Origin of the sequence: Neobacillus soli NBRC 102451 (assembly GCF_001591665.1) — a bacterium.
GTDB lineage: Bacteria > Bacillota > Bacilli > Bacillales > Cytobacillaceae > Neobacillus > Neobacillus soli.
In genome coordinates, this window is sequence record NZ_BCVI01000066.1 from 1 (window position 1) to 49,006 (window position 49,006).

Consider the following 49,006-nt stretch of genomic DNA (forward strand, 5'->3'; position numbering starts at 1 on the left):
GGGCGCTGGAGCTGGACAATTTTCAAAGTTTAAAACTTATCTATTAATAAAAATCTACTATCCTTTTAACCATTTTGGTATAAAGCAATTCAAACTTGTCCATCCTATGACTAGAACTTTTAAAAACCCGCACCATTCCTTGGGAGGGTTCCAACGTAAAACTAGAAAAAGGGAGTTGAAAAAATATGAAAGTTCGTCAAGATGCATGGACAGACGAAAACGACCTGCTTTTGGCCGAGACTGTCCTTCGGCATGTAAGAGAAGGCAGCACCCAGCTGAACGCCTTTGAAGAGGTAGGCGATAAGCTCAACCGTACCTCGGCCGCGTGTGGCTTCAGATGGAATGCCGTCGTCCGCCACCGCTATGAAAAAGCATTACAATTATCGAAAAAGCAGCGCAAACAAAGACAACGAGTGTTAGGAAAAGATCAGGGCGGCAAGAAAAAGTTACTTTATAGTCCGCCAGAAACTGCTTCTGAAGAATTTGAAAGTGTACCCATGCAAGTGGAAATGCCGGTGGACTCTATGGTTGAAATGCCAGATTTGACCGTTGAAATGGCCGCGGAATCCTATGTAAAACCAACAGCGCCAGCACCAGTTCCAACCCAAGTAAGCACGCCAGCACCGGTCTACAGACAAACCGCCGCTGGGGGAATGTCGCTTGATTCCGTCATTACTTACTTGCAAAACTTTCATCATGCCAATCTGCAAAATGAAGCATTAAAAAGTGAGAATGAAAGATTAAAAAGAGAATTGGCTGATGTAAAACGGCAAAATGAAGAAATGAGCGCGAAAATTGCCGGTCTCGAGCAGAATTCTGAGACCATTCAAGAAGATTATGAAACCCTAATGAAAATTATGAACCGCGCCCGCAAGCTCGTTTTATTTGAAGAAGAAGAAAGACCAGCGACTAAATTCAAAATGGACCGTAACGGGAACTTAGAGAAGGTAGCAGAATAATCGTTTCAAGGGAGAAGAGAAGTAGCGCAACATCTCATAGAAAAAAGGCCGTAAATCCACTTAATTGGGTTTACGGCCTTTTACATGGCGGCAATTTTTTCATTGCGGTCAATGACCCGTTGATAATAACCGGGAAATAACGCAAGCTCAAAGTCATTTAATTGCCCCGCAGCTATAAAGTCACTATTCGCTTTTAACTGGTTTAATAGACGCAGCATCACATCGGTGATGGTTAAATTCACCCCCAGCAATTCCGAGAGTGAGGCCATGACCCCAGTGACAATTTCCGGGTAAGCAAATTTAGTTGGTTCTGCTTGTTTGGCCATCTCATAAAATTGCTTCACAAGTTCCGCCCGTTGTTTGCCGCTCCCATTCACACAAAGATAAATCTGGACAGCAACCCCCTTTTTGAGACGGCGCTGCGAGATGCCCGCAAACTTTTTCTCATTAATACTAAGGTCGTAGCTTCCCGGGCAATACGAGCCCACAATCTCTTTTGCCTCAATCGATTGATTGAAATCAGCAAACATATGTTGAATGAGCTGCCACATCGCCTCATAGCCGCGATTGATATCAATCCCTTTTTCCGCTTCTGGAAAAATTAACGAGATATTGAGGACCCCTTCATCAAGGACGACCGCTAACCCGCCGGAATTCCGGACAATCGCCTGAAAGCCCTGTTCTTTTAAAAATTGAATCCCTTCCGCTAAAAACGGCAATTTTGTATCTTGGATTCCTAACACAATCGTATTGTGATGGACCCATGTTCGTGCTGTCGCCGGTGCCTCACCCGCTCCGACAGAAGCACATAAGGTATCATCGGTTCCAAATGATTGCAGCGCCTGAAAATGGATGCCGACCGCGGACTGATCGATGATCCGCCATTCGGATTGATGCAGTAAATCTTCCATTTGAGTGACTCCTTACTAAGTTGATAGGCTTATTTTAACAAACCAGCGGGTGTCTTGTCCTAAAATCTAACCTTTATTTTTCCATAAAATGTCTAAATAAACAAAACCCCTCGAAAAATATACAAAAGGGCGGCAAAAATAAACAAAACCCCTTTAAAAATAGACAAAACTCCCCCAAAAATAAACAAAACAAAATGACATCTTAAAAACCCGCCAAAAAAGAGCCAGCCCAACCCCGGACCAGCCCCTAAACTTCATTATAATCCCTGCGCCGCCGTGATTAAAGCGAGCTTGTACACATCTTCTTCATTACAGCCGCGCGAAAGATCGTTTACCGGTGCATTTAAGCCTTGTAATATCGGTCCAACCGCTTCAAATCCGCCTAAACGCTGGGCAATTTTATAACCGATGTTGCCTGCTTCAAGGCTCGGGAAGATGAACACATTCGCATCCCCCTGGAGCGGCGAATCCGGTGCCTTACTTTTTGCCACAGACGGCACGAACGCGGCATCGAACTGAAATTCTCCGTCCAGCACAAGCGACGCATCACGACGTTTCGCCTCAACCACCGCTGCCGCCACTCGTTCCGTTTCCTCTGACTTTGCCGAACCCTTCGTTGAAAAGCTCAGCATTGCAATCCTCGGCTCGATATCAAACATCGCAGCCGTCTTGGCACTTTCCACCGCAATTTCCGCTAAATCCATGCTGGCAGGAGCAATATTAATCGCACAATCGGCGAATACATATTTTTCTTCGTCACGAACCATGATAAACACACCGGACGTTTTCTTGACGCCTGCCTTTGTTTTAATAATCTGCAAGGCCGGGCGAACCGTATCCGCAGTTGAATGGGCGGCACCGCTCACCAAACCGTGTGCTTTATTTAAATACACAAGCATCGTGCCAAAGTAGTTTCCATCCAGCAAAATCTTCCGTGCATCCTCTTCGGTCGCCTTCCCTTTGCGGCGTTCAACAAACGCTGTTACCAGCTCGTCCATGCCCGCATAACTCGCTGGGTCATAAATTTCCGCATCCTCCAGTGAAACGCCAGCCTCAGCCGCTTTTGCCTGAACCTGTTCGATGCTGCCAATCAAAATCGGCGTGATTAGTTTTTCCGCAGCCAGCCGGCCAGCCGCTCTGATAATCCGCTCATCTAAGCCCTCTGGAAAAACAATCTTCAACTCACGTCCGGAAACCTTTTGTTTTAATCCTTCAAATAAATCACTCACAACGAATCCTCCCTAAAAGAAACTTCCTCTTCAAGCATACTTTACCAAGGTAAAATATCAAGCGAAGTCCATCACAGATAACGTTTTCATCCCAATGTTTCTTTTTTCAAAAAATTACACGCTTGGCTTTACTATTCTCTTTTCCCTATAAAAATATCCGCAAACCAACATTCAAGCGTTTTATTCACGCGTCACTTGGTCAAACTATGTTATAGTTAAGATGGTATAAACACGATTATTATTTAGGAGTGATTATAATGAGTGAAGCCGCACAAACGCTCGAAGGCTGGTATTGCCTGCATGATTTCCGGACGATGGATTGGACAACTTGGAAAATGGTTTCTAGCGATGAACGCCAGGCCGCTATCCACGAGTTTTTAAGTTTGCTTGAAAAGTGGAATACTGCCCAGGAACGTAATGAAGGCAGCCACGCTTTATATACAATTGTTGGCCAAAAGGCTGACTTTATGATGATGATCCTACGCCCGACGATGGAAGAGCTAAACGAAATTGAAACGGAATTCAACAAAACAAAATTAGCAGAATTCACAGTTCCGGCTTCTTCCTATGTATCGGTCGTCGAGCTCAGCAACTACCTGCCTGCAGATGAAGACCCATACCAAAATCCGCAAATCCTTGCGCGCCTATATCCGACGCTGCCAAAGACAAAGCATGTTTGTTTCTATCCAATGGATAAGCGCCGTCAAGGAACGGACAACTGGTATATGCTCCCGATGGAAGAGCGTCGCACAATGATGCGCAGCCACGGCATGATTGGGCGTACATATGCAGGGAAAGTGAAACAAATCATTACCGGCTCCGTTGGCTTTGACGATTATGAATGGGGTGTCACCTTGTTTGCAGAGGATGCGCTTCAATTTAAGAAGTTAATCTATGAAATGCGCTTTGATGAAGTAAGTGCCCGTTACGGCGAATTCGGGGCCTTCTTCGTTGGTAATCTGTTAGAAGAAGAACGAGTTTCCGGCTTCTTACACGTTTAATCCTTTTCTTTTAAAAAGTTCCTAGCAACCGCTGGGGACTTTTTTTGCTGTTTCTTCCCAGTAAACAAGTCATATTTCCCCCCTCCCGCTCATACTATTTAAACAGCGAGTCTAAGAAGAAGCTCCACCTAATCTCAGAACCTTTCCAACTGAAACCAATTTGAGATGAAAGGAGTATGAATAGCATGTTGGGCCACTCGTTTTATTCAATTTTAGGAGGGAAAAAGAAATGACTCAATATTACAATCCACAAGGATTTCAGCCTTATACCGGTGCAACTGGACAACAGGGCGCACAGCCGATTGCAGGCGGTGGGCAAGGGTTTATGCCTACACAAGGATTCCCGCAATTCCCGCCAGCTGGAGCAGGGTCCATGCCTGCGATGCCGCCAACTGGGGCCGGGCAGGTACCAGGCATGCTGCCGATTGAGCAGTCGTACATTGAAAATATTCTACGCCTAAACAAAGGGAAACTTGTTCACGTTTTTGCCACGTTTGAAGGCAATACGGCATGGAATGCCAAGGAGTTTACAGGAATTATTGAAGCAGCCGGACGAGACCACGTCATCTTAAGCGATCCGCAAAAAGGTACACGGTATCTCATTCCGATGGTGGCCGTCGACTACATTACCTTCGCGGAAGAAATCGAATATGACCTACCATTTGGCGGCGTGCAATTGGGTACTTACCCGCCAAGGTAACCTATTAGAAAAGGCATTGGGATTCGCCCCAATGCCTTTCTTTTTTTAAAAATTCTTCACTGCACCAACGATCATTAAAACCCATGCGGCTAAAAAGCAAACGCCGCCAAGCGGTGTGATGGCACCCAAGACGCCAACCTTCGTCAAACTCAACAGGTACAGGCTGCCGCTGAACAAAATAATCCCCGCCAGCATTAACCAGCCAGACCAGCTAAATAACGAGCTTGCCCCGACTTTACCGAGAAGAAGGCCGATAATTAAAATCCCGGTGGCATGAAACATTTGATAAGTAACACCCGTTTTCCAAATCTCTAAATAATGGGCATCAAGTCTATCCTTCAACCCATGTGCACCAAAGGCCCCAAGCGCAACAGCCACAAAGGCATTGATCGCACCAACGATAATAAAAGCTTTCATATTTTTCCCCTCCTTTTTTTAAAAATCAAGCAACGAATCTCCATTTGCTTCATCATCCATTTCTAACTTTTTCGGCTGCTGTATTGAACCCGGCTGCTGAAAAATCTGCTGATTAATTGCAGGCTGCTGACCTATCATAGGCGGTGGATTGAATACCACTGCTTCACTTTTTGGTGCCGTCTTTTCGTCAAGAATCAATTCGGATAATATTTTAATAGAGTAAACCTTTTCCCGCAAGCTTTCTTGCTTCGTGCTGCTTTGTGCCAGCTTCAATTCTTCCTCTATTTTCGCCAGTAGTTTTTGGACAGATATATTCACATTTGACACCTCTAAATTAAGTCTCGCTTCCATTCTACATGAGTATCGTCTATTTTACGAAAAATTAGACCCTACTCGAGGTTCGACATGTTCCACGTGAAACATGTCGAAGCTTGGAATACAAAAACCCGCACCACCCCTGGTACAGGTTCGTATATTCTTATCCTAATATCCGCTGATAAATGGATTTGGCATGAGTTAAATCCTTTGTCCCATGAATAAGGGCACGGCCGTCTTGAAAAATAACCATCCGCTCAGCTTCCATTTCAACCGACAATAAATAGGGATTGCCTTTTACGGCGTATCCGAGTGAACTAAGCTGCCCCGCAAGCCGCTCTAGTGATATCTTACCTGCAGCAGACGGGCGAATCTGCACCGTATCGCGGCCGCACAGCACCGTTGTTTTCGTCATATTTTCATGATCAAGATAAGGATAGGTCCGCTCCTCACCGCAGGATAAGCAGCCGGCAAACTTCGCCTTTGACATCTTTAAGCTAGTATATTGGTTTCTCCATAAATCAAAGCTGACGAACGAGGTCCGAACCGCCTCCCAATCCTCGGCTAACATCTTTAGCGCTTCCGCCGTTTGATGGGCAATGACCATTTGCACGGTCGGAGAGATAATGCCGCCTGTGTCACAGGTCATCCCCTGCAGTGGAATCGCCCGCAGCAAGCAATTTAAGCATGGCGTTTTTCCCGGAATGATTGAAAACGTCATCCCGAAGCTTCCGACACAGGCCCCGTAAATCCAGGGAAGATTGTATTTCTGCGCTACATCATTCATTGCCATCCGCGTTTCAAAATTATCTGTCGCATCGATCATCACATCCACACCGGCTGCTAGCTCTTCCAGCAATTCAGGGGTTGCATCACCAATGATTGCGCGCACTTCCACATCCGAATTAATCGCTCGCAGGCGTTTTTCCGCTGCCGCTGCCTTCGGAAGCTTCTCAACAACATCCTCTTCCGTATAGAGCTGCTGGCGCTGCAGATTGCTGGCTTCGACGTAATCACGGTCAATAATCGTGATTTTGCCAACACCAGCCCGGGCCAGAATTTCGGAGCTCCCCGAGCCGAGAGCCCCGGCGCCAATGATGAGTACATGTTTGCTGCTAATTTTTGCTTGTCCTTCTTTGCCAATCCCCGGGAAAAGAATCTGTCTTGAATATCGTTCGTTCATATTTTTTCCACCTCGCTAATGGAAAACTCGCCAAATGGCGAGCTTTTGGGTGTAAATTAAGGGGCAGCAAGCCCGAATCTTATAAAAATCTCTAAATTTGCTGTTTTGTTCCCTTTTATGGAGCTGCTTATCAGGGAAAGTACCTGTTTACTCGCGAATTCCGCATGTTTACTCGCGGATTATTCCCTTTTACTCGCGAATTTTTATACTTTACTCGCGAATTCTGGCCTTTTACTCGCGAATCCACTAATCCCAACAAGATTCAACCGCCGCTCACCGGCGGAATGAACGCAATCTCATCGCCGTCACCGATTACCTCATCATTCGAAGCAAATTCTTCATTGATTGCCGTCATCACGGTTTCCATACGCGGCAGCTCATAGGTCGCTGCCAAGTCCGCCTTCAATTCCGCTACCGTTTTCCCGCTTGCATCAAGCGACAGGAACTCAGACCCAACGGCATCGCGCAAATGAGCAAAAAATAATACCTTATTCATCTAAATCACCTGCCTCAGGCTTGCCGCTCGGATAGGCAACGGTTTCGAGCTGATTGCCCATCCATGCCTCGCCTTCCTCCCAATGCTCTTTCTTCCAGATTGGGACAATCTCCTTAATCCGTTCAATTGCATAGCGGTTCGCCTCATAAGAATCCGCGCGGTGCGGCGTCGAAACAGCAATGACGACCGCGACATCGGTAATGTCTAAGCGGCCAACACGGTGGGTAATCGCGACGCAAGAGCCTTCCCAGCGCTGTTCAATTTCTGAACCGATTTGCTCAAGCTTTTTCACAGCCATTGCTTCGTAAGCTTCATAGATTAAAAACAATGTCTTCTTGCCATGCGTTAATTCCCGTACCGTTCCGATAAAAGTAGTAATCGCACCGGCTTCACGCTGGACGACTTTATCAATAACGGCCTGTATATCAATCGCTTCCTTGGAGATTTCGTACATCTTCATGATTTCACCTCTTCGGCCAATGTCTTCAATATCGGATTTTCAACCACTTGATAGCCGCCAATTTTTTCAACCTGCTCCTTAAAGGCAGGGGATTGAATGATTGCCATGAGCTGTCTGCCATGTTCACTTTCGTAAAAACTTCTCGTCATCACTAAATCATACTCCTCATCAGCGACGGGAACAAAGTCTAAGCCCAGCGCCTTTGCAGCCGGATAAATCCCAAGACCAGCCCCAAAAGCATCACCTTTCACTTCGGCCGCTACCGCTAAATGTGAGAACATCTCGCGGTCATAGCCGGTAATTTCTTCTGGTGTCAGGCACTCTTCCGCCAGCAGCAAGTCAAACAGAATCCGGGTCCCAGCCCCTTTTTGGCGGTTGACGAAGTTTGCGTTCAGACGGGCTACATCGGCGACCGAGGCAATTTCAAGCGGATTGCCTTTTGGCAGGATCCAGCCTTGTTTTCTTTTTAAAAATGGATAAAGAACGACGTCCTGCCCGGCTAATATTTTCTTCACATATGAAACATTATATTGCTTTGTGGCCGGGTCAAGCAAATGAATGCCCGCTACATGGGCCTCGCCTTTACGAATTGCCATGATTCCCGCCATACTGCCGACATGCGAGGAGACAATTTTCATCTCAGTCCGCACCTGTTTCAGCTGGGAGGATAACAGGTCAATCGTCAAATCGTGACTACCGCAAAACACAATCGCCTGTCGGATTTCCTCAAGCGGCCGGAGCAGTTCTACCTCCGCAAGATCACCTTGCTCGTAGCCAATTACTTCCGGAGGTACGATCAGCATACCGTCAGCCCTGACATACGACATCGTCACCCCGGCCGCTCTTGTCAGCGGATTGGCCACAAACTGGCCATTCACATAGCCGATATTCATTCGGACAAAATCCTCGGCACCCATCGATGAAACAATCCGGCGTCCGAGTTTCACCATAACCTTTTGCCGCTCCGGTTCTGGAATCCCTAAATACTTGCAGACAAGCGGGCGGACGAACCACTCTAATGCCAAATAAGCCGAAACAGGATAGCCGGGAACACCGACGACAATTTTTCCATTTATTTTTCCTAAAACGGTTGGCTTTCCTGGCCGTGCGGCGACCCCATGCGTAAAGACCTCGCCGATTTCGCCAATAATGTGAACGGTGAAGTCTTTTCTTCCCGCCGAAGACCCAGCATTAATCACGATAATATCGGAGGTTTCAGCTGCCTGCAAAAGCACTTCCTTGATCCGTTCCGGTTCATCCTTCACAATCGAATGAAGCCTTGGTTCGCCACCCCATTCTTTAATGAAACCCGCAAACACCGTGCCATTAAATTCAATAATTTTTCCAGAAGAAAGCTCTGAATTCGCCTCAACTAATTCATTACCTGTTGGGATAATCGTCACCACTGGCTTTTTGATAACAGGAATGACAAGCTGCTGGGCCGCGAGCAGGACGCCTAGATCGGCCGGCCTTAATTGATGTCCTTGTGGAAACAGCATTTCCTCCTGGACAATATCCTCGCCAATCGGGCGGATATGCTGCCACGGGGTGGCCGGTTCGATAATTTCAATCGTATCCTCGTCAACGACATGGACATGTTCAATCATGATTACGGCGTTGAAGGCTGATGGAATCGCATTGCCGGTATCGACATAGCAAAATTGCTCGCCTCTCGAAAGATAAAGCGGGTTTTGCTCATGTGCTTGATAAGTAGCCTCGGCGACGACAGCAATTCCATCCATCGCGGAGGCATGGTAATGCGGCATCGAGACCCGTGCAAAAATGGGTTCAGCGCTGACACGGCCCAATGCTTCAACTGTAGAGATATATTCCTTTTCAGGGATCAGCGAATGAGCCGCAAGAATTTCGTCTCTCGCTTCCGCTCGGGGTTTATCTTCTAAATAAATTTTTCGTTTATACTGTTTCATTTGTGCTTCCCCCTATCGTGATGCAATCACAGGGACATTTTCACCCTGTGATATTCCCTCTTTTTCAGAACTAATCTCAACAATTCCATCACTTTTGACCAATGTCGTAATCAAGCCCGACTTGCCGATAATTGGTTCAGCCCACCACTCGCCCTCTTTTTCAAAAAGACGAACGCGAATATAATCCGACCGTCCTGGTGCCGATGGGATGTTTTTGGTAATCCGTGCGAAAATCCGCTCCGGGTTCCTTCGTGTGACCTCGCCCTTCAGCTTGCGCAAAATCCGCTCGCCGAACAGATTAAAGATAATCATCGCGCTTGCCGGATGCCCCGGCAGACCAATTACCGGCTTGCCGTTGGCCATTGCGAGAATCGTAGGTTTCCCCGGTTTAATGGAAATGCCGTGCACAAAGACGCCAGGATCGCCTAACGACTGAATCACATCAACGGTATAGTCCTTTGCCCCGACCGAGCTTCCGCCCGACAGAATTAAACAATCAACCTGGTCGTAAAGGTCGCGGGCTTTTTGGCTAAATTCCGCAAAATCATCGCGGACAATCCCGCCATATAGACAGTCCACATTCCATTCGCTCGTCAGTCCAGAAATCGTTAAATAGTTGATATCGCGAATTTGCCCTTCCTTAATGGTTTCGGTTTGGTAGGGGACAATTTCATCCCCGGATGAAAGGTAACCGACCTTCAATTGACGGAAAACAGTCACATCTGCAATCCCTAAGGCGGCCAGTGCTCCTAATTCCTGGGGACGAAGCTTCGTTCCGGCGCTAAGAAGCATTTCACCGTCTCTGATATCTTCCCCTTTACGGATAACATTTTCCCCAGGCGCCACTTGTTTGTATGTATTTAGGAGGCTGTCCAGCTCCTCACAGTGTTCAATCATGATCACGCTGTCACTGCCCGCAGGCATCATGCCGCCTGTGGGCACATACACCGCTTCTCCTGGTTTTACTTCAGAATCGGGAACCGTGCCCATTTTTACTTCCCCAGCTATGTTTAGGAAGCCTGGCATCGATTCGGATGAGCCATACGTATCTTTTGCACGAACGGCATATCCATCCACTGTTGAGCGATCAAACCCCGGTACATTTTCCTTTGCCATGACCGATTCTGCAAGAATAAAGTGGAGCGCGTCTTCCAGTGCCCGCACCTCTGTTTGCTTGATTGCCGGGATGTTCTCCTCGATTAATGCCAATGTCTCTTCCACTGTTTTCACTTTGAAAAATTGCATGGTTCCCCTATTCCCCCTTAACTCTTAACGATCTGTTCCAGCCCACTTTTTGGCATCTTCATACTCATTTGGGTGATTCATATTGAAAAAGACCCGTTCCAGGTCAATGCTGCTATATTCCTGAAGATCCCTTTCTGTTAGATAAAGGACGTTTAAGTGCTCGAGCAGATGTTTCATTCTCAGCCGTCCCGCTTCAATATTCTTGGCCACTTCCCCAGCTACTTTCTTTTTAAAAACAGCAAATAACGGTTGCTGTTTTCCTGCGATAACAGGGATGACGGCATCATATTCGCGGCAGCTGTTAACAAGAGCCCCAGCTAGCTCACCAGAAATAAACGGCATATCACAGGCAACAATGAAATTTACCTCGCATTCGCTTGCTGCTAAGCCCGCATGTACGCCTGCGAGCGGCCCCATCCCTGGATAATGATCTGAGACCATTTCCAATTCTAAAAATTCATAAACTTCAGGATTGTTCGTTACTAGAAGTATATCAGAAAAGTACCCCTTTAGCGTATCCGCAATTCTCTCAATATTGGTTTTCTCGTTTATTTTTAAAAGGGCTTTATTTGTACCCATTCTGCTTGATTTTCCGCCTGATAAAATAATTGCTGCAGCCTTCATTCATTCACCTTCTTAATTTAGCAGTTTTTCCTCACGGGTGGCGGTATAGCCATTCTCTTGGGCGACAAAGTCCAAATGGATGGAGTTCAAATCCAGCAAGGCAGCTGATGGTTTCTCAATATATTGTCTTGTATCAATAATTTTAATATAGCCGTTACACTGTTCGCAAACTTGGATTTGCGAAACCGCATCGCCTTCAATTGTTAAGAACTTGATGGTTTTGTGGTCTTCATTGCCGCAGTGAGCACATTCTAAGCGTTTCGCAGACCAGTGGGCAAGGCAGCGCGGGCAATGAATGACCTTCTTACCTTCCTCTTCAAGCACGGCCAATCTCTCTGGTTCGGCACAAACAGGGCACCCCGCCCCTAGCACAGCATGATGGATTTCGCCTTGAACCCTTTCAGCAATCAATTGTAGGTATGGACGAAGCGTGGTTTCAGCGAGGAATTGCGGGATCCACTCTTCTATTCCGTGCGTAGAAGCAAAACTAGCAAAATAAGACTGGTTGAATGAACGAGCCTCATCCATCCAACGAATTGCCGTTTCCTTATCTAGTAAACCGATAATACCTGCAAGCTTTGTTTCAAGCTCTGGATTGTACCTTTCAAGCGTGACAATTAATTCCTCTATCCACTGTAAGAATAGTGAATTTTTAAAGTCAATAACCGTTAATGCGGCAATCGGTACGCCTGCATTCAACGCCTCTTGGTCTTCCAAGCTGGGTCTAACCGCTTCCGGATCCAGGTCCAGTTTCCACTGTTTTTGAAGCTCGACAATTTCCTCTTGCAAATCTTGGTATTCCTTTGAAACAACCGATTTAATCATCGTTGCCGCACCTCTTTCGTATATTTATAGGAAATGGCTGTCAAATAAAGACGACAGCCATTCCCATTTTATTAAAATATAAGCTTTATGCACCTTTTTTGTGCTTAGGATCATCTAATTTAGGGAAGTTGCCCTTTTTAACTTCTTCATCATACCAATCTGGATAATGACTCTTCGCCCACCACGCTGGAACCTTACCCGTGACAACCCCGGAATAGCCTGGACGTGAGTGTTTGTGAATGACACTAAGGTAAATATGTCCGACAACTACCGCAATCGCGAGGCCAAAGCCGACGTTATGGAAGAAGTAGCCCCACTGGACCACAGCTCTTGGAAAAAACTGCGGAAACCACATTGGGAATCCTGAGCCAATAATCAACATCGCCGTAAGAATCTGGATGATGGAGTTAATCTTTTCACCGGCGTTAAAGAATGTTTGTCTGACATGCTTGAATTTAAAGCCGAAGAGCTCCTTAACAAATTCGGTAAAGAATTGAAGATCCCTCTTTTTCCAGGTAACCAGCTCTTTCATCCAGTTCATAAAGCCTTTAAAGTCAAAAATCAGATAGATAATTGTTGGCGAAACAAAGGCAACGGCAAAGATGCGGTGAAGCAGACGAGCATTCGCCGGGCCGCCCAAAACCGGGTACAGCCAATCGAAAAATTCCGTATACATTGGCAGGGCCGTAATATACAGGGCAAAAAATGAAATGGCATTAATGGCATGGGCCCAGACAAACGCCTTTGAGAAACGTTTCACCTGCACATCATGCTTATGCTGCTGTTTACTCATCGCTTCCACCTCCATTTTCATCGAGCCCTTTGCCTTCTTTGTTGAATAGTTTGTTCGTAACAAACGCACCTACTAAGGCCATCGTCGTTGCTCCAAGCATCATCTTGCCGATTGGCTGGGCATAATCCTTCCAGGCAACGGCAGAGGTTGGTACTTTCGGATTTTCAGGCAGGCCGTATACAGATGGCTTCTCTGCCAGCACATAAACAGTATGGGTGCCGCCAACTCCCTCGGGATTATACACCATGGCATTCGGGTACCGGCCCTGTATTTCCTTGACGCGCTTTTCAGCCTTTTGAATCATCACTTCCCTGTTGCCAAACTCCATCGCACCGGTGTGGCAGGTCGTGACGCAGGCAGGCTGCAAGCCCTCATCAATACGGTCGGTACACATCGTACATTTATGAGCCTTTCTGTACTCTTTTCCATTCTTATCCTTGTATTCCTTCAAGGAAATGACTTCAAACGGACAGTTCTGGACGCAATAGCCGCAGCCTACGCATTTGTCTTGATCAATAACCACGGAGCCATATTTGGTATAGCTGATGGCATTCTCAGGGCAAACCTTTTCACAGGCTGCATCGGTACAATGGAAGCAGGAAGAATGGCGGAAAAGGTATTCCAAATCGCCTTTGCCATTCTCATGCTCAATATACTGGAGCACATTCCATGTATCAGCGGTTGTTTTCACGTGTGATTGAACACTGCCAAGGAACTCTGTTGGTTCCGCCGGCAGATCGTTCCAGTTCTTACAGGCAACCATACAGGCGCGGCAGCCGTCACACTTGGTAACATCGACATATTTCACATATTTAGTCATTAGTCAGCCCTCCTTATGTCACAGAGGAATGCTTTATATTCAGGGATCATCGTGTTGGCATCCCCGATATGCGGTGTTAAGCGGTTCGCTGTATCCCCTGTAGCGAACCCTTTAAAACCAAAGTGCCAAGGCATGCCAATTTGATGGACTTTCTTGCCGTTAACGTTGTAAGGTTTAAAGCGTTTTGTCACCATCGCATAGGCTTTAATTTTACCGCGGGCCGAGCTGATAATAATTTTATCTTTATTCTTGATTCCTTTTTCTTTTGCCAGTTCTTCACTCAGTTCCACAAACATGTGACCAGCCAGCTCTGACAGCCATTCCTGGTTTCTAGTCATTGAACCGGATTGCCAGTGTTCACTTACCCGGTATGTTGTCGCGACAATCGGGAAGTTTTTCTTTGTTCCTTTTTTGTTAAAGTCACCCTCAATAATGACAACCGCCGGGTTCAATTGTTGATTTGAGAAGGCATTCGGAACCGGGCTTTCAAATGGTTCGTAGTGTTCCGGGAACGGACCATCATTCAACGTTGGTGCAAATAAAAGACTTACCCCGTCCTTATTCATGATAAATGGATTCGCTCCGCCTGGTTCTGTTGGCGACACGATTGGTTTGAAATCTGGAACGTCATTGCCGACCCATAACTTCTGGGCAGCATCCCAATGGATGACTTCCTTTTCCTTGCTCCATGGCCGTCCGCTTGGGTCTGCCGAGGCACGGTTGTAAAGAATACGGCGGTTTGCCGGCCATGCAAAGGACCAGTTCAAATAGTTGGCATTGCCTGTATCTTTGTTGTCACGGCGTTTGGCAAAGTTTTTGCCCTCCTCAGGATAGAAGCCAGAATAAATCCAGTTACCGCTCGAGGTTGTGCCATCATCTAACAGCGCCCCGAAGCCAGCAATCAATTTCCCTGTTTTCAAGTCATAGCCGTTGATTTCTTTGCAGACAAGATCAATATCCGGCTCATCGCCGCTGCCATAGTTCCAATCAAGGGCCAGGAACGGTTTATCTGCCGATTTTGTACTGCCGGTATAGAGTTTTTTCAGTTTTAGTGCGAGTTCATGAATGACATCAAGGTCTGGCCTTGCTTCGCCTCTTGAATCAATCGCCTTCCAGCGGTATTGCATCCAGCGTGAACTGTTCGAGACACTGCCTTCTTTTTCAAAGGAAGCGGAGGCTGGAAGTAAGAAAACTTCTGTATTGATTTCGGCCGGGTTGCTGCCCGCTTCTTTTTGCCAGAAAGCGGAGGTTTCCGTTTCCCACAGGTCAATCGCTACGAGCCACTTCAGCTTGCCAAGCGCTTCTTTTTCTTTGCCGGCATTCGGTCCGCCGACAACTGGATTAGTTCCAAACAGGAAGGTTCCGTCAAGCTCGCCCTTGTACATCGCATTGAATAAGTTGATATGTGAATAGTTTTTATTTCCTTTTGGTAAAAATTGATAGCCAAATTCATTATCTTTTGTGGCGTTCTTGCCGTACCATGCTTTTAGCAGGCTGACAACAAATTTCGGCTTGTTGCTCCAATACCCGGTTACTGGCGTTTCTTTTTCCAAGAAGCCTTTAAGGGTGGCATGCTCTGGAACGGTTGCCTTTGGTGCCCCGAGATAGCCTGTTAAGTTATCAAACAGTAACCCAAAGTCTGTCGAGCCTTGTACATTCGATTCACCGCGCATCGCATTGATTCCGCCGCCTGGTAAGCCGATGTTTCCTAATAAAAGCTGAAGCATGGCATAAATACGGACGTTTTGCGAACCGACGGTATGCTGGGTTGTGCCCATTGCATACAGAATTGTCCCGGCTTTGCCAACCTTGCCTGTAGCACAGAAGGTTTCACAAACCTTTAGGTAGTCTTCTTTTGGTGTCCCTGTTACTGCCGTAACTGTTTTGATATCATAACGGGAATAATGCTTTTTCATTAATTGGAATACGGAACGCGGGTGTGTTAAGGTGGCATCCTTTACGGGCTTTCCGTCTTCCGTTGTTTCAATGGCCCATTTTGTTTTGTCGTACGTTCTAGTATCTTCATCATAGCCTGAGAAAAGGCCATCGTTAAAGTCGAAGCCCTCTTTGACGATAAAAGCGGCATTTGTATAGTTAGCCACATACTCTTTGTGGATGAGATTATTTTCAAGCGCATAATTAATCATCCCGCCGATAAACGGAATATCCGTACCGGAGCGAAGCGGCGCATAGACATCCGCCTGTGCCGATGTTCTTGTGTAACGAGGATCGACACTGACGATTTTCCCGCCGTTTTCCTTCGCCTTCGTTAACCATCTAAAGCTGATTGGATGGTTTTCCGCAGGGTTTGCGCCAATAATCAACGCACAATCAGTATGCTGCAGATCATTCCAATGGTTAGTCATTGCTCCACGTCCAAATGTAGGTGCCAGACCGGCAACCGTTGAACTATGTCATATTCGTGCCTGATGCTCTAAATAGGTGACACCAAGCCCTCTCATTAGTTTCGCGAGCAAATACGTTTCTTCATTATCAAGTGCTGCGCCGCCTAAGCTGGCAATTCTTTCTGTTTTGTTCACAGTGATTCCATTTTCTACATCCACAAACGAGCTGTCACGGGTATCTTTTGTGCGCTTGGCAATCGTGTCAAGCATCCAATCCCAGTCTTTCACTTCCCACTTACTGCTGCCGGGAGCGCGGTAGAGCGGTTTTGTTAAGCGTTTTTCCGATGTATATAATTGTCTTAATGTTGTTCCCTTGCTGCACAGCTTTCCTTCGTTAATCGGGTTATCCGGGTCTCCCTCCGTATAAACCACGGTATTATTTTTGGTGTGAACGAGGATTCCGCATCCAACACCACAGTAGCAGCATATGGTTGGTGTTACAGTAGCTTTGGCAATCTTAAATTCTTTTGATTTCGCGTACGCCTTTTTCTCATTAAAGCCCAGTTCAACAACTGCTAATGTTGCAGCCGTGGCACCTGACAGCTTTAAAAATTGCCGGCGATTAAGGTTCATTTCAACCATCACTAATCTCCTTCCCAAGATTTGATTAGAACATCCCATGAAAAGCGGAAGCGCCTTGTCCAGGGGCGACAGGCATAAGACGAGCCGACGGGAAGGTTGTTCTTTAACCTTCTCGACGGATTGGCTTATGACCCGAGCCCCTAGGCGCTGCAGCTAGACATATTTTATCTCTCTAAAAAACTCCTAGCCTTTAACTCACCCCTTTCAACGCATCTCTACCGCAAGTTCCACACTTAGATCGTTTTCGACCCTACCTCCAGCGGTATAAATCGTCGCCATTTTCCCCCGTAAATAACCGATGACCTCGATATTTAAGTATTTGGCGAGCTGTACCGCTTGTTTCGTAGCAGCTGTGCGTGAACCAATGACAGGAAAGCCAAATTTCGCTGCCTTTGAGAGCATTTCATAGGAAACCCTGCCGGTTGTCAGCAAAATCAACATGCTGGGTTGTAAGTGATTTCTTAATGCGTGGCCGATAATTTTATCAACGGCATTATGGCGCCCAATATCTTCTCGAATCGTCACTGTGCCTTCTTCATCCACAATACAGGCACCATGCATTCCGCCTGTTTCAAGATAAAGCGCTGATTTTTGTGCAAATTCACTTCTCTTTTTTAACAGATAACTTAATGGGTAAGTTTTGCTTGATGCCACTTTGTCGAAGCTTTTCACATCTGTCATCGAGAAGAAGGTGACACCCCTGCCGCAGCCCGCCGTGTAATGCTTCTTTTTCGAAAAAACTTGCTCGCCATCAAAATCAGTACGGAGCGTAACATGGATGGTTGCTGCCTGTTCATTTATAACGATGGATGCAATATCACTTGCCTCTTGGATAAATCCTTCAGAAAACAAATATCCATAGGTCCAATCTTCGAGGTCGTCATTTGTCAGTTGAAAAACAGCTATTTCGTAACCGTTTATGATCAAGGGAATGGGATATTCATCGGGACAACCTTTACGATTCATTGTTTCCACTCCTCTTCAGGGATTTTTCTTTATTTAATCATTGGAAGTGCTTGTTGAAAGTAATATTTGTCACGGCAAATCCTTGTAAATAGGCAAAATGCAACAATTGTCGTTTATTTGTCAACAATTACAGCCAGTAAGTGATTTCTGCTATATTTCCAAAAATGATTTATACTATAAAAGAGAACTATTTTTACATTGGACCTGAGGAGGAGTACATAATGACGATTAAAAAAGTAATGACGATTGCCGGCTCGGATACAAGCGGCGGGGCTGGGATTCAAGCAGATTTGAAGACGTTCCAGGAGCTTGGTGTCTATGGAATGACAGCACTTACAACGATTGTAACGATGAATCCGAAAGATTGGCATCACAGTGTTTTTCCACTTGCGGTTGATACACTTGAGACACAAATTGAAACGATTCTTTCTGTCGGCATCGACGCGATGAAGACGGGAATGCTCGGCACCGTTGAAATTATTGAATTAGCGGCGCGAAAAATCGATGAAAACAAACTCGAACGTGTGGTTATTGATCCGGTTATGGTTTGTAAGGGAGAAGATGAGGCCTTACATCCGGAAACGACGGATGCGATGCGGGAATTTCTGTTACCGCGTGCTTTAGTTGTCACACCGAATCTTTTTGAGGCTGGCCAGCTTGCTGGGACCAAAACACCGCATACCTTGGAAGAAATGAAAGAAGCAGCCGTGAAAATCTACAATCAAGGGGCAAAATTTGTTCTGATTAAAGGCGGCAGCAAGCTTCATTCTGAGGAAAAAGCCGTTGACGTCCTCTATGATGGGCAGGAATTCACGCTTTACGAGTCGGAGAAATTCGAAACCACCTATACCCACGGGGCTGGCTGCACCTATTCCTCGGCCATTACTGCCGAACTAGCGAAGGGGAAATCCGTTTATGAGGCAGTCGAGGTGGCGAAAGCCTTTATTACAGCTGCCATTCAGGAAGGCTTCCGCTTAAATGACTTTGTTGGTCCTACTTGGCATGGGGCATACCGCAGCGACAAAAGTGTTACGGAGTATTGCGAAGATTGTAATGAATAGAAACTAGCAAAAGAGCCGGTCATTGACCGGCTCTGACTTTTCTATCGTAAGTTCCTATACCCGTTTTAACCTTTTAATCCACCACCCCTTTTTCAATTATTGACACCTTTGCCCTTACGCTTATTTTTACATCTGAATAATGTTCTAACCACTTACGATCATTAAAATTTCTTGTCCGGCTGCGAACTTGTTCTCCAAAGCCCAGTGGATCAATCTTTAACCTCTGAAAAGTGCGAATCATAGCAGCCGCTTGGTGTTCTAAATCCTTTTCCACTTGTTTCCTAATTAGATTAATTTCCTTTTCGTCTGTCTTTCTGCCCGTGTATTCCCTAATAATCCCTTTCACCTTCACATGGATATTAATTTCTGGAATTCCTTTTACGTTTTGTACCCGATAGCTATTTTTTGTATTAATATTCTCGATGGCAGCATATTCATTATTTTTTAACCTTAGTTTGTAAGTCCCTAAACGAAGGTTTTCTGACAGTGCCTGAAAAATAAATTGCTGGTCCTGCCGAAGGCTTTTCACATAATGATCATCCTTAAATAAAGCAATCCCCTTAAAATATATATCCTCATTTTTTTGCTCAATCAGCGGTAAAAACGGATCCTTTAATTCGGAATTGTAATCGTTTAGAAATTGATGGAGATTGGTCTTTGGCACTAAACCTGCCTTCATATTTTGTTCAATTAGCATCGATAAATAAACACCCGTGTCGCGATCACCATACTTCTTATTTAAAAGTTCATTTGCCTCCCCATCGACCACCACAATCATCATTCGTTCACTGATGGAAGGATCCCTTTGCAATGAGTCCACTAAACCGCCAATTCCCTGTTTGGCCACCTTTTTACTATATAATGCCACTTCAGTTTTGCCGTTTACTACCTGCCGGGCCGCTTGTCGATTAATTTTGCTTAAGGTTTTTTTACTCAACTCATCACTAGCCGTAATTGTTCTATTTCCTACGCTTTGGTCAGGTTTATAAACAGGCAGGACTGCCGTGGCTTTAACCGTATCTTTATCGACATAGTCGTATCCTATCGCAGATGTCATGTTAATATCATCTAAAATCTGCCTTTGTACCCGGCCAAACAGATAAGCAGAAGAAATGATTATGATCACTGCAGCAATTTTTAACTTTTTCTTCATCCTTTTTTCCTCACTTTAAAACGAAGATGATAACAGACAAAGAGGAAAGGTATATAGCCAAACAAGGTATAAAAGCCCACTGTTGCTACCCATTTATTATATTGGTGGATGGTTTCTCTCTCCATTAATAGGCAGCAAATGAGAAAACAAATAAGTAAAAGGAAGACGAGGACTTTCTTCTGCTGAAGCTTAAACATTTCCTTTATCCCACGGCTTGCCGACCATAACATCAAGCAAACGATTGGCAGCATGACAACAACCCAAGAGGTTACGCCGATAAGTTCGAAGCGCTCAACAAAGGGAAGTTCAATAATTTTCCACATCATTAACGTCGGCCACAGAACTTTTTTTAAATACCCCTGATCAAAGAAACCTAATGTAACAATCATAACTAAAAGATAAAGGGTAATGGTCACAAGATTTCCATAATGGGCCCACTTTTGTGAACTCGCTGGCCTTTTAATAAAAGAATAATAAAACAATAAGTATTCAAATCCGGAAAAAGAAATGGCTGCACCCTTAATAGATTTGGCTATTTCATAGATGGAATGGTCAAAGATTGGAAGCAGATTACGAAAATTTGAAAATGGGATTGGTACAAAAAAGGTTAAAATCAAATAAGAGGGTAACAAAACAGACAAAAAGCAAACACCAGTCACAATGCGAAAGCCGCCTGAAACAACATAATAGACACTGAGTAAAAAGACTAAAGCAAACGGCCATGTTTTTAGTAAAGGAAACATCCACACTTGAACAATTTCTATATACGAACGCAGCACGGTTATACTCTCCGCTAGGACATAAACAATGAAGAGAAGGCTTAACAAATTACCAAGCCATTTTCCAAAAGTACGTTGGTGAATTGTAATTAGATCGCCCTTATCCTTATTGAGCATCGAGTACATCATCCAAATGATTATATGAACAAGGATTCCTATAATTAGGATTGAAATCCACGCATCATGGCCGACAAACTTGACGATATCCCGTTGAAAGCCTAACACCCCTACCCCATATTGCATACCATGCATGAGAAAAAAAACAAGGAAGGGGGAGACAAGAAACTCATTCTTAATCGCTGTTTTCATGTGTTGCCTCCTCTACGATTGACCGTTACTCATCGATATCATGCACCTCTTTTGCCTGCTTTTCCGAAAAGCGAATTTGATTTTTTGTTTGTAAATTGATCGGTCTTTTTGATTGAGAAGAAAACGGCAGGCGGATAATGATATCCTTAAAGTCCTTAAGCCTTGGCGGGTAGATGGGTTCAAGGTACGGTCTGCCCAAGGACGTTAGCCGCAGTAAATGGACCATTAAAAAGATAAAGGCAATAGCAATCCCTAACAGTCCCCACAAATCCGCAAGCAAGAGAAACGGAAACCGCAGTAATCGAATCGTATTACCCATTCGGTATACCGGAGTCGTAAAGGACGCTAACGCGGCAAGTGCGATAATGATCAGCAGCACATTGCTCGTTAACCCTGCATCAACGGCCGCTGTTCCAATCACGATACCACCTACGATACCAATCGTTTGGCCAACTTTTGACGGAAGCCTTGCGCCAGCTTCCCGGAGCAGCTCAATCGTTAGCTCCAGTATGATGGCTTCAAGAATGGGCGGCAGGGGAATATTCCGTCGTGAGGCTACTAAGGTTACCATTAAATCTTTCGGTATTAATTGATAATGATACGTTAAAACGGCCACATAAATCGGGGTCACCAAAATAGAAAAAGACACAGCAAGGATCCGAATGACCCTTAATGCCGAAGCCGTCTGCCAATTGACATAATAATCCTCAAAGGCATTAAATAGTTCCATGACTGAAATCGGTCCAATCAAGGCATGGGAAGAACCATCAGCGAGGATGACGACACTGCCTTCCGCCAGCACACCTGCGACCCGGTCTGGCCGCTCCGTATCAATTAATTGCGGAAAAATCGAATTCCCATTATCTGCAATTAATTGTGCAATAAAGGAACTGTCAAGTATTTGGTGGAATTGCAAATCAGTAAGACGCTGACAAACGGTATTTACGTTTTCTTCATTTGTGATTCCTTCCATATATAAGACGGCCACTTTTGTTTTCGAAAGTGCTCCAATCGTAAATTCTTTTACCTTTAATTCTGAGATTGGCAATCGTTTGCGAACTAAATTTAAATTTGTCGTTATTGACTCGACAAATGCTTCTTTCGGGCCAACAACACTATACTCTTCTTCTGGAATGGTTACCTCACGTGCCTTTTTCATTTCTGCACGGACAAGGGCGCAGATCGAATCCTTTTCATCTAGTTGAATAAGGACAGACCCTAGTAAAAGCTGATCTTGAATTTGTTGTAAATCACTTGTAATTAAGACATCTTCGAAAGGAAGGGCTGCCTTTGCCTCTTCTAATGTGGTAAAGGCTGTTTTGTTTAAAAAAGGGAGGATGTCACGATGCAAAATCTCGACATCAATTAACGTCCCAAAATAAGAAATCCAATAGGCTTGTGGCGACTGTGGATGATGAAAGTGAACAAAGTCTCCAGATTGTTTGTACCTATTTATTAACGCAAAAACTGTGTTTTGGTCGTGTTCAGCAGGATGTTTTCGAAACCACATTCTCACAGATCATAATCCCTTCTGGCATATCTAAAAACTATCTATCTAGGATTAAGGATTTCCAAGTAAACTTTTCTTAGTAAAGTTAATTGTTACCAATTGATGATTTTGTTTAAGCAATCATTTCGCATTTTTTACCTAATTTTAGTATGATAGTTACATTATTAATTAAAATAGTCATTAGACATCATCAAAGGGTCTGATCCCTCTCGCTAAACTCTTTACAGTAAAAGGCTTAAACATTTTTCACTATATATTCTCATTGAGGGGTCAGACCCTTCAGGGAAAGGAGGGCCATCTTTGGAACTTATTGATATGAAGCAAGTGCAGGCTGCGATCAACAGCTTTGCCAATCAAGATGTTTATATTCACCTTGAGACAACCAACGGGGCCTACGCATCACATAACGATCAATCTTTCTTTTCTGCTGGCGCTTATATTCGTAATGCGCTTGTCCGCTATGAGCTGGGCAAAATCACCGGTAACGGTCCATTTCGTGTTGGTTTAAAAATAAATCTGGGCTGGATCTATGCAGAAGGCCTTACACATTTTGAAATCGATGAAGACAATCGGCTATTACTCGCAGGCCACGATAGTAACGGAAAACTTGCCGTTGCATTGGAGATCAGTAGCACGCCTTTTGAATAATGGCCCAGAGAGGAGAATGATTTATGGAAAAAGAACGGCAGCTTTTAGTTGTTTTCCCACATCCTGATGATGAGGCATTTGGGGTATCTGGTACGATTGCGACACATGTTCAGAATGGAACTCCTGTTACTTATGCTTGCTTAACCTTAGGGGAAATGGGACGGAACATGGGCAATCCCCTGTTTACCAATCGTGAAAACCTTCCTAAGATTAGAAAGGAGGAGTTGAAGGAGGCAGCCCGGGTGCTCGGCATCCAGGACCTTCGCATGCTCGGATTCCGTGATAAAACGATTGAGTTTGAGGATGATGATAAACTAACGAACGTGATGTCGGCATTAATTGAAGAGCTGAATCCGTCGCTTATCATTACGTTTTACCCTGGCTATTCCGTTCATCCCGACCATGACGCCACCGGTGCGGCCGTTGTCAGAGCGGTTGAAAAGCTGCCCGCAGCCGCACGGCCGAAATTACACTGTGTCGCCTTCTCTAATAATTGCGTCGAGGAGCTCGGGGAGCCGGACATTATCAACAATATCAGCCCGGTTACGGAAACAAAGCTCGCTGCCATTCAAGCACATCGCTCGCAAACCGAGCAGATGTTCATCGGCATGGAGGAGAAACTAAAAAACCAAGACCCACAGGTCATGATGTGGATCAATAACGAACGGTTTTGGACGTATAAATTTGCACATTAAAAGCCCTTCAGTGTGAGGGCTTTTTTTTGTTGGCAGTTTAAAATTAGTAAAAGGCTATCTGACAGTAAATATGGTTTATCCGACAGTAACTTCAACTTATATGACAGTAACCTCAGCCTATCCGACAGTAACTTAAGCTTATATGACAGTAACCTCAGCTTATCCGACAGTAATCCCCAAACTTTTACTTAATATTCCCTATGCAGCAGTGTACAAAGCCCGCACCAATCCAGAATAACAATTTTCCGCGCCTTCAAATCAATCATGCCTTCTTTTTTCAGCTTGGAAAATACGCGGCTAACACTTTCCCGGGTCGTTCCGACAACGGTGGCAAACTCTTGAACGGTCAAGGGGATTTCAATATTCCACCTGTTTTGGCCGGTATTAAATTTATTTCCGAGCCGCTCGAGTGTCTTGACCGTCTTTGCATAGACATCGAGCAAGGCTACATCCCGCAGCTGCGATGTCATTTCCCTCAGTGTATCACTCATATAACTGATCATTTGCATCGAAAGCTCAGGGTAATTGTATAAATCCCGCTCCAATTCCAGCTTATCCAAAAAGAGAATCTCCCCGTCCTCGAGCATCGTCGCCGTCGCCGGGTAGCATTCCGTCTTTTGAGTAAACAAGCATGCTTCCGCAAATATATCCCCTTTTTGCTTCATACAAACAATGATTTCATTGCCGTTTTCATCCTGCTTTGTCAATTTGACGGCACCAGAATGGACAAAGTAAACACCCCTCGCTGCTTCGTCCTCCGCGATGATCTGCTTCCCCTTTTTAAAAACAAACGTCTGGATTCGTTTCTCAATGACTTGCAGTGACTTTTGCGATAAATCCTTGAAAATAACAATTTTCCGCAGTAAATCTGCCGTTTTCGCCTCCTGATAGACAGCAATGTGCGGGTCATTTAGACAATCGATTCGATTCATTTCTACCACCGCCTCGTTAGATTTTCCGTCCGGCATCTATTCCGATCGCCATTCTTACCATCTATTGTAAACAACTCCACCGGATGGTGTAGTGATGTTATTCACAAAACGTTCAATTTTTTTAAATGCGTCAGCTAAAGGCGTTTCACAAAACGTTCAAAAAGCGCTATAAAAGTGTGCTAAACATCACATTTTCTGCCTCGCCCGGAGTTTAGGATAAAGTTGTTCACTTGAGTAAAAAGGAGGGTTACAAATTGAATAAGGCAATTATCAGTTTTGTTATTAGTGCGCTGCTTGGCTTCGGTCTCGGCTACCTGGTATTTGATGTCATTCTCGGAAATTCTGATTCACAGCCGCAAGTGGCTCAAACGGAAACAAAAGATACAAGCGCAACTAAAACGGAAAGTAAGGACACTGCAGCTAAAACCACTTCCGCCAACGAAGACAATATCCTAAATAAAAGGGGATGCCTTGGCTGCCACAGTGTTGACGCGCTGAATTTAAAAGGCGGTGCCGTTGGTCCAGACCTTTCCCAAGCGTTTGTTAACGTCGAAGGCAAGCACGGCAAGTCAATCGAAGAATTCCTAAAAGCGCCGACTTCAGCGGTTATGTCAGGAGTCATAGGCAAAAATCCATTAACAGATGACGAGCGCAAGCAAGTTTTAGAACTGCTTAAGCAATCCTCTGAAGCAAAATAAAAGATAAGGTGGTGTAACCTAAATGAAAAAATGGATTCCAATCACAGCCGGATTACTTGCCGGTTTTGTGGCTGCTACGATAACATTTGCTGACTTTTCCGCAAAGACAAACACGGAAGCAGCTTCGAGCACAAAGAGTGATGCTGAAAAGGTTTATGTGCCTTTTGGTCAAAAGGATGATTATTATTTATTCGCTTCCGGCGGTCATTCCGGTCAAATGTTTATTTACGGGGTTCCATCAATGCGGAAAATCAGAACGATTCCCGTCTTCTCACAGGATTCCGCAACAGGCTATGGTTTTGACGAGCATTCTAAGAAAATGATGGGTGATTATACATGGGGCGACCTTCACCATCCAGCCTTCTCAGAAACAAAGGGCGACTACGATGGTAAATACATGTTTGCTACTGATGTGGGTAACAGCCGTGCAGCGGTTGTTGATCTTAAAACATTTACAACAAAAGACATCATCAAAGTTCCAAACACAGCCGGCCCGCACTGTGCAGCTTTTGTAACAGAAAATACTGAATACATGTTCCTGCCAACACGTTTCGCTGTACCGCTTGGCCAGAAATACGAATCGCTTGATAACTACAGCAAAGAATACCGCGGTGTGATGTCTGCTGTCACCTTTGACGAGAAAAACACCAAGTTAAATATTGCCTACCAAGTGGCTCTTCCGCCATGGTCCTATGACCTTTCCGATGCCGGTAAAAAGAGCTCAGCTGATTGGGCTGTCATGACGACCTATAATACTGAAGAAGCAACAACCAACCTTGAAATTAACGCATCACAAGCCGATCGCGACTACATCGTTCTTTTTAACTGGAAAGAGCTTGCGAAAATGGTGAAGGATGGCAAGTATGAAGATGTCGGCGGCCAAAAAATGATTTTCCCTGAAAAACAAAAAGGCGGCATTTATTTAGTACCGGTCGCCAAATCACCGCATGGCGTTGACGTGACACCAGATGGCAAGCAATTTATTGCCTCAGGAAAACTGGCACCAACGATGACCGTATTTTCATTTGAAAAAGCTTTTAAAGCTGTTGAGAACAAAGATTTTGCCGGTGAAAGAAATGGAATTCCAATCCTTGATTACAAATCAGTGATGGAAAGAGAAGTAAACCCTGAAAATGCCTTAGGACCGCTTCACACGCAATTTGACGAGAAAGGCATGGCCTATACAACGATGTTTATTTCTTCTGAAATCGTGAAATGGGATCCAAAAACGGGCGAAACACTAGACCGCGTGCCTGTTCAATACTCTCCAGGACACTCTGTTGCAGCAGAAGGCGACACCGTTGCACCGGATGGAAAATGGCTCGTTGCTTTAAACAAGATTGCGAAAGACAGCTACTTGTCTGTTGGCCCATCACACCCTGAATCAATGCAGTTAATTGACATCAGCGGCAAGATGAAGGTCATTCAATCGGCACCGGTTGATCCGGAACCGCACTACGCCCAAATGATTAAGGCAGATAAGATCAAGACGATTAATGTTTACCCTAAGGATGAAAAGAATAAGGACGCTGTTTACAAAAAGGATGATGCAAGAATTGTCCGCGATGGCAATGAAGTCCATGTTTATGGAATTGCGATGCGTTCGAAATTCATCTTTGATGCAAAAGCCAAACGTCCCGATGTGATCGAGGTCAATCAAGGCGACCATGTCTATATCCACTTAACGGATATTGATTTCGATGAGGATATTACGCACGGATTTGCCATCAACAGCTATAACCTAAACATGGAAGTTCAGCCTGGCCAAACCAATACAATGGAATTTATTGCTGATAAAGCCGGAACATACCCAATTTACTGCACAAACTTCTGTTCCGCACTACACCAGGAAATGAACGGCTACTTCCTTGTAAAACCTAAGAACTAACAAGCTTAATGCAGAAAGTAGGTGATGGGTATCAATTCTAGTGATTGATACCCTTCGCCATAAAAATCGGATTTCACTATAAAAGGTGTGGTTAACTTGAATGGTAGTAATGGTAAAAAATTATCAATCGTTTCTTCCTTGCTTATCGCTCTTTCCGCCGTTTTGATTGTCGTTAGCTTATTCTTCCCCTGGTGGCGGATGATTTTCTGGGCGCCGCAATATCCGGAAGGCTTAAATATTATTGTTTATCCCAATCGGCTTGAGGGGCAAATCGATATTGTTAACGGTCTCAACCATTATATCGGCATGGATAATTTCAGTGAAGCCAACTTCCCTGAATTAGGCTACCTTAAATACATTGTTGGCGGGTTAGCAGCCCTTACATTTATCACTGCACTCCTCCGCAAAAAGGCGGTCCTTTACGGTTTGATTGGGGTATTTATCGCAGGCGGGCTGGCAGGAGTTTATGACCTTCATCGGGCCCTTCATGATTATGGCACCAATTTAAGCCCTAAGGCGCCGATAAAAATTGACCCTTTTGTACCGCCAATTATTGGGCATAATACGGTGGCAAACTTTGTTACCAGCAGTCTGCTCGGACCCGGTACTTATTTGGTCATCGTTGCGTTTATTCTATTACTCATTCCGTTATGGAAGGATCGAAAAGCAAAATGAAAAAGTTAACGCTCTTCTCTTTCGTGTTTTTTCTTCTTTTTCTAATGAATCCTGAGAAAAATATGGCAGCCGAAAATTTACAAGCAATCATCGACTCCATGAAAGAAGGAGCGGTATTGAAGCTTGAAAATAAAACGTACGAGGGCAATATCGTTATTAACAAAAGCATGACGATTATTGGCTCGGATAAAACCGTGATCAAAGGAGACGGATCGGGAAACGTCATTTCCATCAAGTCACCGAATGTGAAGCTAAGCCGATTGACGGTAACGGGTAGCAGTATGGACCGGAACTCTAGCGAGGAATACGCAGGCATCAAGGTTTATACAAACAACAATACGATCGAACACATCAACATCCGCCATTCCTTTCACGGGATTTATTTAAGCCAGGCCCACGATAATAAAATTCGTTATAACCATATTCAGGGCATGGGTAAAGGCGAAATCGCCGCTCAAGGAAATGGACTGCATGTTTATTACGCCAATAATAACTTATTAGAAAAAAATACAATTGAGGGCACCCGTGACGGGATGTTCTTTGACTATGCAAACAACAACCACAGCTATGGAAATAATATTAGCAATACAAGATACGGCCTGCATTACATGTATTCCGATGAAAATACTTTTAAAAAGAATATTTTTACGATGAATACCGGCGGCGCCGCCATCATGAACTCGAATCATCTGAAACTAGAAGATAACCAATTTATCGTTAACTATGGAAACCAATCGTTTGGCCTGCTGCTTCTCCAGGCCAACGATAATTATATAGCGGGTAATACCTTTTACATGAACCAGCGCGGCCTCTATATTGACCAGGCCACAAGAAACACGATTATGGGCAACCGGATTATCCAAAACCAAATTGGGATTGAGCTGTGGGCGAGCTCCAATGAGCAAATCTTTACCTTAAACCGCATCTCTGAAAATACGATTCCTGTTGTTACCCTTGGCGGACAGGGGGCACGCAACTCCTGGAGCAAGAATGGCAAAGGAAATGACTGGGGCCCCGCCTTCCCGCTTACTGATTTAAACCAGGACGGCATCGGCGATTTTCCGGTCAGCTATCACTCTTCCTTGCATCAATTGATTGAGGACCAGGAATTGACGAATCTTTTTCTCAAAAGTCCTGCCATTAAAATCTTTGAAAAAATAAATGCCACACTTAAAAGCGATGAAGTCATGTTTAAAGACACGCACCCGTTAGCAGCTGCCAAGAGCAGCCACAAGACTTTTCTGTTTGCTGCTCTCGGGCTCGTGATTGGATTGATTTTACTAAAAGGGAGACATCAGCTATGCATTACATTTGGAAGGAATGGAAGGAAAACATAAGAGGAAAAGGACTGTGGCTTTCTTTAAGCATTATTGTTCTGATTTCAGTCAGCATTTTGTTTCGTTCCTCTGCCCTTTCATTTGATAAAGGCTTTTATGTGCTCTTAATCAATTTATTTGATACAATCATTTATTTTATCCCGATTCTCTGCCTGTTTATCGGCGCCTTCTCGATTTTTCAAGAAAAGGAACAAAAGACATTGATCATGCTGCTGACGAAGAAAGACAATTATGCGAGCTTTTTAGCTCGCAAAAGTTTAGGACTTTATACCGTCGTTCTCGTCCCGCTCATTACTTGGTTTTTCTTGTATTTATTACTATTAAAATTTAATTTACAGCTCGATATTAAAGGCTATTCCATTTTTGTGTTAGCGATTGTCTGTTTAAGCCTGGTATTCCTGCAGATGGGTGCAGCGATTGGCAGCTTCAGCCGCTCGCGGATGCAGATTATCGGCTATACGATTTTTGTTTGGTTTTACTTTTTCTTCCTGCATGATTTTATCTTGCTGTCGTTTTTACCAGACGTCACCCATGAAAATGTGAAACTCTTTTCAGCCGGCTACTTTTTAAATCCGTTGCAGGCTGTCAGGATGTTCCTCGAAACGGGGATGGGCGTTTATTCCTTTGGCCATATGTCTAGGCTCCTACAAGCATTTATGTGGACGAAGCCGGCCTCCTTTTTACTTGGCAATCTTGTATTCTGGCTTGCTGTTTCGTTTGGTACGGCGATTGTTTTCAGCCGCAAGGAGGGGTACGAATGATTAAGGTTTCGGGGTTAAACCAATCCTTTGGGAAAAAGAAAGTGCTAGATGCGGTCACAATTGAGATTAATAAAAATGAAATTTGTGCGCTTGTCGGCCGGAATGGCGCCGGGAAATCAACGTTTATTAATAGTCTGCTTGGACTGCTCCCTGTTAAGCAAGGGACGATTTCCATCAACGGGGTTACCGTATCGAAGAAAAATGATGCCTGGAAAAAGGCGATTGCCTATCTGCCGGAAAAATTCATGCTCTATCCGATGCTGACCGGACTTGAGAATATGACCTTTTTTGCAGAAGCTGTTTCGGGGGCGGCCGATTTGGCACGAATGGAACAAGCGCTTCGGTCGGTCAGCTTGTGGGACGACTGCAATGTCCAGGTGAAAAAGTATTCAAAGGGAATGCTGCAGCGCCTTGGCCTCGCGATTACACTTTATCAGGATTCAAGCATCCTAATTCTTGATGAACCGACGAGCGGGATTGACCCGATGGGAAGAAAGGAAATCCTCGAGGTACTTGCTTCCCTTCATGATAAAACGATTTTGCTCTCTTCCCACCATCTCGATGAAATCAAGCAGGTCTGTACGCATGTGGCTTTTTTAGATAATGGAAAAATGGAGAAATACACGGTTGATGAATTTTTGAAAACTCATCAGTTAGGGGGAATTGGGTCATGAAGAAACGAATGTTGTTTGTGCTACTACTGATGATTGCGATGCTGGCGGGCTGCAGTTCCGGCCCTGATTATACAATGAAGGTGACCAAGGAGCCCTATTATCAAAAAGACACAGCTTCTGGCTTTGAAATTAAGGTGTTGGAGAACAAAAAGGCCATTAAGGGGCTTAAGGTTACCGCGCAATTGTCGATGACCAATATGGATCATGGCAGCTATGATGTGAAGCTGGCAGAGGGGAAAGGCGGGACCTACTCCGGAAAAGTAATGCTGCCCATGGGCGGCAAATATGAGGCCGTGTTTACGTTAGAAAAGGATGGGAAAAAGACTGAAAAGGTCATTGACATCAACGTTGTTAAACCTAAAGGTGTTGCTAAAATTAACGGCGACTGGATTACCAATGAGGATATTGCTTTTTATCAGTTATTCAATAAGCTGCAGCTTGAAATGAACAAGGAGACTGCCCAGAAAAAATACAGCGGCAAGCAGCTAGAGGAAGAGCTCGCCTACCTAGAATCCCAGGAAAAGGTCAGCGAGGATAAAAATCAATTGTTAACGCAGATTATCCGTCTGCGCTCGATGGCGCTGCTGGCAGCTGAAAAGGGTCATAAGGCAACCGATGCAGAGGTGGATGAGGCCGTACTTAAGGTCCGTGACCAGTATAATCAGTATGATTCTGCTAAAAAGTTAATCAGCGAGTATGGAGAAGGTCAATTTTGGGCTACTGAAAATGAGCAGTTTAAGTTAATCGTTCTGTCGCAAAAGGTGCTAAAGGACTTGATTACCAAGGCACAAAAGGAAAACCCCAAAGCCGGCGACCAAGAAATCTACTACCAAGCACAAAAGGAATATGAAGACCTGCTCGTCTCCCAAGTAAACTCCTTAAAGATAGAAATTCTTTAGGGAGTTTCTGCGTTTTTCAGGCGCCAGCAAGTTATTAAAGACAAATCTTGGGTTTCTTCGGAGAAAATGTCTTTAAGAGCCCTTATTAAAGACAAAACTCTTCGGGTTTCCCTCGGAAATGTCTTCTAGAGCCCCCATTAAAGACAAAACTCACCTGGTTTCCTTCAAAAATGTCTTCTAGAGCCCCTATTAAAGACAAAATCCTCGGGTTTCCCTCAAAAATGTCTCCAATCATTCTCGGCTTAAATCCCCCAACCGCACCCGATACAATTTATCATCCCTCACGTAAGGAGTTCCGCGGCCATCCGTATTGTTGCTGACAAAGTATAAATACTCACTGTCAACCAAGACGTCCCTGATTCTCCCCAAACCGCTTATAACCACGCCAGTCTGCTTCCGTTCCAAGTCAAACTCACGAACCGCATTTCCTCTTAAAGCAGCCACATAAAGCCTTCCCCCAGCTGCGGTCATGCCTGAAGGCGCCCAAGTCTCATCACCCGATTGGAACAAAGGCGGCTCCATTCTCGCTTTCTGACCCGTTCCTTGTATAACCGGCCAGCCGTAATTCGCACCCGCTTCAATCCGATTAATCTCATCGTGGGCCGATTGGCCGTGCTCGCTTTCATACAATGTCTTCCCAATCCACACCAACCCCTGCGGATTGCGATGGCCATAGCTGTAGACAAGGGAATTGGGAAACGGATTATTACTAGGCACAGTGCCGTCCAAATTCATTCTTAAAATTTTTCCATTCAACGTATGTAACTTCTGTGCGGTTTCCGGAGTAGTTGCGTCACCGGTTGTGATATACAGCAACCCATCAGGGCCAATTGCAAGCCTGCCGCCATGATGATAGGCCGCACTCGGGATCTTATCGAGGAGGATTTCCCCCTCCGTCCACTCAGCTCCGTGATGCTCCAATACAACGACCCGATTAAATTGCCCTCCGCTTTCGTCTGAATACGTATAATAGGCAAATGCCTTTTGCTTTTCCGGAGGAAACCGCGGATCAAGGACAAATCCAAGTAACCCAGCCTCAGCTGCCTGTGCCAGCGGCTTTGCTAATCGTACGGGCTGACGTTCCAGTTTACCACCCTCAACCTTGACGATACTTCCAGTTCGTTCACTGATGTAAAAGGCTTGACCAGCCTTAGCAATCGACCATGGGACAGATAAATTTTCGGCGATGACATCCACATCCGGCTGCATCACAATCGCTTCATTCTCCTGCTGACCAGCGTCTTTTTTTTCAAAAAAGGAACAGCCGGACAGCAATAAAAACAGCGACAGCAAAATAGAACTGACCTTGTCCATTAGAGCCCATCCTTTCCTTACAATACTTCGAGGATGGCCTTGGCGACGCCGTTTTCGTTGTTTGTATCCGTGATGTGGTCACACAATGACTTTATTTCGTAATTGGCATTCCCCATCGCCACAGACCTGCCTGCTTTTTCAAACATGGAAACGTCATTATAATTATCACCAATTGCCATCGTCTCTGCTAAAGAAATCCCTTTTGCGTTCGCAAACGATTCCAGCGCAATTCCCTTTTGCGCCTGTTTATTGGTGATTTCAAGGTTTTCATGGCCTGAAGCGGAAACAGCTAATTCTTCAAACTCCGTAAGGGCTCTGTTTGCTGCTGCCAGCCTGTCAGCATCAAAGGAAAACGCCAGTAATTTATAGATTTGATAATTTTCATTCGCAAACAGTGCTTCATAATCGTCAATCTTATGGACCAAGCCATCGCTCAATCTGGCCTCCGCTGCAATTCTAACTTCTTGGACATTTACTTCGGGATTGGCGCTGACAACAATATCAACGAGAGTCGAAATTGCCTTATCCATATCAACCGTGTAGGCACCCTTATCTGTGTAAACCTCGTAGTACACATCATTTTCACTAAGCTTTAATGCTGCCGCTCTGGCCATTTGTTTACTGATGGGGGTTGCTGATAAAACCTCACCCTGTTCGGAACGGACCTCCGCCCCATTCACACATATAATCGGGCAGGATAGACCTGCCTCAGCCAAGACGTAGATTGCTTCCTGATACGACCGTCCCGTCGCAACCACAAACTCGATTCCTTGGGCTTGTGCTTTTAATATGGCTTCCTTATTTTCTGTGCTAATTTTCTGCGTGGAATTTAATAATGTGCCATCCATATCTGATGCAATACATTTAAACATGCTGTTCACCCTCTACATTTTTTCATTAGTGCCATTCTATCATTAAAGCAAATCAATATCGTCCCTAGTGCTCATTCTACATACTTGCTGCCTTCCCGAACACTTAATGGAGCCAAGCGAGTTCCTCCAATAAATTGCTTCACCGATGCCGGATTGGTCTTGGAATACTCCCTTAATGCCCAGCCAATCGCCTTTCGGATAAAAAATTCTGGACGAGCGGCATTTTGCACTATGTAGTGATAGAGCAGCTCTTCATTCGTGTTCTGTTTATATTTTAATTGAAAAAGAAGTGCTGCTCTCCGGAGCCACATATTTTCACTGACTGCCCAGCCATTCATTGTTTCCTCCACCACTTCCGGAAACTTTTCGGCAATTTTCCCAACCGCCTTTGGCGCGATTGCATCGACGGTATCCCACCATGATTTCGTGGTAATCAGCATTTCCATGAATGGCAAGTCACTTTTTTGCAGCTTATTCAGCGACTTTTCGATATAAACCAAGGCTGTATATTGGTATTCGCGTTCGTCCTTCTCCCAAAGCTCTTCTATCAATTCTTTGCTAAATGACTCTTTTAAAATCCCTGTTTCTTTAAAAAATTGCTTTTCTAGTTCCTTCCTTAGTGGAGACTTAATCCCTAAAAAAGGAAAGTGGTTTTTCATATAATTTTTCATTGGCTCGGCATTGACTTGATTACGGTTTTCTTCGAACAGCTTCATTAACAATTTTATTTTTGATGACAATGAAATCACTCCTCACACAACAGTTTGTCCTCATTTATTTGGTGTAAAACGCATAAACAGGTCCCCCGATGCCACACTATCATTAGCAGACAAGGAGGGATATCTAATGACTAAAAAGTTTAATAAAGGCAGCCACAATCAAAACGCCCCGCAGGCTGGGCATGCCGAGGCTGAGTTCGCCAATGAGTTTGTCAGCGGCGATAACAGCAAAGGAAATAAACGCAACACGAAGGCCCAAAAAAGTAAAACAAATCCAAGTTAAGTGGGCGCCGGTATTTTACCGGCACCCTTTTGCTAAACCAAATCAGCTACTAACCCTTGACCCCCGCCAACTCCTTTATTTCCTCCGCAATCCGTGCTTGAATTCTGTCAACCACTGAAAAGTCCATCGCCGCAACATATATGGCCTCCAGCTCATCATGCAGCGACTTTGCCTTAGCGAGATAGCTTGTTGCCTCTGTCATTTTACTTTTATATTTGGCGGCAATTTTACTAATAATATCTGCAAAAAGATCATCTGTGCCTGGATCAATCAGGATTTCATACATATCAATAATTTCATCGCCATCACGGCTCGGGAAATACTCATGCGGGGCCGTACTATCAAAAATCGCTATCCCCAGCTCCCTGAAAATAACCATATCGAGACTATGCGGATCAAAGCCGCAATGGTAGATTTCCACATCCACCCCGCGCACCTCAGCGGCAGTAGCCAGCTTTTTCAGCATCGTTGACTTCCCGGAACCGGGGCGGCCTTTAATAAAGTAGCGTTTCGAAATCTCTTCGGTTAGATTTGGGACATAATCAACCGCACCCTTTGGCGTTGCCGCACCTAAGAAACGATGGCGGATATTGGACGTTTTATTCAATTTCATTTTTCCAAAAAAGGATTCAATTAACTTGTTCGTTAATTGGTCAGCCTTTTTAAAATCCATACTATTAATATAAATTTTCTCCCAATCATCGTGGATTTCTAACGCTTCCTTAAACGTCGCATATGCCTTTTGGAAAGACGCGCTAATCTGCTCAGTCAACAGTTGAATAATCTTTTTCTGAACAGTAAGGGCCCTGGCATTCCAGGCATCGCCAAGATTAATATACTCTTCAACGGCCCCCGGTGCCTTCGGTTCAATCACATGCGGGGCTGTTCCGTCGACAATGCCCGCCTTCAAGGCCGGAATCAACACCCCATCAATGGAATTATTATCGGAGGAGCAATGCAGAAACTCGACATCGTATCCCTTTTCAACCCACTCATTGCCAATTTTCTTCATTAGTGAAGATTTGCCCGTTCCAGGGCCGCCCTTTAAAATAAACAAACGGTCCAGCCCTTGCAGATTGGAATCATAAAGACTATGGAAGCCCCTCGCTGTATTCCCTCCAGCAAAATAATTTCTGATTTTCCCTGCCACTTATCAACACTCCCTTTAAGCTACTCAACCAGCCTGCACATCACTGTTAAGACTTCTTTAGCAGGCATGTGTTTTTCCCAACAATCGCAAAGTTTTTTCACCATATCCTATGCTTTTGTCGCTTATAGGTGAGTGCCCATGGAAAAATTAATCAAATCTTCATTTTATTAATTCATGTATTTCCGCCTTGGTGATTTCCTTTAACCGCTTTGGTTCCAAGACAATTTGGACGCCAATTTTTCCAGCACTAACAACAATCGAATCAATCACCAAGCAGCTTTCATCAATAAAGGTTTGATATTCCTTTTTCATTCCAATCGGTGAACAGCCACCGCGGATGTAGCCGGTCCATTTTTGAATATCCTTGACGGGCAGCATTTCGACATTCTTTTCACGCGCCGCCCTCGCCGCTTTCTTCAAATCCAATTCCGCAGCAACGGGAATAACATAGACATAGATATTTTTGCTTTGCCCCTGGGCAACGAGCGTTTTATAGACTTCCTTATGGTCTCTTCCAATCTTCTCCGCCACCGATATCCCGTCAATTTTTCCATCCTTATTATCGTATGTAAGCATTTCATAGCTGACCTTTTTTGCGTCCAATATGCGCATTGCATTCGTTTTTGTCTGTGCCATTTACATACCCCGCCTTATCAATTTCTATCTTCACTATTAAGCATAACGGAAAGACGAAATTTACACAAAATAACCCAAATTCTGTCACCCAATCGTCACTCTATTATTCAATAATTATAGTAAACTAAACTTAACTCAATTATTAAACTGGATTGCCAAGGTGGCTAAAAGATTGAACTATTACTATTTGGAAGGTAAATATGTGAAATATATCACAAAAATATTGAGGTGGATTATATGAAATACGATTTAGTGCTTCTGCATGCACCAAGTGTGTATGACTTTCGAAAAAGCGCCCTTCTCGCTGGCCCGATCAGTGATGTTGTGCCGTCCTCACCTGTATTTGAAATGTATCCAATTGGGCTGACAAGTATCGCTGATTATTTGGAGCGTTACGGGCTGCGTGTCAAAATCATCAATATTGCCAATCGCATGCTAATGAATGAAAACTTTGATGTGGAGAAAAAATTAAGGAAGATCCAAACTAAAGCGTTTGGCATTGATCTCCATTGGCTGCCGCATTCGCATGGCAGTATCGAACTTGCAAAAATTGTGAAAAGGCTCCATCCGGACACACCGATGATCTTTGGCGGCTTGTCCGCTACATATTATCATAAAGAGTTAATCGACTATCCATTTATCGACTTCGTCATGCGCGGCGACTCCACAGAAAAACTAATGCTCCTGCTGATGAATAAAATTGAGGCCGGGAACACCCATTATGCGGATATTCCTAATTTAACCTGGAAAAAAGGCTCCGAAGGCGGCTACAATCCCATTACATATGTACCGAAGGATTTAGATGATATTGATGTCCCGGGATATCGCTATACAATCCGCTCTGTCTTTAAATATCGTAACTTCTTAGATCCGCTTCCATACAATGGCTGGCTCCAATATCCAAACACCGCCCTGTTGACCGCACGGGGCTGCTCACAAAACTGCCTGATCTGCGGGGGCTCGAAGGACGCCTATGACCAAAACTGTAACCGCAGCTCACTTGCCTTAAGGTCACCGAAGAAGCTTGTCGAAGACATTCAATTTATTTCACGCTTTAGCCGGGCACCCATTTTTATCCTGCATGACCTGCGCCAGGGCGGCCGTGACTATGTCAAAGAATTTTTCAGCCGCCTTAAAAAGCTCAATCTCAAAAATGAAATCGTGTTTGAATTATTCCAATATGCGGATGAAGAGTTTTTTCAACAAATGAATGCTAGTGTCCCAAAATACAGCATTGAAATTACCTTGGAAACCCATGATGAAAAAATACGGCGTTATAACGGCAAATTCAACTGTACGAACCAAAAGGTCATCGCGACACTGAATTTTGCTTTAAAGAATGGCTGTAAAAAAATTGACCTATTCTTCATGGTCGGTATCCCCGGGCAAACCTACCAGAGTGCTGTGGAGAACATTGATTTCTGCGAAACGATTCACCTGGCCTGTCATCAAGACCCAAGGGTTTTCTACTTTGTGGCGCCGCTTGCCCCGTTCCTTGACCCGGCGAGTCCTGCCTTTGAACATCCGGAAATCCATGGCTATAAGAAATTATGCCATACGCTTGAGGACCACCGCACAGCGATTGCCCAGCCCTCCTGGAAGCATATGTTGAGTTACGAAACAAAGGATATGACACGGGATGATATCGTTAATTCCACCTATGAATCTGCCCAAAAACTGAATGACTTTAAATTAAAATACAAGCTGATAGATCAAGAAGGGTATCAACATATCAAAGAAAAAATTGAGAAATCAATGGCTTATATTGAAAGGATTGATTACGTTCTTGCACTAACCAAGAATGAACAAGGTCCAGAACTAGCAAAAATTCAAAAGGAAATTGAGGAATTAAATAAATACAGCATCTGCGGGAAAAATGAGTTGAAGTGGGAAGTTCAAAAGAATTATGCCAACTTCTTTTCACTTGCTTTAGTAGGAATCGAGCAGCTTTATGAGGATTATGTTAACATCATTAGACATCGATTAAGACCGAAACGGCGCGAACAATTCCAGCTTGAAACGGAACATAGGGAAATGAAGATGTGATTAAATTAGAAAAGGTGCTGGGGATTTGTCCCAGCACCTTTTTAATGCCCACCAAGGTAGGCGTTTCTAATTTGATCGCTCTGACTAAGCTCTGCCGAAGTCCCTGAGGCGACAATCTTTCCTGTTTCAATCACATAGGCACGGTCGGCAATCGATAAGGCCATATTGGCGTTTTGCTCGACTAATAAAATCGTCGTTCCCGATTGATTGATTTCCTCAATAATCCGGAAGATTGTTTTTACTAACAGAGGGGCAAGTCCCATCGATGGTTCATCCAATATTAACAGGCGCGGCCTCGCCATCAAGGCCCGGCCCATGGCGAGCATCTGCTGTTCTCCGCCTGACAATGTCCCGGATAGCTGTTTCTTACGTTCCAGTAAGCGCGGGAATAGCTGATAGACTTTTTCAAAGTCTTCCTTGATTCCCTTTTTATCTTTTCTTAAATACGCACCCAATTCCAAGTTTTCTTCGACCGACATGTTGGCAAAGACCCGGCGCCCTTCAGGTACATGGGAGATCCCTCTCTTCACGATCGATTGGGCAACCTTCCCGGCCACATGTTCATTTTCAAACAAAATCTCGCCCGTTTTCGGCTTCAGCAGTCCGGAAATGGTTTTTAATAGTGTGCTTTTCCCCGCACCGTTCGCGCCAATCAGCGTAACAATCTCGCCCTGATTGATTTCCAGGGAAACTCCCTTCAATGCATGGATAACTCCGTAATAGACATTGATATCATTTATTTTCAGCATTAGGAAACCTCCTCGCCCAGATACGCCTCGATGACTTTTGGATTATTTCTGATTTGTTCTGGTGTACCATTGGCAATCAACTGGCCGTGGTCGAGCACATAAATTCGTTCACACACACCCATCACAAGAAGCATGTCGTGTTCAATGAGCAGAATCGTTAAATCAAACCGTTCACGGATTAACGAAATTAAATTCATCAGCTCTTCCGTTTCCTGAGGATTCATGCCTGCCGCCGGTTCATCCAGCAGCAATAATTTAGGATTTGCAGCCAGTGCCCTGGCAATTTCAAGCCGGCGCTGCTGACCGTATGGCAGATTCTTTGCCTTTTCGTGCATAACCGTTTCTAACTTGAAAATTTTTAAGAATTCAATTGCCTTTTCCTCCATTTCCTTCTCACCGGAAAAATGGGGCGGGAGGCGGAAGATAGAACTCAGGATCGAATGCTTAGCCTGGGAATGATAGGCAACCTTTACATTATCAAGGACAGATAATTCGCTGAACAAACGAATGTTTTGAAAGGTCCGGCTAATTCCCTTTTTTGTTATTTTATAGGGTGCAAACCCATTTAGTTTTTCACCATCTAACGAGATGGTTCCTTCTGTAGGTACATAAACACCCGTTAACAGGTTAAAAAAGGTTGTCTTGCCGGCACCGTTTGGTCCAATTAAACCGACAAGTTCACCTTGGTTTAATTCAATGTTCACTTCAGAAACAGCCTTTAGGCCGCCAAAGCGGATGCCGGCATTTTCTACCTTAAGCAACTGTGTTTTTGTCATGTTGCACTCCTCCTTTAGCGGATTTACCGACTTTAAAGAATGAGGTAATTTCTCTTGTTCCGAGCAGGCCTTGCGGACGGAACAACATCATTACGATTAAGACTAAACTGTAAATAACCATCCGAACCTCTGGGTAACTAGAAAGGAAGGCCGAAATAATCGTTAACAGGATAGCAGCAATGACGGCACCAGACATACTTCCCAACCCGCCAATAACTACTAAAATCAAAATATCAAAGGATTTCAAAAAACTAAAGTTTGTCGGCTGAATAATGTAAAAGTTATGGGCATGCAGGGCACCGGCCACACCAGCAAAAAAGGCGCCGATGGCAAAGGCGATTACCTTATAAAAAGTTGTATTGATCCCCATTGCATCCGCGGCGATTTCATTTTCTCTAATCGAAATACAGGCCCGTCCATGGGTGGAGTTCGTAAAATTGACAATCACAATAATTGTAATCAATACGCAGGCAATAAGCCATGGCCAGGTAATTAAATGGGAAACCGTCATCCCGCTGGCCCCGCCTACATAATCAATATTTAAGAAAACAATTCGCATAATCTCGCCAAAACCTAAAGTAGCAATGGCTAGATAGTCGCCGCGCAGTCTAAGCGTGGGAATCCCAATAACCAATCCCGCAAGAGCTGCCGCCGCACCACCGCCAATCAGCGCGACAGGGAAGGGAAGACCCAGTTTCATCGTGACGATGGCCGAGGCATAGGCCCCAACAGCGAGGAAGCCGGCATGTCCAATCGAAAACTGCCCGGTAATTCCAATAATCAAATGAAGACTAGCTGCAAGAATGATATTGATACAGATTGTATAAAGTGTATTTACATAGAAAGGGTTTAATGTACCCCCGTTAATCAGAAATTGTAGAACAACGGATAAAACGACAGCTAAACCGATTGACGTCCAGAAACCCTTTGCTTTTTTTACTATATTCATCGCTCATCCACCCCCTAGACCTTTTCCCTGACATTTTTACCAAAAAGGCCGGCAGGGCGGAAAATTAAAATAAGAATTAGTACAACAAAGGCCACACCGTCACGCCAGAGCGAGAAGCCTGCCGCGCTGACAAGTGATTCAATCACACCTAATAATAAGCCGCCGGCCATTGCGCCTGGGATAATTCCAATCCCGCCTAGAACGGCGGCAACGAAGGCCTTAAGACCTGGGATAATCCCCATCAACGGTTCGATCTTTGTATAATACATACCAAAGATTACGCCGGCAGCTCCAGCAAGAGCTGAACCAATCGCAAACGTGGCGGAGATGGTGTTATTTACATTAATCCCCATCAGCTTTGCCGCATCCATATCATGGGAAACCGCCCGCATCGCTTTGCCGATTTTTGTTTTATGAACAATAAACTGCAATAAGATCATTAAGAAGAGGGAAACAGCTAAAATTAGCACTGACTGACTGCTAATTTTTACACCGAATAAATCCAGGCTTTTTAATGGAATGATATTGTTTGGATATGCCTCCGGCTGGGCTCCGCGAATATAGATGGTTCCATATTCGATAAATAAGGATACCCCAATGGCCGTAATCAGGGCTGCAATCCTTGTTGCATTCCTCAAAGGCTTGTAGGCAATTCGCTCAATTAATACGCCAAAGATGGCACAAGCGGTCATTGCAATTAGTAAAGCGGGGAAAAATCCTAAATCAAGTATAGTAATAGAATAAAAGCCTATAAATGCACCAACCATGAAGACATCTCCATGGGCAAAGTTAATCAGTTTAACAATCCCATAAACCATCGTGTACCCAAGAGCAATCAACGCATAAATACTGCCCAGTGAAATTCCATTAACAAGCTGCTGTATAAATTGTTCCATGTCCAAAACACCCCTTAGAAAGGACTTAACTATATTACTTTTTGAGAACTAACTATCTAGCTTCAGCGCCTAGCGACTAGTATACTTCGCTAGTAAGCAGCTTTCGCATTAAAAGTGAATAGGGAGACTAACTCTCCCTATTCACTTTGTATTTTATTCTGGGTTAACTTTCGTTTTAAATGTTTGTTCGCCGTTTTTGTACTCTAGAATAACAGCTGATTTGATTGGGTTATGGTCTTTATCAAGCTTCATTTTTCCAGTTACCAACTCAAGACCATCTGTTTCAGCAAGTGCTTTTTGAATTTTCTTTGAATCGCTGCTGCCGGCACGTTTGATGGCGTCAGCAAGGAAGTAAGCTGAATCATAACCTAAAGCATTAAAGGCATCCGGAGATTTATCCTTGTATTTTGCTTTGAAGGCTTTGACGAAATCTTGTACCTTCGGATCAGAATCGCCAGAAGAATAGTGGTTCGTAATAAACGTATTGTTTAAAGCATCCTTGCCGGCAAGTTCTACTAGTTTAGGAGAATCCCAGCCGTCTGCACCCATCATTGGGACATCAATACCTAATTCACGAGCTTGTTTCACAATCAAACCAACTTCTTCATAGTAGCCTGGAACAAAGATGAAATCAGGCTTTTCGCCTTTAATATTGGTTAATTGGGCATGGAAGTCAGTATCCTTTGCGACATATGCCTCTTCCTTAACAATTTTTCCTCCCTCTTTCTCAAACAATTCTTTAAAAGAAGCAGCTAAACCTTTCGAGTAGTCACTTGCACTGTCAATGAAGATGGCAGCCGTTTTTACCTTTAATTCGTTAGCCGCAAAGTTCGCTGCTACTGTCCCTTGGAATGGGTCAATAAAGCAAGTGCGGAAGACGAAATCATTTAATACTTTTCCGTCTTTAACTGTTACATCAGCAGCCGTTCCAGTTGGCGTTAATAATGGCACATTGTTACTTTGAGCAATTTCAATCTGTGCCTTTGTATTTCCGCTTGTGGCTGCACCAATAATGGCAACAACCTTATCCTGACTGATTAACTTTGTTGCACCGTTAATGGCTTCCGGAGCTTCTGACTTATTATCCACTTGAACGAGCTGCACTTTCTTGCCATTAATACCTTCCTTGTTGATTTCTTCCAATGCAAGATCAATACCTTCTTTAATCGATTGACCGTAGGAAGCAACTCCGCCGGATAATTCTAGGTTCGCCCCAATCTTAATGACTTCATCCTTTTTCTCATCACCGCTTGTACTTGAATTACAACCTGCCAACACACCTGCAGCGACCATAAGCGACATAAAGAGACCTGCCAGTTTTTTCTTTCTCATACTTTACCCCCTAGTTTTGATAAAATCCGTTGTTCTACTCTTTTAAAAAAAGATAATATTCTGAAAACATTGTATCTAATATTTCCGAGTTCGTCTAGTATTATTACAAGTTATTTTAAAATAATTTTGAAAATAGTGAAAATTGTACATACTTCCACATAAATAGCTTTACTCTGTTAAAGTGGTTACAAATTTACTTTTTAAAAAATGGGAAATTTACTTTTGAAATATTTTGTCTAAATATGTTTCTTTCAGCCGCAAAAATAAAAAAGAGACCCCCAAATCAGGAATCTCAACCCTCAAAATTATTATACTAATTCTTTTCTTTTCGTTTCTTGTCCTAAAAAGAGGACGGTCGCAGCGCCAATGAGGACGGCAATACAGAAAATAGTAAAGATGGTTGAAATGGATACTTTTTGAGTGACAAGATATCCTACCAATAGGGGACCTAGGACCCCGCCAATCCGTCCAAATGAAGCTGCCATACCAGTCCCAGCACCACGGATAACGGTTGGATATTGCTCAGGTGTATAAGCGTAAAGACCGCCCCAGGCACCAAGATTGAAGAATGACAGGAGTATTCCCGCTGCCATCAATAGGGCGGTTGTATCGGCCGTACCAAAGAAGTAGGCGCTAACTGCCGTACCAATTAAATAAACTACTAAGACGAATTTCCGCCCAAATCTCTCAATACACCAGGCAGCGGTAAAATAGCCCGGCAATTGGGCCAGTGTCATGATTAGCACATATTCAAAGCTTTTGATCATACTAAAGCCTTTCATGACCATGACACTTGGAAGCCACAAGAACATTCCATAATAAGAGAAGACGACGCAAAACCAGACAATCCACAGCATGGCAGTCTGGCGCCGATGTTCTTTGGACCATAATTTCATAAAACTTTGCCAGGAAGAGACCTTTTCTTTTTCCTTTAAAGCCGTAAACCGCGGGGAGTCCGGCAGCCCGATTCGTAAATATAAAGCATAGAGAGCTGGAGCAGCACTTATCAGCAACGCCACCTGCCAGCCAAACTTTGGAATCACGAAAAAGGAGATAAGCGCCGCAATCAACCAGCCGCCTGCCCAAAAGCTTTCCAGCAGGACAACAATCCTGCCTCGTTTTTCAGCCGGGACACTTTCTGAGACGAGCGTTGAGGCAACAGGCAGCTCGCCGCCCAATCCGGCCCCGACAAAAAATCTTAATACTAAAAATACCGATAAGGTCGACGCAAATGCGGACGCCCCGCTGCCAACTGAGAATAATATTAGCGTTATAATAAACACATTTTTCCGGCCGGTCTTGTCGGCCATAAAGCCAAAAATAAGTGCACCTGCGGCCATACCGATGGAATTAATGCTCCCAATCCAGCCCATTTGTTCCGGAGTTAAATTCCATTCTACCTTTAAGGCGGCAATGATGAAGGAGAGCATTCCCACATCCATGGCATCAAACATCCAGCCCATTCCGGCAATGCCAAGTAACTTCCGCAACGATATTTCCTTTCTCTTTTTCATATCGATCCCCCTATGTAGTCACAGATATTTACATGATTCCCCAAATCCAGTTAATTTAGAAGGAGTGTAAATCTAGTAATCATAAAGAGTATTTTATCAGTTGTCTTTACACTTGTCACCACCCTATAAAAAATTGAGAGAGTTAATCAAGTGCACCTTCGACGTTTTTAAATTGATTAAAAAACATCTGGTAGTATCTTCCTTGCTGGTCCATCAACATATCATGGTTTCCTTGTTCAACAATTTGTCCGTGGTCAATGACCATGATGTTATCCGCATCGCGAATCGTATTTAGACGGTGGGCAATGATAAAGCTGGTCCGGTCCTCCATTAACTTCAGCAAGGCTTCTTGAATATGGAGCTCTGTTCTCGTGTCAATGCTGCTTGTCGCTTCGTCTAAAATCAGTAACGACGGTTTCGCTAGGATAACCCTTGCAATCGCCAGCAGCTGCTTCTGTCCCTGGCTTAGATTTCCGCCGTTTTCAGTCAAGACGGTTTCATATTGGTTTGGCAGCCGGCTGATAAATGGAGCGGCATTGGCCATTCTCGCTGCCTTCTCAACCTCTTCGTCCGTTGCCGCCGGTTTCCCATACTTAATGTTTTCCTTAATTGTCCCAGAAAATAAATACGTATCCTGAAGTACAAAACCGAAGCAGCTTCGTAAGCTGTCCCTTGTGTAATCACGAATATCGCGGCCGTCGAGCAGGATTCTGCCGCTTGTCACATCGTAGAATCTCGTCAGCAGGTTTACAAACGTTGTTTTTCCAGCACCTGTCGGACCGACCAGGGCCGTACTGCTGCCAATGCGTGCTTCAAAGCTGACATTCCTTAAAATCGGCACATCGGACCGATAGCCGAAACTGACATTTTCAAAGACAACATGCCCCTTTGGATTTTCCAAGGCAATGGCTGTTGGCGAATCGGCAGGTTCCTCCTGTTCATCGATGATTTCAAAAACGCGCTCGGCCCCGGCGACACCCGATTGGAGAACGTTAAAAATATTGGCAAGATCATTCAGCGGTCTGACAAATTGCCGTGAATAGGTGATAAAGCTAGCAATCGCTCCGATTGTGATTAAACCTTTCACTGCCATCACGCCCCCGGCAACGGCAACAATCGCAAAGCCAAGATTATTAATGACGTTCATAATCGGCATCAGAAACCCCGACCAAATTTGCGCCTTAAGGCCGACCGCACGGAGACGTTCATTCACCGTGTTAAACTCTTCGATGACCTTTTCCTCATGATTAAAGGCCTTAACGACCTCAATTCCAGAAATGGTCTCCTCAATATGGCCATTTAATTTCCCAAGCTCCACCTGTTGCCCTTTAAAAAAGACACTTGTTCGTTTCGCAATCGTCCTAGTTAGGAAAAAGACAAGCGGTACGGTAATCAAGCTTGCGAGTGTTAACAGCGGGCTTAAGATTAACATCATCAATAGGGAGCCCGTAATCACAACCAGCCCCGACATTAATTGGGTCGTTGATTGGGAAATCGTATTACTGACATTATCAATATCGTTGGAAAGTCTGCTCATTAGTTCCCCGTGTGAACGTGCGTCAAAGAAGGAAACCGGGAGCTTCTGCAATTTTTTAAAAAGGGTATCCCGTAAGCTTTTGACAATTCGCTGCGCAACACCCGCCATCAGCCATCCTTGTAAAAATGTCAGTACAGCATCGGCAATATAGGCGGCAACGAGAATGATGATGATCACCTCAAGCAGGCCAAAATCTACTTTTCCGCCGTTTAGGCTCATTGCATCGACGGCTTTCCCAATTAAGAATGGGGCGAGGAGCATCAGCGCCGAGTCTATCAAAATAAAAAAGAAAATGAATGAGAGCATTTTTCGTTCTTTGCCAAAGTATTGCCACAGCCTTCTTAGAGTCCCTTTAAAGTTCTTTGGTTTGACAACGGGCCCGCGGCGGTGGGCACCGCCAAACCCGCCAGGTCTCATCGGCGGCGGTGCAGGGGGATTGTTGCCGGCTTGTGCTGTTTCCTTTGCCATCTATAAGACCTCCTTGCCCATCTGTGATTGATAGATTTCTTGATAGACCCTGCACCCTTCGATTAACTCGCTGTGGGTTCCCACGCCAACGAGTTCCCCTTGGTCAAGGACGACAATCTTATCGGCATCGATGATGGAGGTAATCCGCTGGGCAATCAGCAGGCAGGTCAGCCCTTTGGCATATTTCTTCAAGGCTGCCTTTATTTTGGCTTCAGTCGCCACGTCGACAGCGCTGGTACTATCATCCAGGATCAGAATCTCTGGTCTCTTCACCAAGGCCCTAGCAATTGAAATCCGCTGCTTTTGTCCGCCGGAAAAATTAACACCGCCCTGGCCAATTCTTGTTTGGTAGCCTTCCGGGGAACTTTCGATAAAATTATGGGCCCCGGCAATGACTGCTGCTTCAATCACTTCCTCATCTGCGGCATCCTCCTTACCCCAGCGGATATTCTCGGCGACACTGCCCGTAAACAAGATATTCTTTTGCGGTACGATGGCAATTTTCTCTCTTAAGCTTTTCGGGCTCACCAGTAATGTGTCTTCACCATTTACTTTAATCGTGCCGCCCACTGCATCGTAGAAGCGAGGAATCAGCCCGACAAGCGTGCTTTTCCCTGAACCGGTGGAGCCAATAATACCGACCGTTTCCCCAGGCAGGATCGTCAGGTTGATATTTTTTAAAATAGGTTCACCGCTTGTTCCTTCATAGGCAAAGCTAACATTTTCGAAATCAATTCTGCCTTTTTCATCAGAATTTTCTGTCCGTTCCTTTTTCCAGGTAAGTGCATCTTCCTGTAAAAATACTTCGTCAATTCTCCCTGCCGATGCCTTTGCCCGGACAAACATATTGAACACCATCGAAATCATCATCAATGAAAATAATATCTGGGTCATATAGTTGATAAACGCAATAATATGGCCGACCTGGATGTCACCTGTATTCACCCCAAGGCCGCCAATCCAGAGGACAACGACGATGCCGAGGTTCACCGTCAGCATAATCGCCGGGCTGAAGGTCGCCATTAATCGGCCCGCGCGAATCGATTGGTCCTTAAAGTGATCATTCGTTTTCGTGAATTTCCCAATCTCAACATCGAAACGGTTAAAGGCCTTGACGACACGTACACCGGATAAATATTCCCTCATCACCGAGTTGACCCGGTCCAACGCCTTTTGGACACGGGAGAAGAGGGGAAAGCCTAATCTCATATTAACGATGATTAACAAGGCAACAACCGGGACGACAACCGCGAGGACTACTGATAGATGCAGGTTCAATCGTGCGGCCATAATCAAACCGCCAATCGCTAACAGCGGGGCTTTGACGAATATCCGCATCAATCCGTTTACAAAAACCTGGACCTGGGTGACATCATTGGTCAGCCTCGTGATTAAGGACGCACGGTCAAACTTATCGATATTTTTGAATGAAAGCGTTTGGATCCTTTTAAATAAATCGGACCTTAGCTCGGTGCCGAAATTTTGCGAAACGATGCTGGCGACAACGCTCCTAGTCGAGGCGGATATTGCTCCAAAGGCCGTAATCAGGAGCATCAGACCGCCCATTTTTAAAACATAGTGGATATCCCTATTGGCCACACCTTCATCGATAATTTTTGCCATAATCGTAGGCTGCAATAAATCACTAATCGCTTCAAAGGTGAGAAATAAAACCGCAATGCTGAAAGACTTCCAATATTTTTTTATGTATTTTGATAAAAACTTCATGTCGGTACCCACCTCGAATATCTGCCAAATCTAATATATCCATTATAATTTTGTTTACAGCCCTTAAACAATTAATTAGTCCGGAAAATAAAAAAAGGCGGAAGCTTCCTTTGCGCGGCGTATGGACTGGAGCGCTTTGACTGAGATAAAGGAAACACG

At 44.5% G+C, this 49,006-nt stretch carries 47 protein-coding genes and 1 pseudogene; 15 read left to right on the forward strand and 33 right to left on the reverse strand.

What is annotated here, in order from left to right:
- The first annotated feature begins 185 nt into the window (after nucleotides 1–185).
- Nucleotides 186–959: an RsfA family transcriptional regulator gene (locus tag BSO02S_RS22205; RefSeq protein ID WP_066072849.1), complete on the forward strand. Its 774-nt coding sequence runs from the start codon at nucleotides 186–188 to the stop codon at nucleotides 957–959.
- Between the two features lie 80 nt (nucleotides 960–1,039).
- On the opposite strand, the gene lipL is transcribed toward BSO02S_RS22205, so the two are convergent.
- Both lipL and pta read right to left on the reverse strand, forming a co-directional pair.
- The gene (gene lipL / locus BSO02S_RS22210) at nucleotides 1,040–1,870 is read right to left on the reverse strand and encodes an octanoyl-[GcvH]:protein N-octanoyltransferase (protein WP_066072850.1); all 831 of its coding nucleotides are present in this window, start codon (nucleotides 1,868–1,870) and stop codon (nucleotides 1,040–1,042) included.
- A gap of 257 nt (nucleotides 1,871–2,127) precedes the next feature.
- Nucleotides 2,128–3,099, reverse strand: a complete 972-nt coding sequence (pta, locus tag BSO02S_RS22215) for a phosphate acetyltransferase (protein WP_066072852.1) — start codon at nucleotides 3,097–3,099, stop codon at nucleotides 2,128–2,130.
- Between the two features lie 257 nt (nucleotides 3,100–3,356).
- Here pta and hemQ point away from each other — a divergent pair, with 257 nt between their 5' ends.
- Both hemQ and gerQ read left to right on the forward strand, forming a co-directional pair.
- Nucleotides 3,357–4,100: a hydrogen peroxide-dependent heme synthase gene (gene hemQ / locus BSO02S_RS22220; RefSeq protein WP_066072854.1), complete on the forward strand. Its 744-nt coding sequence runs from the start codon at nucleotides 3,357–3,359 to the stop codon at nucleotides 4,098–4,100.
- 229 nt (nucleotides 4,101–4,329) lie between these two features.
- A complete protein-coding gene (gerQ, locus tag BSO02S_RS22225; protein ID WP_066072856.1) occupies nucleotides 4,330–4,800 on the forward strand; it encodes a spore coat protein GerQ in 471 nt (156 codons plus the stop codon).
- A 45-nt stretch (nucleotides 4,801–4,845) separates the two neighbouring features.
- Here gerQ and BSO02S_RS22230 read toward each other — a convergent pair whose 3' ends face one another.
- The 14 genes and pseudogenes from BSO02S_RS22230 to fdhD form a co-directional block, all read right to left on the reverse strand.
- Nucleotides 4,846–5,217 carry a DUF423 domain-containing protein gene (locus tag BSO02S_RS22230; protein WP_066072857.1) on the reverse strand — a complete coding sequence of 124 codons (372 nt, stop codon included), beginning with the start codon at nucleotides 5,215–5,217 and terminating at the stop codon, nucleotides 4,846–4,848.
- Between the two features lie 18 nt (nucleotides 5,218–5,235).
- Nucleotides 5,236–5,535, reverse strand: a complete 300-nt coding sequence (locus BSO02S_RS22235) for a YwdI family protein (RefSeq protein WP_066072859.1) — start codon at nucleotides 5,533–5,535, stop codon at nucleotides 5,236–5,238.
- Between the two features lie 160 nt (nucleotides 5,536–5,695).
- A complete protein-coding gene (locus tag BSO02S_RS22240; protein WP_066072861.1) occupies nucleotides 5,696–6,715 on the reverse strand; it encodes a thiazole biosynthesis adenylyltransferase ThiF in 1,020 nt (339 codons plus the stop codon).
- Between the two features lie 262 nt (nucleotides 6,716–6,977).
- Nucleotides 6,978–7,211 carry a molybdopterin converting factor subunit 1 gene (gene moaD, locus BSO02S_RS22245; RefSeq protein WP_066072863.1) on the reverse strand — a complete coding sequence of 78 codons (234 nt, stop codon included), beginning with the start codon at nucleotides 7,209–7,211 and terminating at the stop codon, nucleotides 6,978–6,980.
- Nucleotides 7,204–7,671, reverse strand: coding sequence for a molybdenum cofactor biosynthesis protein MoaE (locus BSO02S_RS22250; protein WP_174524268.1), 468 nt, complete (start codon nucleotides 7,669–7,671; stop codon nucleotides 7,204–7,206). The genes moaD and BSO02S_RS22250 overlap by 8 nt, the downstream gene beginning before the upstream one ends.
- Nucleotides 7,668–9,599, reverse strand: a complete 1,932-nt coding sequence (locus tag BSO02S_RS22255) for a molybdopterin biosynthesis protein (protein ID WP_066072865.1) — start codon at nucleotides 9,597–9,599, stop codon at nucleotides 7,668–7,670. The genes BSO02S_RS22250 and BSO02S_RS22255 overlap by 4 nt, the downstream gene beginning before the upstream one ends.
- Before the next feature lie 12 nt (nucleotides 9,600–9,611).
- Nucleotides 9,612–10,844 carry a molybdopterin molybdotransferase MoeA gene (locus BSO02S_RS22260; RefSeq protein ID WP_066072867.1) on the reverse strand — a complete coding sequence of 411 codons (1,233 nt, stop codon included), beginning with the start codon at nucleotides 10,842–10,844 and terminating at the stop codon, nucleotides 9,612–9,614.
- Between the two features lie 24 nt (nucleotides 10,845–10,868).
- Entirely contained in the window at nucleotides 10,869–11,468 is a 600-nt protein-coding gene (mobA, locus tag BSO02S_RS22265) for a molybdenum cofactor guanylyltransferase (protein WP_066072869.1), read from the reverse strand.
- Nucleotides 11,469–11,480: 12 nt separating this feature from the next.
- Entirely contained in the window at nucleotides 11,481–12,293 is an 813-nt protein-coding gene (locus BSO02S_RS22270; RefSeq protein WP_066072871.1) for a formate dehydrogenase accessory protein FdhE, read from the reverse strand.
- An 85-nt stretch (nucleotides 12,294–12,378) separates the two neighbouring features.
- On the reverse strand, nucleotides 12,379–13,086 hold the full coding sequence (locus BSO02S_RS22275; RefSeq protein ID WP_066072875.1) for a formate dehydrogenase subunit gamma: 708 nt from the start codon (nucleotides 13,084–13,086) through the stop codon (nucleotides 12,379–12,381).
- Nucleotides 13,079–13,906: a 4Fe-4S dicluster domain-containing protein gene (locus BSO02S_RS22280; protein WP_066072877.1), complete on the reverse strand. Its 828-nt coding sequence runs from the start codon at nucleotides 13,904–13,906 to the stop codon at nucleotides 13,079–13,081. The genes BSO02S_RS22275 and BSO02S_RS22280 overlap by 8 nt, the downstream gene beginning before the upstream one ends.
- Nucleotides 13,906–16,308 (reverse strand): annotated as a pseudogene (gene fdnG / locus BSO02S_RS22285) (formate dehydrogenase-N subunit alpha); the annotation flags it as partial. The pseudogene fdnG and the gene BSO02S_RS22280, both read right to left, overlap by 1 nt.
- A 12-nt stretch (nucleotides 16,309–16,320) precedes the next feature.
- The gene (locus BSO02S_RS28730) at nucleotides 16,321–16,893 is read right to left on the reverse strand and encodes a twin-arginine translocation signal domain-containing protein (RefSeq protein ID WP_066072881.1); all 573 of its coding nucleotides are present in this window, start codon (nucleotides 16,891–16,893) and stop codon (nucleotides 16,321–16,323) included.
- A gap of 204 nt (nucleotides 16,894–17,097) precedes the next feature.
- The gene (gene fdhD, locus BSO02S_RS22295) at nucleotides 17,098–17,859 is read right to left on the reverse strand and encodes a formate dehydrogenase accessory sulfurtransferase FdhD (protein WP_066072883.1); all 762 of its coding nucleotides are present in this window, start codon (nucleotides 17,857–17,859) and stop codon (nucleotides 17,098–17,100) included.
- Between the two features lie 221 nt (nucleotides 17,860–18,080).
- On the opposite strand from fdhD, the gene pdxK reads away from it, so the two are divergent.
- Nucleotides 18,081–18,920, forward strand: coding sequence for a pyridoxine/pyridoxal/pyridoxamine kinase (gene pdxK, locus BSO02S_RS22300; protein WP_066072885.1), 840 nt, complete (start codon nucleotides 18,081–18,083; stop codon nucleotides 18,918–18,920).
- 73 nt (nucleotides 18,921–18,993) lie between these two features.
- On the opposite strand, the gene BSO02S_RS22305 is transcribed toward pdxK, so the two are convergent.
- Genes BSO02S_RS22305 through BSO02S_RS22315 form a run of 3 tightly spaced genes read right to left on the reverse strand, consistent with a single transcriptional unit; the run spans nucleotide 18,994 to nucleotide 22,671 of the window.
- Nucleotides 18,994–20,073 (reverse strand): Ger(x)C family spore germination protein, encoded by a 1,080-nt coding sequence (locus tag BSO02S_RS22305; protein WP_066072887.1) that lies wholly within the window; start codon nucleotides 20,071–20,073, stop codon nucleotides 18,994–18,996.
- Nucleotides 20,070–21,161: a GerAB/ArcD/ProY family transporter gene (locus BSO02S_RS22310; RefSeq protein ID WP_066072890.1), complete on the reverse strand. Its 1,092-nt coding sequence runs from the start codon at nucleotides 21,159–21,161 to the stop codon at nucleotides 20,070–20,072. The genes BSO02S_RS22305 and BSO02S_RS22310 overlap by 4 nt, the downstream gene beginning before the upstream one ends.
- A gap of 25 nt (nucleotides 21,162–21,186) precedes the next feature.
- On the reverse strand, nucleotides 21,187–22,671 hold the full coding sequence (locus tag BSO02S_RS22315) for a spore germination protein (protein ID WP_066072940.1): 1,485 nt from the start codon (nucleotides 22,669–22,671) through the stop codon (nucleotides 21,187–21,189).
- A 315-nt stretch (nucleotides 22,672–22,986) separates the two neighbouring features.
- Here BSO02S_RS22315 and BSO02S_RS22320 point away from each other — a divergent pair, with 315 nt between their 5' ends.
- Complete coding sequence (locus BSO02S_RS22320; RefSeq protein WP_425320390.1) at nucleotides 22,987–23,319, forward strand: YojF family protein; 333 nt, start codon at nucleotides 22,987–22,989, stop codon at nucleotides 23,317–23,319.
- A gap of 23 nt (nucleotides 23,320–23,342) precedes the next feature.
- Nucleotides 23,343–24,014, forward strand: a complete 672-nt coding sequence (bshB2, locus tag BSO02S_RS22325; RefSeq protein ID WP_066072894.1) for a bacillithiol biosynthesis deacetylase BshB2 — start codon at nucleotides 23,343–23,345, stop codon at nucleotides 24,012–24,014.
- A 188-nt stretch (nucleotides 24,015–24,202) separates the two neighbouring features.
- Here bshB2 and BSO02S_RS22330 read toward each other — a convergent pair whose 3' ends face one another.
- Nucleotides 24,203–24,946 carry a Crp/Fnr family transcriptional regulator gene (locus tag BSO02S_RS22330; RefSeq protein ID WP_084375142.1) on the reverse strand — a complete coding sequence of 248 codons (744 nt, stop codon included), beginning with the start codon at nucleotides 24,944–24,946 and terminating at the stop codon, nucleotides 24,203–24,205.
- 254 nt (nucleotides 24,947–25,200) lie between these two features.
- Between BSO02S_RS22330 and BSO02S_RS22335 the strand changes: the two genes are divergently transcribed.
- The 7 genes from BSO02S_RS22335 to BSO02S_RS22365 all read left to right on the forward strand — a co-directional run bounded on the left by BSO02S_RS22335 (nucleotide 25,201) and on the right by BSO02S_RS22365 (nucleotide 31,878).
- Nucleotides 25,201–25,644 (forward strand): cytochrome c family protein, encoded by a 444-nt coding sequence (locus BSO02S_RS22335; RefSeq protein WP_066072896.1) that lies wholly within the window; start codon nucleotides 25,201–25,203, stop codon nucleotides 25,642–25,644.
- A 22-nt stretch (nucleotides 25,645–25,666) separates the two neighbouring features.
- On the forward strand, nucleotides 25,667–27,532 hold the full coding sequence (gene nosZ, locus BSO02S_RS22340) for a Sec-dependent nitrous-oxide reductase (RefSeq protein ID WP_066072898.1): 1,866 nt from the start codon (nucleotides 25,667–25,669) through the stop codon (nucleotides 27,530–27,532).
- Between the two features lie 96 nt (nucleotides 27,533–27,628).
- Entirely contained in the window at nucleotides 27,629–28,207 is a 579-nt protein-coding gene (locus tag BSO02S_RS22345; RefSeq protein WP_066072900.1) for a hypothetical protein, read from the forward strand.
- Nucleotides 28,204–29,544: a nitrous oxide reductase family maturation protein NosD gene (gene nosD, locus BSO02S_RS22350; RefSeq protein ID WP_066072903.1), complete on the forward strand. Its 1,341-nt coding sequence runs from the start codon at nucleotides 28,204–28,206 to the stop codon at nucleotides 29,542–29,544. Before BSO02S_RS22345 ends, nosD begins: the two co-directional genes overlap by 4 nt.
- On the forward strand, nucleotides 29,508–30,305 hold the full coding sequence (locus tag BSO02S_RS22355; protein WP_066072905.1) for an ABC transporter permease: 798 nt from the start codon (nucleotides 29,508–29,510) through the stop codon (nucleotides 30,303–30,305). Before nosD ends, BSO02S_RS22355 begins: the two co-directional genes overlap by 37 nt.
- Nucleotides 30,302–30,979: an ABC transporter ATP-binding protein gene (locus BSO02S_RS22360; protein WP_066072907.1), complete on the forward strand. Its 678-nt coding sequence runs from the start codon at nucleotides 30,302–30,304 to the stop codon at nucleotides 30,977–30,979. Before BSO02S_RS22355 ends, BSO02S_RS22360 begins: the two co-directional genes overlap by 4 nt.
- Entirely contained in the window at nucleotides 30,976–31,878 is a 903-nt protein-coding gene (locus BSO02S_RS22365) for a FixH family protein (RefSeq protein WP_066072910.1), read from the forward strand. The genes BSO02S_RS22360 and BSO02S_RS22365 overlap by 4 nt, the downstream gene beginning before the upstream one ends.
- 231 nt (nucleotides 31,879–32,109) lie before the next feature.
- On the opposite strand, the gene BSO02S_RS22370 is transcribed toward BSO02S_RS22365, so the two are convergent.
- From BSO02S_RS22370 to BSO02S_RS22380, 3 genes are all read right to left on the reverse strand, one after another.
- A complete protein-coding gene (locus BSO02S_RS22370; protein WP_066072912.1) occupies nucleotides 32,110–33,192 on the reverse strand; it encodes a PQQ-dependent sugar dehydrogenase in 1,083 nt (360 codons plus the stop codon).
- 17 nt (nucleotides 33,193–33,209) lie between these two features.
- Nucleotides 33,210–34,064 (reverse strand): Cof-type HAD-IIB family hydrolase, encoded by an 855-nt coding sequence (locus BSO02S_RS22375; RefSeq protein ID WP_066072913.1) that lies wholly within the window; start codon nucleotides 34,062–34,064, stop codon nucleotides 33,210–33,212.
- Between the two features lie 71 nt (nucleotides 34,065–34,135).
- A complete protein-coding gene (locus BSO02S_RS22380; RefSeq protein WP_066072944.1) occupies nucleotides 34,136–34,780 on the reverse strand; it encodes a DNA alkylation repair protein in 645 nt (214 codons plus the stop codon).
- Nucleotides 34,781–34,910: 130 nt separating this feature from the next.
- Here BSO02S_RS22380 and BSO02S_RS27620 point away from each other — a divergent pair, with 130 nt between their 5' ends.
- A complete protein-coding gene (locus BSO02S_RS27620; protein WP_169802787.1) occupies nucleotides 34,911–35,066 on the forward strand; it encodes a hypothetical protein in 156 nt (51 codons plus the stop codon).
- 49 nt (nucleotides 35,067–35,115) lie between these two features.
- On the opposite strand, the gene BSO02S_RS22385 is transcribed toward BSO02S_RS27620, so the two are convergent.
- Together BSO02S_RS22385 and ybaK are read right to left on the reverse strand one after the other, a co-directional pair.
- Nucleotides 35,116–36,216 carry a PRK06851 family protein gene (locus tag BSO02S_RS22385; protein ID WP_066072915.1) on the reverse strand — a complete coding sequence of 367 codons (1,101 nt, stop codon included), beginning with the start codon at nucleotides 36,214–36,216 and terminating at the stop codon, nucleotides 35,116–35,118.
- Nucleotides 36,217–36,375: 159 nt separating this feature from the next.
- The gene (gene ybaK, locus BSO02S_RS22390) at nucleotides 36,376–36,852 is read right to left on the reverse strand and encodes a Cys-tRNA(Pro) deacylase (protein WP_066072917.1); all 477 of its coding nucleotides are present in this window, start codon (nucleotides 36,850–36,852) and stop codon (nucleotides 36,376–36,378) included.
- A gap of 237 nt (nucleotides 36,853–37,089) precedes the next feature.
- On the opposite strand from ybaK, the gene BSO02S_RS22395 reads away from it, so the two are divergent.
- A complete protein-coding gene (locus BSO02S_RS22395; RefSeq protein ID WP_066072920.1) occupies nucleotides 37,090–38,898 on the forward strand; it encodes a TIGR04190 family B12-binding domain/radical SAM domain protein in 1,809 nt (602 codons plus the stop codon).
- A gap of 41 nt (nucleotides 38,899–38,939) precedes the next feature.
- On the opposite strand, the gene BSO02S_RS22400 is transcribed toward BSO02S_RS22395, so the two are convergent.
- From BSO02S_RS22400 to BSO02S_RS22435, 8 genes are all read right to left on the reverse strand, one after another.
- Nucleotides 38,940–39,647, reverse strand: a complete 708-nt coding sequence (locus tag BSO02S_RS22400) for an ABC transporter ATP-binding protein (RefSeq protein WP_066072922.1) — start codon at nucleotides 39,645–39,647, stop codon at nucleotides 38,940–38,942.
- Complete coding sequence (locus BSO02S_RS22405; RefSeq protein WP_066072924.1) at nucleotides 39,647–40,423, reverse strand: ABC transporter ATP-binding protein; 777 nt, start codon at nucleotides 40,421–40,423, stop codon at nucleotides 39,647–39,649. Before BSO02S_RS22405 ends, BSO02S_RS22400 begins: the two co-directional genes overlap by 1 nt.
- Entirely contained in the window at nucleotides 40,401–41,372 is a 972-nt protein-coding gene (locus BSO02S_RS22410) for a branched-chain amino acid ABC transporter permease (protein WP_066072926.1), read from the reverse strand. The genes BSO02S_RS22405 and BSO02S_RS22410 overlap by 23 nt, the downstream gene beginning before the upstream one ends.
- A gap of 14 nt (nucleotides 41,373–41,386) precedes the next feature.
- Nucleotides 41,387–42,268, reverse strand: a complete 882-nt coding sequence (locus BSO02S_RS22415; protein WP_066072928.1) for a branched-chain amino acid ABC transporter permease — start codon at nucleotides 42,266–42,268, stop codon at nucleotides 41,387–41,389.
- Between the two features lie 153 nt (nucleotides 42,269–42,421).
- On the reverse strand, nucleotides 42,422–43,600 hold the full coding sequence (locus BSO02S_RS22420) for an ABC transporter substrate-binding protein (protein WP_066072931.1): 1,179 nt from the start codon (nucleotides 43,598–43,600) through the stop codon (nucleotides 42,422–42,424).
- 308 nt (nucleotides 43,601–43,908) lie between these two features.
- Nucleotides 43,909–45,114: an MFS transporter gene (locus BSO02S_RS22425; RefSeq protein WP_066072933.1), complete on the reverse strand. Its 1,206-nt coding sequence runs from the start codon at nucleotides 45,112–45,114 to the stop codon at nucleotides 43,909–43,911.
- Nucleotides 45,115–45,256: 142 nt separating this feature from the next.
- The gene (locus BSO02S_RS22430) at nucleotides 45,257–47,119 is read right to left on the reverse strand and encodes an ABC transporter ATP-binding protein (protein ID WP_066072935.1); all 1,863 of its coding nucleotides are present in this window, start codon (nucleotides 47,117–47,119) and stop codon (nucleotides 45,257–45,259) included.
- Nucleotides 47,120–48,847, reverse strand: coding sequence for an ABC transporter ATP-binding protein (locus tag BSO02S_RS22435; RefSeq protein WP_066072936.1), 1,728 nt, complete (start codon nucleotides 48,845–48,847; stop codon nucleotides 47,120–47,122).
- Between the last annotated feature and the right edge of the window lie 159 nt (nucleotides 48,848–49,006).

Bases quoted from the DNA above. Each gene is read 5' to 3' on its own strand.
- BSO02S_RS22375 (WP_066072913.1), bottom strand. From the start codon at position 34,064: ATGTTTAAATGTATTGCATCAGATATGGATGGCACATTATTAAATTCC.
- hemQ (WP_066072854.1), top strand. From the start codon at position 3,357: ATGAGTGAAGCCGCACAAACGCTCGAAGGCTGGTATTGCCTGCATGAT.
- BSO02S_RS22420 (WP_066072931.1), bottom strand. From the start codon at position 43,600: ATGAGAAAGAAAAAACTGGCAGGTCTCTTTATGTCGCTTATGGTCGCT.
- BSO02S_RS22275 (WP_066072875.1), bottom strand. From the start codon at position 13,086: ATGAGTAAACAGCAGCATAAGCATGATGTGCAGGTGAAACGTTTCTCA.
- BSO02S_RS22355 (WP_066072905.1), top strand. From the start codon at position 29,508: ATGCATTACATTTGGAAGGAATGGAAGGAAAACATAAGAGGAAAAGGA.
- nosZ (WP_066072898.1), top strand. From the start codon at position 25,667: ATGAAAAAATGGATTCCAATCACAGCCGGATTACTTGCCGGTTTTGTG.
- BSO02S_RS22435 (WP_066072936.1), bottom strand. From the start codon at position 48,847: ATGAAGTTTTTATCAAAATACATAAAAAAATATTGGAAGTCTTTCAGC.
- BSO02S_RS22255 (WP_066072865.1), bottom strand. From the start codon at position 9,599: ATGAAACAGTATAAACGAAAAATTTATTTAGAAGATAAACCCCGAGCG.
- BSO02S_RS22380 (WP_066072944.1), bottom strand. From the start codon at position 34,780: ATGAAGCTGTTCGAAGAAAACCGTAATCAAGTCAATGCCGAGCCAATG.
- BSO02S_RS22240 (WP_066072861.1), bottom strand. From the start codon at position 6,715: ATGAACGAACGATATTCAAGACAGATTCTTTTCCCGGGGATTGGCAAA.
- BSO02S_RS22415 (WP_066072928.1), bottom strand. From the start codon at position 42,268: ATGGAACAATTTATACAGCAGCTTGTTAATGGAATTTCACTGGGCAGT.
- nosD (WP_066072903.1), top strand. From the start codon at position 28,204: ATGAAAAAGTTAACGCTCTTCTCTTTCGTGTTTTTTCTTCTTTTTCTA.
- BSO02S_RS22250 (WP_174524268.1), bottom strand. From the start codon at position 7,671: ATGAAGATGTACGAAATCTCCAAGGAAGCGATTGATATACAGGCCGTT.
- mobA (WP_066072869.1), bottom strand. From the start codon at position 11,468: ATGAAGGCTGCAGCAATTATTTTATCAGGCGGAAAATCAAGCAGAATG.
- BSO02S_RS22395 (WP_066072920.1), top strand. From the start codon at position 37,090: ATGAAATACGATTTAGTGCTTCTGCATGCACCAAGTGTGTATGACTTT.
- BSO02S_RS22365 (WP_066072910.1), top strand. From the start codon at position 30,976: ATGAAGAAACGAATGTTGTTTGTGCTACTACTGATGATTGCGATGCTG.
- BSO02S_RS22330 (WP_084375142.1), bottom strand. From the start codon at position 24,946: ATGAATCGAATCGATTGTCTAAATGACCCGCACATTGCTGTCTATCAG.
- pdxK (WP_066072885.1), top strand. From the start codon at position 18,081: ATGACGATTAAAAAAGTAATGACGATTGCCGGCTCGGATACAAGCGGC.
- gerQ (WP_066072856.1), top strand. From the start codon at position 4,330: ATGACTCAATATTACAATCCACAAGGATTTCAGCCTTATACCGGTGCA.
- BSO02S_RS28730 (WP_066072881.1), bottom strand. From the start codon at position 16,893: ATGGTTGAAATGAACCTTAATCGCCGGCAATTTTTAAAGCTGTCAGGT.
- BSO02S_RS22370 (WP_066072912.1), bottom strand. From the start codon at position 33,192: ATGGACAAGGTCAGTTCTATTTTGCTGTCGCTGTTTTTATTGCTGTCC.
- BSO02S_RS22425 (WP_066072933.1), bottom strand. From the start codon at position 45,114: ATGAAAAAGAGAAAGGAAATATCGTTGCGGAAGTTACTTGGCATTGCC.
- ybaK (WP_066072917.1), bottom strand. From the start codon at position 36,852: ATGGCACAGACAAAAACGAATGCAATGCGCATATTGGACGCAAAAAAG.
- BSO02S_RS22400 (WP_066072922.1), bottom strand. From the start codon at position 39,647: ATGCTGAAAATAAATGATATCAATGTCTATTACGGAGTTATCCATGCA.
- BSO02S_RS22280 (WP_066072877.1), bottom strand. From the start codon at position 13,906: ATGACTAAATATGTGAAATATGTCGATGTTACCAAGTGTGACGGCTGC.
- BSO02S_RS27620 (WP_169802787.1), top strand. From the start codon at position 34,911: ATGACTAAAAAGTTTAATAAAGGCAGCCACAATCAAAACGCCCCGCAG.
- BSO02S_RS22320 (WP_425320390.1), top strand. From the start codon at position 22,987: ATGAAGCAAGTGCAGGCTGCGATCAACAGCTTTGCCAATCAAGATGTT.
- BSO02S_RS22205 (WP_066072849.1), top strand. From the start codon at position 186: ATGAAAGTTCGTCAAGATGCATGGACAGACGAAAACGACCTGCTTTTG.
- BSO02S_RS22260 (WP_066072867.1), bottom strand. From the start codon at position 10,844: ATGCAATTTTTCAAAGTGAAAACAGTGGAAGAGACATTGGCATTAATC.
- BSO02S_RS22270 (WP_066072871.1), bottom strand. From the start codon at position 12,293: ATGATTAAATCGGTTGTTTCAAAGGAATACCAAGATTTGCAAGAGGAA.
- BSO02S_RS22305 (WP_066072887.1), bottom strand. From the start codon at position 20,073: ATGAAGAAAAAGTTAAAAATTGCTGCAGTGATCATAATCATTTCTTCT.
- BSO02S_RS22430 (WP_066072935.1), bottom strand. From the start codon at position 47,119: ATGGCAAAGGAAACAGCACAAGCCGGCAACAATCCCCCTGCACCGCCG.
- BSO02S_RS22230 (WP_066072857.1), bottom strand. From the start codon at position 5,217: ATGAAAGCTTTTATTATCGTTGGTGCGATCAATGCCTTTGTGGCTGTT.
- BSO02S_RS22310 (WP_066072890.1), bottom strand. From the start codon at position 21,161: ATGAAAACAGCGATTAAGAATGAGTTTCTTGTCTCCCCCTTCCTTGTT.
- lipL (WP_066072850.1), bottom strand. From the start codon at position 1,870: ATGGAAGATTTACTGCATCAATCCGAATGGCGGATCATCGATCAGTCC.
- BSO02S_RS22405 (WP_066072924.1), bottom strand. From the start codon at position 40,423: ATGACAAAAACACAGTTGCTTAAGGTAGAAAATGCCGGCATCCGCTTT.
- bshB2 (WP_066072894.1), top strand. From the start codon at position 23,343: ATGGAAAAAGAACGGCAGCTTTTAGTTGTTTTCCCACATCCTGATGAT.
- fdhD (WP_066072883.1), bottom strand. From the start codon at position 17,859: ATGAATCGTAAAGGTTGTCCCGATGAATATCCCATTCCCTTGATCATA.
- BSO02S_RS22315 (WP_066072940.1), bottom strand. From the start codon at position 22,671: ATGTGGTTTCGAAAACATCCTGCTGAACACGACCAAAACACAGTTTTT.
- BSO02S_RS22360 (WP_066072907.1), top strand. From the start codon at position 30,302: ATGATTAAGGTTTCGGGGTTAAACCAATCCTTTGGGAAAAAGAAAGTG.
- BSO02S_RS22410 (WP_066072926.1), bottom strand. From the start codon at position 41,372: ATGAATATAGTAAAAAAAGCAAAGGGTTTCTGGACGTCAATCGGTTTA.
- moaD (WP_066072863.1), bottom strand. From the start codon at position 7,211: ATGAATAAGGTATTATTTTTTGCTCATTTGCGCGATGCCGTTGGGTCT.